At 28.5% G+C, this 57671-nt stretch carries 58 protein-coding genes (1 of these 58 running past the window's edge); 12 read left to right on the top strand and 46 right to left on the bottom strand.

Going from position 1 to position 57671, the window contains the following annotated elements; translation table 11 throughout:
* The 7 genes from ACU68U_RS00290 to ACU68U_RS00260 all read left to right on the top strand — a co-directional run.
* A protein-coding gene (locus ACU68U_RS00290) for an AAA family ATPase (protein WP_154271120.1) crosses the window boundary here: on the top strand, positions 1–53 show its end. 1531 nt of this gene lie to the left of the window's left edge; only the last 53 of its 1584 coding nucleotides appear in the window; the start codon falls outside the window, past its left edge; it ends in the stop codon at positions 51–53.
* A complete protein-coding gene (locus ACU68U_RS00285; protein WP_094205671.1) occupies positions 53–292 on the top strand; it encodes a hypothetical protein in 240 nt (79 codons plus the stop codon). Before ACU68U_RS00290 ends, ACU68U_RS00285 begins: the two co-directional genes overlap by 1 nt.
* Positions 279–941, top strand: coding sequence for a chromosome partitioning protein ParA (locus tag ACU68U_RS00280; protein ID WP_094203642.1), 663 nt, complete (start codon positions 279–281; stop codon positions 939–941). Before ACU68U_RS00285 ends, ACU68U_RS00280 begins: the two co-directional genes overlap by 14 nt.
* Before the next feature lie 118 nt (positions 942–1059).
* The gene (rny, locus tag ACU68U_RS00275) at positions 1060–2601 is read left to right on the top strand and encodes a ribonuclease Y (RefSeq protein ID WP_094205670.1); all 1542 of its coding nucleotides are present in this window, start codon (positions 1060–1062) and stop codon (positions 2599–2601) included.
* A gap of 68 nt (positions 2602–2669) precedes the next feature.
* Positions 2670–3491, top strand: a complete 822-nt coding sequence (locus ACU68U_RS00270) for a PHP domain-containing protein (protein ID WP_094205669.1) — start codon at positions 2670–2672, stop codon at positions 3489–3491.
* Positions 3478–4644, top strand: a complete 1167-nt coding sequence (locus tag ACU68U_RS00265) for a pyridoxal phosphate-dependent aminotransferase (protein WP_148131170.1) — start codon at positions 3478–3480, stop codon at positions 4642–4644. The genes ACU68U_RS00270 and ACU68U_RS00265 overlap by 14 nt, the downstream gene beginning before the upstream one ends.
* 115 nt (positions 4645–4759) lie before the next feature.
* Positions 4760–5740 (top strand): tyrosine recombinase XerC, encoded by a 981-nt coding sequence (locus ACU68U_RS00260; protein WP_154254202.1) that lies wholly within the window; start codon positions 4760–4762, stop codon positions 5738–5740.
* A 75-nt stretch (positions 5741–5815) separates the two neighbouring features.
* On the opposite strand, the gene ACU68U_RS00255 is transcribed toward ACU68U_RS00260, so the two are convergent.
* A complete protein-coding gene (locus tag ACU68U_RS00255; RefSeq protein WP_154254201.1) occupies positions 5816–6127 on the bottom strand; it encodes a LysM peptidoglycan-binding domain-containing protein in 312 nt (103 codons plus the stop codon).
* A gap of 174 nt (positions 6128–6301) precedes the next feature.
* Here ACU68U_RS00255 and lexA point away from each other — a divergent pair, with 174 nt between their 5' ends.
* On the top strand, positions 6302–6928 hold the full coding sequence (lexA, locus tag ACU68U_RS00250) for a transcriptional repressor LexA (RefSeq protein WP_002836400.1): 627 nt from the start codon (positions 6302–6304) through the stop codon (positions 6926–6928).
* A 50-nt stretch (positions 6929–6978) separates the two neighbouring features.
* Here lexA and ACU68U_RS00245 read toward each other — a convergent pair whose 3' ends face one another.
* The 29 genes from ACU68U_RS00245 to ACU68U_RS00105 form a co-directional block, all read right to left on the bottom strand.
* On the bottom strand, positions 6979–8253 hold the full coding sequence (locus ACU68U_RS00245; protein WP_316445235.1) for a methionine gamma-lyase family protein: 1275 nt from the start codon (positions 8251–8253) through the stop codon (positions 6979–6981).
* Positions 8240–9184 (bottom strand): tRNA (adenosine(37)-N6)-dimethylallyltransferase MiaA, encoded by a 945-nt coding sequence (gene miaA, locus ACU68U_RS00240; RefSeq protein WP_304065055.1) that lies wholly within the window; start codon positions 9182–9184, stop codon positions 8240–8242. The genes ACU68U_RS00245 and miaA overlap by 14 nt, the downstream gene beginning before the upstream one ends.
* Positions 9181–11064, bottom strand: a complete 1884-nt coding sequence (mutL, locus tag ACU68U_RS00235) for a DNA mismatch repair endonuclease MutL (protein WP_316445237.1) — start codon at positions 11062–11064, stop codon at positions 9181–9183. The genes miaA and mutL overlap by 4 nt, the downstream gene beginning before the upstream one ends.
* Positions 11057–13636, bottom strand: coding sequence for a DNA mismatch repair protein MutS (mutS, locus tag ACU68U_RS00230; protein ID WP_446762502.1), 2580 nt, complete (start codon positions 13634–13636; stop codon positions 11057–11059). The genes mutL and mutS overlap by 8 nt, the downstream gene beginning before the upstream one ends.
* A gap of 1 nt (position 13637) precedes the next feature.
* A complete protein-coding gene (miaB, locus tag ACU68U_RS00225) occupies positions 13638–15023 on the bottom strand; it encodes a tRNA (N6-isopentenyl adenosine(37)-C2)-methylthiotransferase MiaB (RefSeq protein ID WP_446762501.1) in 1386 nt (461 codons plus the stop codon).
* A 56-nt stretch (positions 15024–15079) separates the two neighbouring features.
* A complete protein-coding gene (locus ACU68U_RS00220) occupies positions 15080–15754 on the bottom strand; it encodes a protein phosphatase 2C domain-containing protein (RefSeq protein ID WP_349170619.1) in 675 nt (224 codons plus the stop codon).
* Position 15755: 1 nt separating this feature from the next.
* Positions 15756–17198 (bottom strand): PASTA domain-containing protein, encoded by a 1443-nt coding sequence (locus ACU68U_RS00215; protein WP_446762500.1) that lies wholly within the window; start codon positions 17196–17198, stop codon positions 15756–15758.
* Positions 17199–17288: 90 nt separating this feature from the next.
* Positions 17289–18080, bottom strand: coding sequence for a pyruvate, water dikinase regulatory protein (locus ACU68U_RS00210; RefSeq protein WP_446762499.1), 792 nt, complete (start codon positions 18078–18080; stop codon positions 17289–17291).
* A gap of 10 nt (positions 18081–18090) precedes the next feature.
* The gene (locus tag ACU68U_RS00205; protein WP_446762498.1) at positions 18091–19779 is read right to left on the bottom strand and encodes a glycine--tRNA ligase subunit beta; all 1689 of its coding nucleotides are present in this window, start codon (positions 19777–19779) and stop codon (positions 18091–18093) included.
* 9 nt (positions 19780–19788) lie between these two features.
* The gene (recO, locus tag ACU68U_RS00200) at positions 19789–20493 is read right to left on the bottom strand and encodes a DNA repair protein RecO (RefSeq protein WP_094208580.1); all 705 of its coding nucleotides are present in this window, start codon (positions 20491–20493) and stop codon (positions 19789–19791) included.
* Complete coding sequence (gene era, locus ACU68U_RS00195; RefSeq protein WP_094208579.1) at positions 20493–21377, bottom strand: GTPase Era; 885 nt, start codon at positions 21375–21377, stop codon at positions 20493–20495. The genes recO and era overlap by 1 nt, the downstream gene beginning before the upstream one ends.
* A complete protein-coding gene (gene cdd / locus ACU68U_RS00190; RefSeq protein ID WP_094208578.1) occupies positions 21370–21765 on the bottom strand; it encodes a cytidine deaminase in 396 nt (131 codons plus the stop codon). The genes era and cdd overlap by 8 nt, the downstream gene beginning before the upstream one ends.
* A 7-nt stretch (positions 21766–21772) precedes the next feature.
* Positions 21773–22516, bottom strand: coding sequence for a diacylglycerol kinase (locus tag ACU68U_RS00185; protein WP_094205653.1), 744 nt, complete (start codon positions 22514–22516; stop codon positions 21773–21775).
* Positions 22500–22961, bottom strand: coding sequence for an rRNA maturation RNase YbeY (gene ybeY, locus ACU68U_RS00180; RefSeq protein ID WP_094224673.1), 462 nt, complete (start codon positions 22959–22961; stop codon positions 22500–22502). Before ybeY ends, ACU68U_RS00185 begins: the two co-directional genes overlap by 17 nt.
* Positions 22942–23925: a PhoH family protein gene (locus ACU68U_RS00175; RefSeq protein WP_094207113.1), complete on the bottom strand. Its 984-nt coding sequence runs from the start codon at positions 23923–23925 to the stop codon at positions 22942–22944. The genes ybeY and ACU68U_RS00175 overlap by 20 nt, the downstream gene beginning before the upstream one ends.
* A 32-nt stretch (positions 23926–23957) precedes the next feature.
* On the bottom strand, positions 23958–28223 hold the full coding sequence (locus tag ACU68U_RS00170) for a PolC-type DNA polymerase III (protein ID WP_446762497.1): 4266 nt from the start codon (positions 28221–28223) through the stop codon (positions 23958–23960).
* Positions 28224–29273 (bottom strand): flavodoxin-dependent (E)-4-hydroxy-3-methylbut-2-enyl-diphosphate synthase, encoded by a 1050-nt coding sequence (gene ispG, locus ACU68U_RS00165; protein WP_035109495.1) that lies wholly within the window; start codon positions 29271–29273, stop codon positions 28224–28226.
* A gap of 50 nt (positions 29274–29323) precedes the next feature.
* Positions 29324–30328: an RIP metalloprotease RseP gene (gene rseP / locus ACU68U_RS00160; RefSeq protein WP_446762496.1), complete on the bottom strand. Its 1005-nt coding sequence runs from the start codon at positions 30326–30328 to the stop codon at positions 29324–29326.
* Positions 30329–30340: 12 nt separating this feature from the next.
* A complete protein-coding gene (locus ACU68U_RS00155) occupies positions 30341–31120 on the bottom strand; it encodes a phosphatidate cytidylyltransferase (protein ID WP_094209724.1) in 780 nt (259 codons plus the stop codon).
* Positions 31117–31821: an isoprenyl transferase gene (locus ACU68U_RS00150; protein WP_446762495.1), complete on the bottom strand. Its 705-nt coding sequence runs from the start codon at positions 31819–31821 to the stop codon at positions 31117–31119. Before ACU68U_RS00150 ends, ACU68U_RS00155 begins: the two co-directional genes overlap by 4 nt.
* Positions 31822–31948: 127 nt before the next feature.
* Complete coding sequence (gene pyrE, locus ACU68U_RS00145; protein ID WP_002836368.1) at positions 31949–32521, bottom strand: orotate phosphoribosyltransferase; 573 nt, start codon at positions 32519–32521, stop codon at positions 31949–31951.
* 10 nt (positions 32522–32531) lie between these two features.
* Positions 32532–33428 carry a dihydroorotate dehydrogenase gene (locus tag ACU68U_RS00140; RefSeq protein WP_002836367.1) on the bottom strand — a complete coding sequence of 299 codons (897 nt, stop codon included), beginning with the start codon at positions 33426–33428 and terminating at the stop codon, positions 32532–32534.
* A complete protein-coding gene (locus tag ACU68U_RS00135) occupies positions 33421–34137 on the bottom strand; it encodes a dihydroorotate dehydrogenase electron transfer subunit (protein WP_446762494.1) in 717 nt (238 codons plus the stop codon). The genes ACU68U_RS00140 and ACU68U_RS00135 overlap by 8 nt, the downstream gene beginning before the upstream one ends.
* Positions 34130–34981, bottom strand: coding sequence for an orotidine-5'-phosphate decarboxylase (gene pyrF, locus ACU68U_RS00130; protein ID WP_446762493.1), 852 nt, complete (start codon positions 34979–34981; stop codon positions 34130–34132). Before pyrF ends, ACU68U_RS00135 begins: the two co-directional genes overlap by 8 nt.
* Positions 34968–36164 (bottom strand): dihydroorotase, encoded by a 1197-nt coding sequence (locus ACU68U_RS00125; RefSeq protein WP_446762492.1) that lies wholly within the window; start codon positions 36162–36164, stop codon positions 34968–34970. Before ACU68U_RS00125 ends, pyrF begins: the two co-directional genes overlap by 14 nt.
* Positions 36164–36592 (bottom strand): aspartate carbamoyltransferase regulatory subunit, encoded by a 429-nt coding sequence (locus ACU68U_RS00120; RefSeq protein ID WP_094209717.1) that lies wholly within the window; start codon positions 36590–36592, stop codon positions 36164–36166. Before ACU68U_RS00120 ends, ACU68U_RS00125 begins: the two co-directional genes overlap by 1 nt.
* A complete protein-coding gene (gene pyrB / locus ACU68U_RS00115) occupies positions 36592–37512 on the bottom strand; it encodes an aspartate carbamoyltransferase (protein WP_316512066.1) in 921 nt (306 codons plus the stop codon). The genes ACU68U_RS00120 and pyrB overlap by 1 nt, the downstream gene beginning before the upstream one ends.
* A 68-nt stretch (positions 37513–37580) precedes the next feature.
* The gene (gene nth, locus ACU68U_RS00110; protein WP_446762491.1) at positions 37581–38207 is read right to left on the bottom strand and encodes an endonuclease III; all 627 of its coding nucleotides are present in this window, start codon (positions 38205–38207) and stop codon (positions 37581–37583) included.
* A complete protein-coding gene (locus tag ACU68U_RS00105; protein ID WP_446762490.1) occupies positions 38188–39021 on the bottom strand; it encodes a deoxyribonuclease IV in 834 nt (277 codons plus the stop codon). The genes nth and ACU68U_RS00105 overlap by 20 nt, the downstream gene beginning before the upstream one ends.
* Positions 39022–39105: 84 nt before the next feature.
* Here ACU68U_RS00105 and rodA point away from each other — a divergent pair, with 84 nt between their 5' ends.
* A complete protein-coding gene (rodA, locus tag ACU68U_RS00100) occupies positions 39106–40209 on the top strand; it encodes a rod shape-determining protein RodA (RefSeq protein WP_094207101.1) in 1104 nt (367 codons plus the stop codon).
* An 8-nt stretch (positions 40210–40217) separates the two neighbouring features.
* Entirely contained in the window at positions 40218–40688 is a 471-nt protein-coding gene (locus ACU68U_RS00095) for an S-ribosylhomocysteine lyase (protein ID WP_094207100.1), read from the top strand.
* Positions 40689–40730: 42 nt separating this feature from the next.
* Here the strand turns inward: ACU68U_RS00095 and ACU68U_RS00090 are convergent, their stop codons facing one another.
* The 16 genes from ACU68U_RS00090 to ACU68U_RS00015 form a co-directional block, all read right to left on the bottom strand.
* Entirely contained in the window at positions 40731–41342 is a 612-nt protein-coding gene (locus ACU68U_RS00090; RefSeq protein WP_094207099.1) for a thymidine kinase, read from the bottom strand.
* A gap of 1 nt (position 41343) precedes the next feature.
* Positions 41344–41928 carry a peptidylprolyl isomerase gene (locus ACU68U_RS00085; protein WP_094207098.1) on the bottom strand — a complete coding sequence of 195 codons (585 nt, stop codon included), beginning with the start codon at positions 41926–41928 and terminating at the stop codon, positions 41344–41346.
* A gap of 41 nt (positions 41929–41969) precedes the next feature.
* Positions 41970–42668 carry a response regulator transcription factor gene (locus ACU68U_RS00080; RefSeq protein ID WP_094205633.1) on the bottom strand — a complete coding sequence of 233 codons (699 nt, stop codon included), beginning with the start codon at positions 42666–42668 and terminating at the stop codon, positions 41970–41972.
* An 8-nt stretch (positions 42669–42676) separates the two neighbouring features.
* Entirely contained in the window at positions 42677–43741 is a 1065-nt protein-coding gene (gene selD, locus ACU68U_RS00075; RefSeq protein WP_094207097.1) for a selenide, water dikinase SelD, read from the bottom strand.
* 11 nt (positions 43742–43752) lie between these two features.
* Positions 43753–44391, bottom strand: coding sequence for a helix-hairpin-helix domain-containing protein (locus tag ACU68U_RS00070; RefSeq protein ID WP_154254160.1), 639 nt, complete (start codon positions 44389–44391; stop codon positions 43753–43755).
* Positions 44392–44490: 99 nt separating this feature from the next.
* Positions 44491–46266, bottom strand: a complete 1776-nt coding sequence (locus ACU68U_RS00065) for a C40 family peptidase (protein WP_154271133.1) — start codon at positions 46264–46266, stop codon at positions 44491–44493.
* Between the two features lie 232 nt (positions 46267–46498).
* The gene (gene frr, locus ACU68U_RS00060; protein WP_094207095.1) at positions 46499–47056 is read right to left on the bottom strand and encodes a ribosome recycling factor; all 558 of its coding nucleotides are present in this window, start codon (positions 47054–47056) and stop codon (positions 46499–46501) included.
* Positions 47049–47768, bottom strand: a complete 720-nt coding sequence (pyrH, locus tag ACU68U_RS00055; protein WP_094205628.1) for a UMP kinase — start codon at positions 47766–47768, stop codon at positions 47049–47051. The genes frr and pyrH overlap by 8 nt, the downstream gene beginning before the upstream one ends.
* Positions 47769–47890: 122 nt before the next feature.
* Positions 47891–48565, bottom strand: a complete 675-nt coding sequence (gene tsf, locus ACU68U_RS00050; RefSeq protein WP_094207094.1) for a translation elongation factor Ts — start codon at positions 48563–48565, stop codon at positions 47891–47893.
* A 78-nt stretch (positions 48566–48643) separates the two neighbouring features.
* On the bottom strand, positions 48644–49456 hold the full coding sequence (rpsB, locus tag ACU68U_RS00045; protein ID WP_094203599.1) for a 30S ribosomal protein S2: 813 nt from the start codon (positions 49454–49456) through the stop codon (positions 48644–48646).
* A gap of 115 nt (positions 49457–49571) precedes the next feature.
* Positions 49572–51638 carry a type I DNA topoisomerase gene (topA, locus tag ACU68U_RS00040; protein WP_094207093.1) on the bottom strand — a complete coding sequence of 689 codons (2067 nt, stop codon included), beginning with the start codon at positions 51636–51638 and terminating at the stop codon, positions 49572–49574.
* A gap of 19 nt (positions 51639–51657) precedes the next feature.
* On the bottom strand, positions 51658–52200 hold the full coding sequence (locus tag ACU68U_RS00035) for a class IV adenylate cyclase (protein WP_094207092.1): 543 nt from the start codon (positions 52198–52200) through the stop codon (positions 51658–51660).
* A gap of 1 nt (position 52201) precedes the next feature.
* A complete protein-coding gene (locus ACU68U_RS00030; protein ID WP_154271134.1) occupies positions 52202–52882 on the bottom strand; it encodes a metallophosphoesterase in 681 nt (226 codons plus the stop codon).
* Between the two features lie 2 nt (positions 52883–52884).
* Positions 52885–55137, bottom strand: coding sequence for an ATP-binding protein (locus tag ACU68U_RS00025; protein WP_154271135.1), 2253 nt, complete (start codon positions 55135–55137; stop codon positions 52885–52887).
* Positions 55134–56210, bottom strand: a complete 1077-nt coding sequence (locus ACU68U_RS00020) for a metallophosphoesterase family protein (RefSeq protein WP_094207089.1) — start codon at positions 56208–56210, stop codon at positions 55134–55136. The genes ACU68U_RS00025 and ACU68U_RS00020 overlap by 4 nt, the downstream gene beginning before the upstream one ends.
* Positions 56211–56218: 8 nt before the next feature.
* The gene (locus tag ACU68U_RS00015) at positions 56219–56458 is read right to left on the bottom strand and encodes a YdbC family protein (protein WP_035109486.1); all 240 of its coding nucleotides are present in this window, start codon (positions 56456–56458) and stop codon (positions 56219–56221) included.
* Between the two features lie 188 nt (positions 56459–56646).
* On the opposite strand from ACU68U_RS00015, the gene ACU68U_RS00010 reads away from it, so the two are divergent.
* Together ACU68U_RS00010 and ACU68U_RS00005 are read left to right on the top strand one after the other, a co-directional pair.
* Positions 56647–57264: a regulatory protein RecX gene (locus ACU68U_RS00010; protein WP_094207088.1), complete on the top strand. Its 618-nt coding sequence runs from the start codon at positions 56647–56649 to the stop codon at positions 57262–57264.
* Positions 57264–57539 (top strand): GIY-YIG nuclease family protein, encoded by a 276-nt coding sequence (locus tag ACU68U_RS00005; RefSeq protein WP_094207087.1) that lies wholly within the window; start codon positions 57264–57266, stop codon positions 57537–57539. The genes ACU68U_RS00010 and ACU68U_RS00005 overlap by 1 nt, the downstream gene beginning before the upstream one ends.
* Positions 57540–57671: the final 132 nt, after the last annotated feature.

Genomic DNA, 57671 nt, shown 5'->3' with positions numbered 1-57671 from the left:
GTGAAATAGATGAAGATCATGTTACTCAAATAGTAAAGGAGTTAAGAAAATAATGAATACTAATGAACGTTTTAACAACATAAAAGAAAGACTTGATAAAGCTAAAGAAGAAAAAAATAGAGCCGAAATTGCATTAGAGACTTTAGAGAAGCAAAAAGAAGATATACTTAATCAGTTGAAAGAATTAAATATAGATCCTGAAAATTTGGAATCAGAAATTACTAAACTTCAAAATCAAATCGAACAAGATTTACAAAAAGCTGAGGAGCTTCTTCCTGATGCAAAAAATTGATTTAACTCAAATTCAATCCAAAATCACTTCTATGGAAATTAAGTATCAAAGTGAATTAGCGGTAAAAAAATCAATAGAAGAAGAAATATTAGCTACAAAAAAAAGCATTGATGCCCTTGAAAAGCAAATAGAAAAACTTGAGATCATCAAAATGCTCTATGACAAGACTTCAGAATATTCAAGAGAACAAGCCAAAATTCAAATAGAAAACCTTGTAAGTAGATGTTTAAGTTATATCTTTGAAAAAGAAATGAATTTTAAAATCGAAATAAAAATCAAAAACAACAATCCTTCTGCCAAGTTTTTTATAGAAGAAAGCTTAGATATTGATGGTGAGATTAAAACTTTTACCTACGATATTGTCGATGCTAGAGGTGGTGGAGTAGTAGATATAGTTTCTTTGGCACTAAGAATTTCTTTTATCATGCTATATGAAAATAATCTTGCCAATATTATTGTACTTGATGAACCTTGTAAGCATGTTAGTGAAGACTATATACACAATGTAGCAAATTTTATCAATGAAATTAGTGAAGAATACAATAAACAAATTATAATGATTTCCCATAACGCTCACTTATCAGCTATTGGAGATATTAACTATAGAATTACAAATAGAAATAATACATCTGAAATAGATGTTATATAATTTTCTATTATATATCTAAATATTGACAATCAACGGTATTTGTACTACACTAAAAGAGTAAATTTATCCAAAAGATTTATTTAATGAATATTGAAAATTGAATAAAGGGGGTGTATTTATGAGCACCGCGACATCTTTAATAATTGCTATAATTGCTGCAATTTTAGGTATTGTAATAGGTTTCTTTTTGAGAAAAAGCATGGCCGAGAAAAAAATCAGAAGTGCTGAAGATTATGCTGTTAAAATAATTGAAGATGCAAACAAAGATGCTGAAGCTAAGAAAAAAGAACTATTAGTAGAAGCAAAAGATGAAATCTTTAAGATGAAAAGTGATTTAGATCGTGAAAACAAATCTCGATTGAAAGAAATCAGTCGTCAAGAAGATAGACTTAATTCTAAAGAAGAAAATTTAGAACGAAAAAATGCATCATTAGAGAAGAAACATAAAAAGCTAGATACAGAATTAAAGAAAGCTGACGATATGCAACAAAAAATTCAATCCATAATAGATGAAAAGGAATTAGAATTGGAAAAAGTTGCAGGATTAACAAGCGATGAAGCCAAGGACATTGTTCTTGATAGAGTTAAATCTGAAACAATACGTGAGCAAGCTGCTATTATTAAAGAAATCGAATCCAAAACTAAGGAAGAATCTGAAAAATTTGCAAGAGAAATCATTAGTACATCAATTCAAAGATATGCTGCAGATCAAGTAGCGGAATCTACTGTGTCTGTTGTTAATTTACCTAATGATGATATGAAAGGTAGAATCATTGGTCGTGAAGGTAGAAACATAAGAGCATTTGAAACTTTAACAGGTGTAGATTTAATAATTGATGATACTCCAGAAGCTGTTGTATTATCAGCTTTTGATCCTGTAAGACGTGAAATTGCAAGAATCGCTTTGGAAAAACTTATAGTTGATGGAAGAATTCATCCTACTAGAATTGAAGAAATGGTTGAAAAAGCCAAGAAAGAAGTAGATAATACTATAAGAGAAAAAGGCGAAGAAGCTTGTGATGAAACTAATGTACATGGTTTACATCCAGAATTGATTAAAATTCTAGGTAAACTACATTACAGAACAAGTTATGGACAAAATGTTCTTAAACATTCTATTGAGGTATCTAATATCGCTGGAATGCTTGCAAGTGAACTAGGAGTAAACGTGAAATTAGCTAAAAGAGGTGGATTACTTCACGATTTAGGAAAAGCAATTGACCACGAAATCGAAGGACCACACGTTGAACTAGGCGTTAACGCTGCCAAAAGATTCAAAGAACCAAAAGATGTTATCAATTGTATTGAGGCTCATCATGGCGATGTTGAACCAACATGTATTGAATCTATATTAGTTCAATCTGCTGATGCAATATCAGCAGCAAGACCTGGAGCTAGACGTGAATCTATGGAAAACTATATCCAAAGATTAGAAAATCTAGAACAAATAGCTAATTCATTTGATGGTATTGAAAGTTCTTATGCTATACAAGCTGGTAGAGAAATCAGAATTATGGTTAAACCAGAAGTTATTGATGAAAGCGCTATGGTTATATTAGCAAAAGATGTAGCTCATAAAATTGAAAGTGAATTAGAATATCCTGGACAAATTAAAGTAAATGTCATAAGAGAAAATAGGGTATCTGATTACGCAAAATAAGAATTAACTTAGAAGGTCAACAAATGTTGACCTTCTTCTAATATGAAAAACTTTAAAAGGATTTAAAAATGATTGATATGCACGTACATTCTACAGAAAGTGATGGAAGATTAAGTATTGAAGAAATTCAAAAAACTGCAAATAAAAATCATATAGATGAAATTGCAATTACTGATCATGATATTTTAATGTCTGCTGATCCAGAACTTTGTAATACTAACATCATTAAAGCTGTAGAATTTGGTATAACTTACAAAAACAAAGAAGTACATATTCTTGGATACTATGTAGATAGTTCCAATGAAAACTTACGAAAAATTTCTGAATTAGCTATAAATGATAGAGCCAATAGAATTGATATTTTTGAGAAAAATTTTGCTAAATTTGGAATCAAAATTGACAAAGAAAAAGTCCTAAATTATAGTAAGGATAAAGTTTTTTCTAGAAGTAATTTAGCTCAATATTTAGTAGATATTAATATATGCAAAAATAAAAACGAAGCGTTTAACGAATATTTATCTCCAAAAGGTAAATGTTATGTCGCAAAAAGCTTCACATCACTACAAAACATTATTGATTCTATAAAATCAGCTAATGGAGTATGTGTTTTAGCACATCCTATAACATTGAATGATGATAATATTGTAGATGAAATAATAGAAATGGGTATTGATGGAATTGAAGTAATTAATTCAAAACATTCATTTACTGATATCAAAAAATATTTAAATATAGCGATAAAAAACAAACTAATATATACAGCAGGAAGCGACTGTCATGGAAAGCAGTTTGATGGTAACTATTTAATGGGAAATTTTGCATTAAATTATACAACACTTAAATCTATAAAAAAACTACACGAATTAAGGAGCAATTATGTTATCAAATAAAATTAACAGTATAAATCCATCTTTAACACTTGAGTTGAGTGCTAAAATTAATAAATTAAAAAAAGAAGGAATAAAAGTCTATAACTTTACAGTTGGAGAACCAGACTTCAAGACTCCAAGATATATAATTGATAAAACTTTAGAGTACTTGGATAACGGAATTGTTAGATATACTGATACTAGCGGAATACCTGATTTACGAGAAGAAATAAGTTTAAAACTTAACAAATGTAATCATATAAAATGCGATAAAGATTCTATAGTTGTATCCACTGGTGCTAAACAAGCAATAGTTAATAGCTTATTTGCATTAACAAATCCTAATGATGAAGTTCTTATACCATCTCCATATTGGTTAAGTTATCCTGAAATGTGTAAATTAACAGATTGTAAGCCTGTCATTTTACCATATAATGAAAACTTCAAAGTCGATGTCGATATATTAAACCAATATAAAAACTCAAACACTAAGTGTCTTATATTAAATAATCCTTCTAATCCTACAGGAGTTATTTATTCAAAAGAAGAATTACTTAGTATTGGTAACTGGGCAGTCGAAAATAATATTTATATTATATCTGATGAAATTTACGAAAGATTATCATATGATAAAGAATTTATAAGTATAGGCTCATTATCTGATGAAATTAATGAGATAACAATAACAATTAATGGTTTTTCAAAGGCTTATGCAATGACTGGATTTAGGTTGGGTTATTCTTGTAGCTCTAAGGAGGTCTCTAAGCTCATAAAAAGACTTCAAGGACATATTACATCCAATGCTAATACATTGAGCCAAATAGCCGGTTTAACAGCGTTAAAAGACGAATCTGATGAAGTAGAACAAATGATTGGTGAATTTAAGTCCAGAAGAGACTATATAGTATCCAAACTAGATGAATTTGACATAGAATATATTTATCCAGCAGGAGCATTCTATATATTCATTAAAATAGATCAATTTTATAATAGTACAATTAATAATTCTTTAGAATTATGTAATGAATTGCTTTCCAAATATAACGTTGCATTCGTACCAGGTATTGTTTTTGGAGACGACAAATATATTAGAATGAGCTATGCAACAAGTATTGAAGACATTAAACAAGGATTAGAAAACTTAAAAAATTTTATAGTAGATCAAAAAATATAGCAAATTTTAATTGCTATATTTTTTGACAATAGAGGAGGTTTTTGATAAAATTACAATGTCACAAAATAATAATTTTGTGACATTGTATATGAAAAATTTGGAGGTACTATGAACTATGAATAGCTATCCTATGATACTTATGGACTTTTTAGACTACTTAGAAACTATTAAAGGACGTTCGTCAAATACAGTTAAAGAATATGCTTACGATATCAATTTAATGATTAAATACATTCTAGCGCGTAAGCAAAATATAAAATTAAAATCATTTGATGATATTGTTAAGATTGATTCTTCTGATGTAGATTTGAATTTTTTCAAAAATATCGATGTTATTGATTTGCACTCTTTCATGGGATTTTTAGACCATAACAGATCCAATGGTTCATCTACACGTAGCCGTAAAACTTCTAGTATAAGAACTTTTTATAAGTATCTTATCAATATAAGAAAATTAGATATAATAAACCCTGCAGAACTTTTAGATTCGCCGAAAAAAAATATTAGACAACCAGTATATCTCACGCTTGATGAATCATTAAATTTACTTAAAGTTATATTACGTGAAAAAGATGAAGAAATAAAAGCTCGTGATTATTGTATTACAGTATTATTCTTAAACTGTGGAATGAGACTATCTGAGCTTAGCAGCATAAATATTGATCATATAAAAACAAATACATTGAGAGTTATCGGTAAAGGAAACAAAGAAAGAACTGTTTATCTAAATGATATGTGTTTAGATGCTTTAGACAATTATCTTAAAATAAGACCAGAAATAGATAATGACGCTCTTTTTATTAGTAAAAAAAGAAATCGAATGAGTAATCGTGCTATACAGTACAGAATTGAACATTATTTAAAAGCTGGTGGATTTGACACAAGTATATACAGTGTTCATAAATTACGTCACACAGCAGCGACATTAATGTATCAATATGGTAATGTCGATATAAAAGTACTGCAAGAGATTTTAGGACATGAATCAGTGTCAACCACACAAATATACACCCATGTAGATAATAACAGTTTAAGAAGTGCAGTAAATAAGAACCCACTTAATACCTTAAACAACGATTTAAAAAACAATAACTAAGAAAAACAAAAAGATCAAGACATGTGCTTGATCTTCATTACTGTTATTAGATAGTATTAGGAGTATAACAGTATCTTATTTATTTATTAAAGGTATGTTCAAATGTTCGCCTACTTTAATTGAGCTACCTTCTATAAATCGATTATATTGTTTTATTATTGATATGAATTGTCTTGTACTCATATTATCTGGTTTGAATTTTGTAGAAATTTTCCATAATGAATCTGATGGTTCTACGATATAATACTCAGTGTTATATTCTTGATTTTCATAATTACCGTAACTAAGATTAGATGTTAATACTAGAGTTATCAAACACAATGCTACAAAACAAATCGATATAAATCTAAAAAATTTGAACTTATTTGTAATTTTATATTTTTTCATATTTCCTCCCGTTCAGAAACTATTTTCTGTACATATGTTCTATGGTTTTATTCTACAACATATGTTCTTATATGTCAACAAAAATTTTTATGTTCTATAAAAAAAGAAAACAAATGTTTCATTTCTTGAAGAAATATGATATAATCAAGAAAAGAATAGAAAAGGAGTATATTAATGTACGATGATTTAACCTCTAAGCAAATAGAAATATTAAAATTTATAAAAAGATATATAGATTACAAAGGATATCCCCCTGCTATTCGTGAAATTGGTGATAGTTTGAATATCAACTCTACATCAACTGTTCATAATAATATTTTGAAATTAGAAATGAAGGGTTATTTAAGAAGAGATCCTTTAAAAAATAGAGCCTTAGAAATTATAGATAGCGTTTATGAAGAACAAGAAAACGAAATAAAAAAAGAGACTATAGATGTTCCTATTGTTGGAAAAGTTCAAGCTGGAATGCCAATTTTGGCCATAGAAAATGTCGAAGATACATTTCCTCTTCCTATAGAATATACATCACAAGGTGTAGTTTTTATTTTGAAAGTCCAAGGAGAATCTATGATTGAAGACGGAATATTAAACGGCGATAAAATAATTGTTCGCAAACAAAATACTGCAAACAATGGTGATATTGTCGTTGCGTTAATGGACGAATCAGCAACAGTTAAAAGATTTTACAGACATTCAGATCATATTGAATTAAGACCTTCAAATTCAACTATGTATCCTATTATTGTAAAAGATGTAGAAATTTTAGGAAAAGTTATTGGTTTATACAGAACAATTTATTAAATAAAACTATGCCCTCTAATTAACACAATAATTAGAGGGCTTTTGTCATTTTAAATTAAATTTTTATTTTTTAAATTCTTAACAACTTTCATACAAGCAAGTAATGCTTGATTATAACTCAGTGATCCTTGAAAATAAGCGACATAAGGTTCTCTTAATGGACCATCAGCTGAAATCTCTATGCTAGAACCATCTATAAAGCTTCCTGATGCCATTATAACTTTATCATCATATCCTGGCATATCCCAAGGATAAGGAACTACGTGTGAATCTACGACAGATGACTCTTGAATTGATCTACAAAATTCTACAACTCTTTCTTCGTTTTTTAGAATAATCGCACAAATTATATCACTTCTTTTATCTTCTACATCAGGAATTGTTTTAAATCCTAATTTTTTAAATACGTGAGAAAATAATAATGCCGATTTCATAGCTTCTATCGTAATTTTAGGAGCTAAAAATAATCCTTGTAATGTATTTCTAGTAGTACCAAAAGTTATTCCTACTTCCTTCCCTATTCCTGGTGCAGTTAAAGTATTTGCTACCCTATCAATAATAGACTTTTTACCAGCAATGTATCCACCAGAAAGAGCTATTCCTCCACCTGGATTTTTTATCAAAGATCCAGCAATAACATCACATCCAACTTCAATAGGCTCTTTGTATTCAGTAAACTCTCCGTAACAGTTATCAACCATGATGATAACTTCTGGAAATTTTTCTTTGATAAATTTAGCTGCTTTTTCAATTTGTCCAATATTAATAGCATTTCTTAAGCTATATCCTGTTGACCTTTGAATAGCAATCATTTTTACCGAAGAGTCTATTTTAGATTCTACAGCTTCCAAATCTATATTATTATCTACCAAATCAACATAGTCAAAGTCAATTCCAAATTCTTTCAAATTACATGGAGAATTGCCTTCAATGCCTATCACTTCTTGTAATGTATCGTAAGGCAAACCCGTAATATATAATAACTTATCTCCAGGCAATAATACGCCTTTCATTAACAAGCTCAATGCGTGAGTTCCAGAAGCAATTGAAGGTCTAACAAGGCAGTCTTCTGCCTTAAAAATATCCCTAAAAATCGCTTCACATTTATCTCTTCCAACATCTCCATATCCATATCCAGTTGTTGATGCAAAATCAGTAGCTTGTAACTTATTGTCTTGGAAAGCTTTCAAAACCTTAAGTTGATTAACAAACTCCAAATTTTCCAATTCTTTAAATCTATCTGATAGTTGATTATTACTTTCTATGACTGTATCATAGCTAAAATCATCTACATCATACCATTCTTTTATTTTATCTTTTATCATATAACCATTCTTTCACATTTCCCAAACAAATTTGTTCAATATCTTCAAATTTATTAAAATCTTCCAAATTCATCCAATGAATTCTTTCATCTTGTCTGAACCAGGTTAACTGTCTCTTGGCATATTTTCTGCTATTTTTTTTCATTAAACTAACCATATCTTTAAAAGAGATCTCATTATTCAAATACATGAAAGCTTCTCTGTAACCTATAGCTTGAATTGATTGAGAACTTTCATCTGTCAGCTCATAAATATATTTACATTCAGACATAAAGCCTTCATCGATCATCTCATCTACTCTTTGATTTATCCTTTCATAAAGGATCTCTCTATCATCATTTAATCCAATTATATAAAAATCATAATCATCGTTATAATGATCGAATTTGTCGTTTATTTCACTAAATCTATGACCAGTAAGCTTGTATACTTCAATTGCTCTAATAACACGTCTCACATTGTTCTTGTGAATTTTACTTGCCGACTCAGGGTCTATATCCTCCAACATTTTATGGAGTTTTTGATTGCCTTGTGATTCTGCAAAATTTTCCAATTCATGTCTTAATTTTTCATCAGATTTAACAGTGTTAAATTCTAATTTATGTGTTATAGAATTGATATATAATCCTGTACCTCCAACGATAATTGGGATTATATTTTTAGCTGAAATTTCTTCAATTTTATCTATGCAAAGACTTTGAAATTGTTCTACATTAAAATTTTCATTCGGTTCAACTATATCTATCAAATGATGTTTTATTTCTTTCTGATATTTTGGTTCAACTTTTGCAGTACCAATATCCATATACTTATAGATTTGCATAGAATCTGCAGAAATAATCTCGCTGTTTAAACTTTTTGCTAAAAAAATACTTAAGCTGGTCTTCCCTACTCCAGTAGGTCCGACGATTACAATACATTTTTTTCTCATTTTATCCTCATAAACATTTTTTCTAAATCTTTTTCATTCATTTCAATAAAAGTTGGTCTTCCATGAGGACAAGTTAATGGATATTCACACTTAAATAAATCTTCTAAAAGTTTAATTATTTCAAAGTTACTTAATGTATCACCAGCTTTTACACTCATTTTACAAGATCTCTTTATTACTTTAGACTCTATTACGTCAAAAGGATCATTTGAATTCTTAGCAATTGTATCCAAAATATCAGTAAATAAAAACTCAGCATTTGAATTTCCAAATAAATAAGGAACAGCACGAATAACAACGGAATCATCTGAAAAAACATCACTTTCATATCCCAATTCTTCAAATATACTCTTGTTATTCACATATATTTCCATTAATTCATCAGTTAAAGATATATTAACTGGAAAAGCTATATTTTGTGATATTACTTCGTTTTCTTGCATTTGTTTTGTTAATTTTTCATAATTAATTCTCTCATGACAAGCATGTTGATCGAATAAATAAATTTTACTATCAAACTCATCCTTAGCTAAAATATACGTTTTGAATAAAACTGTTAGTATATCAAATTTTTCATATTTTTTTAAAGAAGATTCCACTTCAATTTGTTCACTATCGTTATTAAATAAATTATCTTGATTTACTATCTTGTTACCACCAAAAAAATCTTCGGTAGTTTTTGGTTTTCTGATAATATCTTCTGCTTCATCTTTATATTTTATATTTCTCAAATTGCTTAATTTTGAATTATCATTAAAAAGGTTATAAGAATAAGTTGGCTCTGATACCTTATCGTATTTATAGTTAGTTAAGTTAGAATCAGATTCAAAATAATTTCTTCTTAAATCTTTGTATTTATCATCATCAGAAATCGCCTGGCTAATATTTGCAATTCTTGCATTATTTTCTAATAAAAATCTAACTTTTTTGTTAAGTTCTTCCAATATTTCATCTAAAATAGAAATTTTTACTTTTTGTTTATTGGGATGAACATTAACATCTACAAGCTTGGGATTTATTTCAAAAAACAGCCAAAATAATGGAAATCTCCCATTTGGTATTACAGATTTATAATTAGATTCTACTGTATTTCTAATGTCTTCTGATTTAACAAATCTACCATTTAGAAATATATATTGCATTTGTCTATTAGCTCTATACAAATTATTGTTTGAAATGTAGCCATGGATTTTGTAATCTCGTGAATTTATATCAATATCTATTAGATTATTGGACATTGAAGTGCCAAATAAGTTAATAATATTTTCCCTAATTGAAGAATTCTTTTTAGTTTCAAATAAAGTTTTATTATCTTTAATGTATTTAATAGAAACACTTGTGTTGCAAATAGCAAATTTGTACATTGTAGTTGTTATTAGATTTGCTTCTGTCTGGTCTGTCTTCATAAACTTTTTTCTTACAGGTACATTGTAAAACAGATCTTTGATTACTATTTTAGTTCCGACATTCATTGCAACATCAGATTCACTTATAACCTTTGAATTTCTAAACTCAACTTTCTTCCCAATTTTTTCTGATTTTGTTCTCGTACTGACAGAAAGTTTACTCACAGCAAGAATACTAGCTAGAGCTTCTCCTCTAAAACCTAATGTCCTTATATCATACAAATCATCAAACTTTTCAAGCTTACTAGTTGAGTGTCTTTTAAATGCTAATTCTATTTCGTTTTTTTCAATTCCAGAACCATTATCGCTAACAGATATAAAATCTTTTCCACCATTTTTAATTTCTACGACAATGGTATCACTTCCAGCATCTATAGAGTTTTCAACCAACTCTTTGATAACTGAAACAGGTCTTTCAATAACTTCACCTGCTGCGATTTTTTGAATTGTATCTTCTGACAATAACTTAATCATCTTTATCACCTAATTTCGAAGCTTTAGTAACAAGCTCATTCAACAGTTGTAGGGACTGAAGAGGAGTAATCTCATTTATGTTAATATTTTGAATTTCATCCTTGAAGTTTTCCAATTCATGGATATTTTTTTCATCATTTTCATCGTTTTGAACTGCAAAATCTGCAATTGGTAAATCAATCTTAGTGTCTTCCTTATCAATTTCTTTTAAAATTGATTTTGCTCGTTTTATAAGAGACTTTGGCATTCCAGCTAATTCAGCTACTTCAATACCATAGCTTTTATCAGTTGAACCTCTAGTAATTTTTCTTAAAAATATAATAGAGTCATTAGTTTCTTTTATATCGACTTTCATATTTATAAGATTATCCAACTTCTTTTCTAATTCTGTAAGTTCATGATAGTGAGTTGCAAACAAAGTTTTTGCTTTTATATTCTTTGAAATATACTCAACGATAGCCCAAGCAAGACTTAGTCCATCAAATGTTGATGTGCCACGGCCAATTTCATCTAAAACTAATAAACTATTTGATGTTGCATATTTAATAATGTTGCTCATTTCTTTCATTTCCACCATGAAAGTAGATTCACCTTTAAATAAGTTATCACTTGAACCAATTCTTGTAAAAATCTTGTCCACAATTGAAATATTAGCCTTAGTAGCAGGTACGAATGAACCAATTTGATTCAATATACAAATCAAGGCAACTTGTCTTAGGTACGTAGATTTACCACTCATATTAGGTCCAGTAATTAACTGTATATCATTTTTGCCTGATCCTATTAAAATATCATTTGTTATGAACTCAGATTGGCCCACACTCAACTCCACTATAGGATGTCTGGATTCTAGTACATCAATTAATCCATAAGTATTGATATCAGGCTTAATATAATTATTCAAGTAAGCACATTTAGCAAGTGAATTTGATACATCAATGATTGCAATCAAATCAGCTGATTTTTTTATTCTAGATAAATTTTTAAGAATTATTTTTCTAATATCCTCAAATATTTTATATTCAAGTTCAAAAATCTCATCCTCAGAATCTAAAATTTTTGATTCTATAGCTTCTAATTGTTTGGTTTTAAATCTTGATGAATTAGTCAGCGTTTGTCTTTTCTCATAATCATCTCCAACTTTATTTAAGTTAGATTTGGTTACATCAATAAAGTAACCAAGTTTTTTATTGAAAACAATTTTTAAGTTTTTTATTCCCAATCTATCTTTTTCAGACATTTCGTATTCTACTAATTCATTTTTTCCATTGACTCTGTTGTATCTCAATTGATCCAATTCATTAGAAAAATTAGATTTTATTAAATTTCCTTCTGTCAAAGTTACTGGAGGATCATCAACTATTGATTTATCAATCAAATCGTATATGTCTCCTAAATCATCTAATTTTTCTCCTATTAATTGTATGTTTTTCTTGTTGCAATTTAAGAGATTTTTCAAATATGGAATCTTTTCAATAGAAACTTTTAAAGCAATTAAATCCTTAGCATTGGCACTTTTATATGATAATTTAGCTATCAGCCTATCCAAATCATATATACCATCAAGACTATCTTCTAAATTAACTAATAACTCATAATCTTCAAAAATTTCTTCAACCCTACTTTGTCTAGTTAGAATTTCTTCTTTATCCATCAATGGTCTTTCTAGATAACTATGCAATAGTCTAGATCCCATAGATGTTTTTGTATGATTCAATACTCCGAACAAACTACCATTTTTAGAATTTGTATATAAGTTTTTTTGAATTTCTAGATTAATAACGCTATTAGAATCAATCTCCATAAATTCATTAATATAATATTTACTGGAGCTATTGATATGAACTAAATCCTCTTGATATCTGAACACATATTTTAATAAATTCGCAACACAAATATTAGTTGTTTCACTGTTGCTATTATCGTATTTTATCTTGCTATTAATGAAATCTAAAGCATTAGTGCTATTATTAACAGTTGTTAATACAATAGAAAACTTAGTTGCTATCGTTTCTAATGATTTGGCTGAAAACTCATGATCATTAAATATAACTTCCTTCGGAGTAATTTTTGAAATCTCATTTTCAATTATTTTATAAATATCATCAGATGTAGTATTAGTATATGAAACATCACCCGTTGAGATGTCTATATACGAAATAGCTACTTCATTTGATTTTTTTGAAATACTCATCAAATAATTAAAATTTCCAGTATCAGAATTTTCATTTTCTATAACTGTGGCAGGGGTATAGATTTTAATAATTCCTCTTTTCACTAAACCTTTTACTAATTTTGGATCTTCTAGTTGCTCACATATAGCAACTTTATATCCTTTTGATACCAATTTATTAATATAAACATCACTAACATGGTAAGGAATACCACACATTGGACATTTTTGATTTTCTCCACAGTCTCTTTGTGTCAAAACAATTTCAAGTTCTTTGGAAGCTAGTAAAGCATCTTCAAAGAACATTTCATAAAAATCTCCTAATCTAAAAAATAATATACAATCTTTGTTTTGTTCTTTTATTTCTTTGTATTGTTTGATCATAGGAGTATAACTCATATTATTCCACCATTTCCCCTGTTAATGCAAAAGAATTAAAATCTACAATTTTCGTATTTACTAATTTCCCTATATAAGATTTATCACATTTAACATTTACTAATTTAAATGTCCTAGTTCTTCCTGTCATTACTTCAGGATTATTCTTACTTTCCCCTTCAATTAATACTTCTTGTATGGTTCCAAGGTATGATTTGTTTTTCTCGTAAAAAATAGGATAAGCAACATCCAAAAGTCTTTCTAATCTATCTTGCTTTACATCTTCATCAACTTGATCTTCGAATAAATCAGCTTTTGTTCCCGGTCTTCTGTTGTATTTAAATGTAAAAGCTTGTTCGTATCCAACTTTTCTAACCACATCTAAAGTGTCTTGAAAATCCTCTTCGGTTTCTCCTGGAAATCCTACTATAATATCAGTTGAAAAAGTAATTTCTTTTACGCTTTTCTTTAATTTTTCTACCTTTTCTAAGTAAGATTCCTTAGTATATCTCCTATGCATTCTTTCTAGAACCGAATTTGATCCTGCTTGAAATGGTAGATGAATGTTTTCGCAAACTTTATCTAATTTACCCATAGCATCGATTAGTTCATCCGAAATATCTTTAGGATGACTTGTCAAAAATCTTAATCTTTCAAGTCCTTCAACGTCGTTAACCTTAGTTAATAATTCCGTAAACGTAACAGGTTTTTCAAGAGTTTTTCCGTAAGAATTTACATTTTGTCCAAGTAAAGTTATATCTTTGTAGCCTTGATCTACCATTCTTTTCACTTCAGATAAAATACTTTCAACAGATCTACTTTGTTCTCTTCCTCTTGCATAAGGAACTATGCAATAAGTGCAAAAATTATTGCATCCTGTCATTATATTTACATATCCAACATATTCATTGTCCCTTTTGATAGCAATATCTTCGTCAATATCATCTTTTCTTTCAATATCTACAACTAATTTTCCACTGCTTAGGTGTCTATCTATAAGATATGGTAATGAATTTATGTTATTTACTCCGAATACTATATCCACTTGTGGATATTTTTCTCTAATTATATCTCTCGCTGGGCCAGTTTGCATCATACATCCACAAACTGCAATAAGCATATCTGGATTTTCTCTTTTTAAGTTTTTCAATGCTCCCAATTGCCCATAGACTTTCATTTCTGCATTTTCTCTTACCAAACAAGTATTAAAAATAATAAAGTCTGCATCTAATTTTTCATCAGATTGTTCAAATCCCATGTTTTCTAGTAATGTTTTGATTTTTTCGGAATCATGTTCGTTCATTTGACAACCATGTGTAATTATCGAATAAGTCGGAGCATGTCCGTGTCTATTTATAAATAAATTAACATAAGAATTTGAAGCTAATTTATTATTATTTTCTTCCATTTAAATCTCCTTTATAAAATATAAGCCATCGATATTCGATAGCTTATAAATAATTTTTATATTTTAATTAATGTAATTGTTATATTATCATCAGACTTATTAATTACATTTTCTAATAATGTATTGCATTTTTCTTTTACGTTCAAGTTTGATTTCAAAATATATTCAATACTACTATTATCAATGAATTTGTAAAAACCATCTGTAGCCATAAGTATTTGATCATCAGCGTTTAATTCCTTAATAATATAATCAGGTTTATCCATACTCAAAAAGCCAAGTCCTCTTGTTATAGCATTTTTAAGATTTTCATTATTTTTTACAACATGGTCTTTTGATATTTGATAAAAACCATATTCATTTTGCAAATAAGCTCTGCTATCTCCAACATTGAATAAATACATTGTATTTTCTTTAATAATAGTAGCTAAGAATGTTGTTCCTATATTATTTAGGCAATTATTTGATTTTGAGAAATCCAAAATTTTATAACCTGCATGATGAATTGATCCATAAATCAAATCTTTCATACTAAGTTTTTCATCGTAATGATTTTTAAAACAAATCAAAAACTCTTCAACAGCAATTTCAGAAGCTTTTTCACCATATTTGCATCCTCCCATACCATCTGCTATTAAAAAAATTTGCGAATCTTTGAAAGTTTCATTTTTATAGTAGTCTTCATTTTTTTCTCTGATATCACCCTTATATGAAATCGAAAAATACTCCATATTATTCCCCACTGTTATTATCGTTTTTTCTAGTATTTTCATTATCTGATTCTTGATTATTATCTGAATTTGAATTTGAATCATTATTATCTACACTAGAATTTTCAGTTTCATCTTCATTAGGTCTTTCATTTTCTTCAGGTGGAGTGTATTCATCTTCAACTGTTTCTGTTTTTCTTGCTTTACCAGAACTTACAGTTATAGTAATGAAATCACCATTTTTAATATTTCTACCAGCTTCAATGCTTTGGTCAATTACTACACCTTCATCATATACTGAACTTTTTTTGTATCTAACTTTCTTAACATTTACACCTAGATTAGATAGCTCTTTTTTAGCTTTTTTCAAATTTAAACCAATTAAGTTAATCATTGTGTCTTCTTTTTCTAATCCAAGTTCTACCTTAATTTTTTTATTAAATAAAAGCTTATCGCCAACTTTTGAACTCTGACCAATAACCACATATTTATTAAAATCTGACTTGTCCACGCTTACTGATTTGTCCACAACTAATTCAATGTCATTTGCTGTAGCCTGGTCAACAGCAAGCCTTAAGTTTTTCCCAACATAATCAGGTGCTTTTGGCCTCAAATTATAATAAAAAATAATTACTGCAGCAGCAAAAAAAGCTAATAATACAGATGTAAAATACACTAAAAAAGACTTAAGATAATTATGTGATTTCTTTTTATTTTTTATCTCTTCTTCCTCAAATAAATTTTCATCTATTTTATAGGACATATTTTTCTCATGCTCATTTTTTAAATCTAATTTAATTGTATTATCTATAGAATCATTATTTGAACATGTCATTTTATAATTATTAATTTCATTTAAATCTTTCATAATACTTTGTGTATCATCATAAGAATTATTTCTTAGCTTTTGATAAAAGCTATTCAAATTACTATTTTCAATATCTATATTAGAATTTTCTAGAATTTCTAATAATACGCTTATATTATGATTTAACTGAGATGTACTATCTCCAAAATTTTCACCATCAAAGTTTTTAAAAATATCAATCTTAAGATTATTATTTTCATCTACTAACATATTATAAATTCGTAAATTTCCAAAAAATATTTCATTATTTTCAGAATAAATTAAAGATAGTAAAATCTTTTTTAAAATATCTAATATAAATGATTCTGAAACATTCTTTCTTTTGAACAAATTATCCAATGATATTCCATCAAAAAACTCATAAGTTAAAAAACACTTATTATCAGAACTAATCATTAGGTCATACATTTCAAGAATATTAGGATGATGTAAGTTTGATAAAGATTTTAAATTATTTGCTAATGAATCAAAATATTTTTTGTCGTTATACTCCTTGAAACTAAGGTATCTATTTAATTTTTTATCATAAGCTTTAAATGTCGTAGAAAATTTGTCTTCATTTATTTTTCTTTGAATTTCGTATCTACTATTTTCCACATTTACCTCCAGTATTCTCTTAATATTTTATCATAATTCAATAGCTAAAACAAAAAAAGCTCTCAAAAAATGAGAACTTAAATTTTACTGTTATTTATCAATATATGAAATTATTTCATTAGAGGTTTCGTCAATTGTTTTATCCGTAACATTAATTATTTTACAGCCTATCTTGTTCATAATTTCTTTTGCATAATCAAGCTCTTTTTCTATCCTTGAATCATCTGAGTAGCCTAATTGCAAACCAATTTTAGCCATTCGATTTTCTCTGATATTATTAAGTTTATCAGAGTCAATAATCAAACCAATAATTTTTTTCTTATCAACTTTGAATAATTCAGATGGGACTTCTACTTCTGGTAAAATTGGAATATTACATACTTTATAATTTTTGAATGCTAAATTTAAACTCAATGGAGTTTTTGAAGTTCTTGAAACTCCTATTAATATAATATCAGCTTTTAAAATACCAAACTTATCCTTACAATCATCGTATTTTACTGCAAATTCTAAAGCTTCCATCTTTTCAAGATATTCTTGGTCAACTTTTCTATTTAATCCAATATCGAATTTAGGTTGTTGCTTAAAAAACTTACTTGAAACTAAGATAGGATATGATAAAACATCTACTAAATAAATCGATTCATTCATTTCTGTTTTCTCAATCAAATAATTCAGCAAATCACGATCTACGATTGTTGAAAATATTAGAATTTCTCCATTAATTTCGTTTAATATTTCATCAATCTGTTCTCTTCTAATAATTTTTGAGAATTTTTTTACTCTAACATTTTTAATATCAAAATGAACTTTAACAGCATCTAAAACTTGATTCGCTGTTTCACCCGTGGAATCAGAAATAACTACCATGGTTTTATTCATAACATTCTCCTTAATTTATTTTCTTAAATACACCTTTGAAAATTAATTTATAGTAAAGTAAGTCTTCATCAGAACAGTTTGCTAATTTTTCTAATAAATTGCACAAATTATTGTTATCTAATTGCATCGGAGTATACTTGCACTCACTAGAGTTTACCTCCAACATCTTTAGAATTTGAATCATTAATTTGCCATTGTTTTTTGTGTTTATGTCATGAAGATTAGTCAATAAACGATTTAACTTAAAAATATTTAAATTGTTATAATTTATCACATCAACTTCATCAAAATCATACCCTAATTTTACACAGTCATCTCTGTAAACATCAAGAATAATTTCTTTTATACTTTTTTCAAAATACTCATAATCTACTATTCCCTTGTCTTGGAGAAATACATATAAGATTTTAGTAATAAAATCACTTAAATTAAAATCTAATTCTGATCTAAGTATTATTGAAATCACAGATGTGATAGTTTTTCTTAACTTATAATTATATTTAAAATTATCATCACTACTAGATATTATGTAAGACATAACATATTCCATTTTATCAGAAATTGCAACAATTCTAGCAGCAGTTGAATTTGGAATGTTTTCAGATATAAATCTCGGTTTAATGTGTTCATATACTCCGTCATAAACAATTTTATCTTCGCCATCAGACTTAGCATATAGTTTTCCAATTAAGCCGTGTAAATAAGAACATTTTTGTACAATTTCAGTTGCTTTATCCGCTTTACATAGAAATGCTATTCTTTTGACAGAATCAATAGTTTCGTTACTAACTGATAGCATTTTACATAATTCAATTGATATCTTTATTAGTCTTTGAGTTTTGTCATAAAAGTTACCATAATTATTGATATAATTGACTGTTTTCAAATCCTCAACAAAGTCTTCAAGTTTTCTATCTGATTTTTGGTTTATCAAATTATTTATTTCTTCTAATTTGTCATTAATTTCTTTAATCAAAATATGAGAATCTTCAGAACTCTTGTTTTTAGCGTAAACAAAAAAGTTTGAACTATTACCGTTATCGAATTCCATTGGTAATACCGTAAAATTCTCCATCAAAACTGTATAAAGTATTGATTTATCGATACACAAATATTTTTCGTCAAATGATCCTTCAACGCTTACAGGATAATCAAATTTATTTGCGTATTCGTTGAGTATGCTTTTGTTATTAATAATTGAACAACCATTTGCTCTAGCAAGTTTATTAGCGCTTTTTTCAAATGATTGTAATCTTTCTTCTTTTTTTAATATTATTTGATTTTTTCGTAACTCTGAAGAAAAATTGTTAAAAGTAGAAGAATTAACTAAGCTGTCATCTTTATCCTCTTTTAAGCCTTTGAATTCTATTGTTTTATTTTCTTTTTCATTAAAAATTTTAATGTACAAGATAGACTCTCTAAATGATAAACTTTCAGAATCATATTTGTATTTGAAATTTATCGAATCAATAGCTTTATTTATTACATTTTCGTAATTTTCTAGTGTAAATCCTGGATTTTCTATATTAGTAATGTAAATAAAAAAATGATCTTTTATTGTATCCAAATCTATATTTGAATATACTAATTGCAGTTTTTTTAATTCTTTTCTTATTTTTTCGTCAAGCGATCTATTTATAAATCCTATAAAATTCTCAGGAATATTATTAGTCACTATATCTATTAATAAGTTATACATTATTTCTCCTTATAAATATTCAAGGTAGCCTAATGACCCCAAATATTCAATTCCAAAATTGTTCATCGTGTATTTTAACAAAATTTTTAAAATTTCGTTTTCATTTATAGATTCATACTTTTTATTAACTATGTCATCATACCTATTTTTCATTAAGTATATCATATATTTTGCGTGTAAATTATCTATTTGGTAGTAATCTCCGTCAGAATCTACAAATCCACCATCTAAATAAAACCTGTTGTGACTATTTTGATAAAACATACTAGGTTGATATCCAAGATATGATACAAGTTTCAAAATAAACGCATTTATTAAAGCGTATTGATCTTCAGAATATTTGGATAAGAATATTACTGTTTTCAATATCAAAGCGTATACTTTTTCATTGCAAACTTCATTGTAAAAAATTGACTTTATTAAATCAACTATAACCAAACTAAATAATTCTGATTTATAGTTTGTTCTTATATTAAAATTAGAGTTAATTAAATCATAATCCACTAAATAATAGAATTGATTTCCTTTTTTTAAGGTAAAATCATTCACTGACAGAACATTAAATTCTATAATTGATTTCATGGAATTAATATTATTGATGAAAATTCCAATAATACCTTCTTCTTTACTGAAAACATTCAAAATTATAGAATTTTCTCCATAAATTATATGCTCCAACACAATAGCTTGTGTCTTGATGTAATCTTGTTGCATTAGTTATAACCCAAATACCTTAATCTAGAATCTTTATTTCTCCATTCTTCATCTATTTTAACCCATAGTTTTAGATTTACTTTTGCGTCTAATAATTGTTCAATATCAATTCTGGCATCAGTTCCAATTTTTTTAATCATTGATCCTTTTTTACCAATTACCATGCCCTTATGACTTTTTTTCTCAACAATAATAGTAGCATCTATATCAATTAGATTCTTATCTTGTCTTTCTTTGAATTTTTCGATAGTTATAGCTATTCCATGTGGTAATTCATCGGATAAATTTATTAGTGCTTTTTCCCTAATTAGTTCTTGTACAATTTGTCTAATAGGTTGATCTGTTACGCTATCTTTATCATAATACATTGGCCCTTCAGGCAAATTATTTTTTAAAGAAGTTAAATATCCTTCTAAATTATCTCCTGTCAATGCACTTATTGGAATTATTTCTTCAAATATTCCTACTTTACTGTACATTTCTACTAATTCATTTACTTTATCACTTGATATTTTATCTATTTTATTGATTAATAAAATTATTTTTGTATTAACTAATTTTAATTTTTCAATAATTTCAGAGTCTAGTTTTCCTATTTCTTCAGTAGTATCTACTATATATGTTATAACATCAACTTCGTTCAAAGTTGACATTGATACTTTAAGCATATAATCTCCAAGTTTATTTTTTGGTGTTTGTATTCCTGGAGTATCTAAAAATATTGCTTGCATATTTTCGTCAGTATATATCAATTGTATTTTATTTCTAGTAGTTTGAGGTTTGTCAGAAATAATTGTTAGTTTTTCTCCTAAAATTCTATTTAAAAGAGTTGATTTCCCTACATTACTTCTCCCTATAACTGAAACAAATCCAGATTTAAACATTTACATCATCTCCACTAAAACCATGAGGTAACAAATCTTTAATATTATAAATTTTATACTCTTTTTCATTTTTAGCTATTATTATTTTCGTATCTTCGTTAGAAAATTCTTTAATTACTTGTCTACAAACACCACAAGGATACGTAAAATCAGAATCTCCAATTATTAAAATAGTATCTATTAATTTAAATCCTTCAGAAACCATCTTCGAAATTGCTGTTCTTTCAGCACAAATAGTAGGACTGAATGAAGCATTTTCAATATTACAACCTCCATAATAGTTTCCTTCTATATCTTTGACACAACATCCCACTTTATAATGAGAATATGGCGTGTATGCGTTTTGTTTATATTGCAATGCAATTTTATACATTTTATTAATTTCCATAATACTCCTAAATAATTACTTTAAATAATAATATTGCCACTAATGTCCCAATTATGCCACCAACTATAACTTGACTTAGTGTATGGATTTTTCCTTCTACTCTACTTTCTGCAACCAGAAAAGCAATAAAATATGATAGTATTGTCACTAATGTATTATTAGCAAGAAGAGCAATTATTGTAGCGCTGCAAAAAGAAACCGATGCGTGACCACTCACGCTTCCACCTTGCAAATAAGTCCATTTATTCTGATATATAAAACTTTTTAAAACTAAAGTTATAACAACTACCAAAATCAAAGCTATAAATGTCAAATGAGTTGGTGAGTTCTGTAATTTTATAACTGCTGTATGACTAAGTGGTACAATCCTATCATAAAACATAAAATAACCTACAAAAATAGAATTAAAAGCAGCTAGTAGTACAGCCCCTGCACCTACATCTTTTGCTATTTTTGCTTTATCATCATATTTGTCATAAATCAAATCAACAATCGTTTCAATGGCGGTGTTAATCATTTCTGCCATTAATATAAATGTTATAGTTATGCACAAACAAGCCATTTCTACCCTTGATAAGTCAAACATTAATGACGCAATCATAACCAGAACTGTCATCAAAATATCAGTTCTAAAATTTCTTTCATTTTTCAAACAATGAATAATTCCATCCATTGCATATTGAAAACTAGTAATAAAAGAAGTATTTTTAGAAATATTTTTATCCTTTGACTTCCTAATTAAATTCTTCATCTTTATAGATACCTATTTCTTTCAAGGCTGATTTTTCTTTATTTCTCATAATAATTTTATCACTTTCATCAATATGATCATAACCCAACAAATGAAACATAGAATGAACAACCAAGTACACAATTTCTCTTTTAATAGAATGATTGTATTCTTTAGCTTGCTCTAAAGCTCTTTTGCAGCATATAATAATATCACCCAAAAGATTTGTTTGAACTTGAAAATCATCTTCTAAAGGAAAGCTCAACACATCTGTTACACTATCTTTATTTCGATAATCTCTATTAAGTTCTTTAATTTCTTCTTCACTAACAAATGACAAAGATATCTCATAATTATCATCATTTAATTCTTGAAGCAAACATATTTTTATTGAATTTTCAATATTCGATCTTAATTCATCATCAATTTGAAAATCATCTTGTCTATTACTTATCTGTATTATCATAATTTGACCTATTGTTATCTAATTTTTCATAAGCTCCAATAATTTTTTGTACTAGTGGATGTCTTACAACATCTGTTTTTTCAAATTCTAAAAAGCTTATTCCTTTTATGTCCCTAAGAATATTAGTCGCAACTAGTAATCCTGATTTTTTACCTCTTGGCAAATCTACTTGTGTAATGTCTCCCGTTACTATAGCTTTTGAACCATATCCTATTCTAGTTAAAAACATCTTCATTTGTTCATTGGTAGTGTTTTGCGCTTCATCTAATATAATATATGCATTATCTAAAGTTCTACCTCTCATATATGCCAATGGTGCTACTTCAATCAATCCTCTTTCTTTAAATTTTTCAAAATTTTCATAACCTAGTATATCAAACATAGCATCGTAAATTGGTCTTAGATAAGGATCAATTTTTTCTTGAAGATCTCCCGGCAAAAATCCTAAACTTTCTCCAGCTTCTACAGCAGGCCTAGTTAAAATTATCCTATCCACTTCATTATTTCTAAATGCATTTATTGCCATCGCCATTGCCAAATAAGTTTTTCCTGTACCGGCAGGACCTATTCCAAAAACAATATCATTTTTTTTAATCATTTCAACATAATTTCTTTGATTTATTGTTTTAGGCTTTAAAGGTTTACCTTTTGAATTGTAACAAATTACATAGTCCTTAATTTTTGAAATATTTTCTTGTTTTATTTTTTCTAAGTTAGAAAGCAAATAATCCAAATCTTGATCTGTTATTTCATTTCCAGATAAAGTATGTGTATTTAATGATTCTAAAAGATTACTTGCACTTTCAATATTAAAATCAGAACCACTAATTAGAATACCTTCTTCAGAAATCTTTAATATAACATCACAAGCTTCTTCAATTTTTTTTGCATTTTTTTCTAATTGACCAAAAATAAATGTTATTAATTTTTCATTATTAGTTTTGTAAATTAAATGTTTATCCATAATCACTCCATTTATCTAATTATAACATATCACTAAAAATCAAATAAACTTATTTGGTTTTCGTTTTGTAAACCATCTAAAACACCGTGGTTTTCTAGTATTTCTAAAGCTGTTTTATTAACTTTCGTTCTCATAGTAAAATCTTGTTTTGAAATAAAATCACCCTTTTGTATTTCTTCAAAAATAGCAATAGAGTTTGCATCGCTAACCCCTTCTAGTGCATTAAATGGAGGTTGAATGAATCCTTTTTCTAATACTTTGAACCTAGCCTTGTCAGATTTATGCAAGTCAACTCTTGATTGTTTTATTCCTCTGCAATACATTTCTTCTGCTACTTCTAATACAGAGTATTTGTTACTATCCTTTGCTGTCATCTTAGAATTTGATTCTTTGTATTTATCCTTCAAAGATTGCATTTCTTCTCTAATTGCACTTAATCCTCTCACAATAACATCACCTGGATAATCTTGTAATTTTATTGTAAAAAATGTTGAATAAAAAGCTTCCGGATAGTGTACTTTAAAATAAGCTATTCTATAACTCATCATTACATACGCTACCGCGTGGGCCTTAGGGAAAAGATACTCAATAGTTTTACAAGATTCAATATACCAATCTGGAACACCATTTTCTGTCATATAATTTAGTGTATCCTCATCAAGAAGTCTATTTTTTCTTACTGTTTCCATTATTTTAAATGATCTTTTCTTTTCAAGACCTTTATTTATTAGATAAATCATAATATCATCTCTTGTACAAATAGTATCTTTTAATTCAACAACACCATCTCTTATTAGATCTTGTGCATTATTTAACCATACATTTGTACCATGTGATAATCCAGAAATTCTGACTAACTCAGAAAAAGTTTTTGGAGTTGTATCTCTTAACATTCCTCTTACAAAGTTTGTACCAAATTCAGGTATTCCTAACGTTCCTATATCTAACCCATCGATTAATTCTTCAAAGTGTAAAGCATCTATCGATGAAAAAATACTCATAGTCTCTTTATCATCCATAGGGATAGTTAATGGATCCACTCCTGTCATATCCGACAACATTTTTATAATAGTTGGCACATCGTGTCCAAGCAAGTCAAGCTTTAAAATTCTACCACTTATAGACTTATAATTGAAGTGAGTAGTAATAATATCACTATTAACATCATCAGCGGGATGTTGAACTGGACAAAAATCTTCGATATCCTTATCTCTTGGAACTATCATTACTCCACCCGGATGTTGACCCGAAGTTCTTTTAACTCCCAAGATTCCTCTTTGTAAATATTTTATCTCTGAATTATTAACATATACGTTTTTATCTTCAAAATATTTTTTTATATACCCATAAGCTGTTTTGTCGGAAATAGTACCAATAGTTCCAGCTCTGAACACCTTTCCTTCCCCAAACAATTCTTCAGTATATTTGTGAACAGTAGGTTGATATTCTCCAGCAAAGTTCAAGTCAATATCTGGCTCTTTATCACCATCAAATCCTAAGAAAACTTCGAATGGTATATTATGACCTTCCTTTTTTAATGGTTGTCCACATACAGGACAGGTTTTATCTTCAAGGTCCACTCCTGAGCCAATATTTTCATCATGTATAAACTCAGAATGTTTGCAGTTTTCACAAATATAATGCGGAATTAAAGGATTAACTTCGGTTATATCAGCCATTGTCGCAACAAAGCTTGAGCCTACAGATCCTCTTGATCCAACTAGATATCCATCTTCGTTGCTTTTCTTTACTAATTTTTGGGCGATAATATATAATACGGCATATCCATTTGAAATTATAGATGACAATTCACGTTCTAACCTACTTTCAACAATTTCAGGTAAATCATCTCCATATATACTTCTAGCTTTTTTATAAGTCATTTCTCTTAATTCTGTATCAGAGCCTTCAATAACCGGTGGAAAAGTTCCATCTGGTATTGGCTTTATATCATCTAACATTTCTGAAATTTTTATGGTATTATCTATTACAATTTCCTCAGCCACATCTTTTTCTAAAAAACTAAATTCATTCATCATTTCATCAGTTGTTCTGAAAAACAACGTAGGGAATTTTTCGCCATAAATTTTTCTAGGTTGACCCTCTAATATTATATTTCTAAAAATATAGTCCGTTTTTTCGAAGTATTTTGCATAAGAATCAGCCACAAGAGGTTTATTGTGTTTTTTTGATAAATCATATAGTTTTCTAGTTAATTCTTCACAACTCTTTAAGTTAAAGCTCATCCTTTTTGACTTTACCCCATCATAATAAAGTGGTGGTTGGACCTCCAAAAAATCATACCTCGAAATAATTTCATCTAATTTTTCATCTGATTCAAATCCAAGTATTGCTTTTATTAATTCTCCATCTTCGTTTCCAGAACCTATTACAAGACCTTCTCTTCTTTTATTCAATTCAGATTTTGGTATTCCGCCTTCTCTGTAAAAATACTTTAAATTAGAAGCGGTCACAAGTTTATATAAGTTTTTCAATCCAATTAAGTTTTGGGCATATATTGTCGCAGTGTGAGATTCTCTTTTAGAAATACTCCAATCAGAATCTATTTTATTTATATTTATATCAAATTTAACTCCTCTTTTTTCAAGATCTTTGACCATACAAATGAATACTTCTCCTGTTGCTCTTGCATCATCACAAGCTCTGTGATGGTTAAATAAATTAACGTTGTATTTTTTTGTCAAAGTATCAAGTTTATGATTTTTGAGATGAGGTTCCAATGCCCTTGCAAAAGCTAGTGTGTCTATATATGTTCTTATGGGATTAATTCTCAAATCAAGACAATTTTTCTTGATAAATCCCATATCGAAATCTGCATTATGTGCTATTAAAGTACAGTCACCAACAAATTTTAAAAACTCAGGTAATACTTCCTCTATTTTAGGCATATCTTTTACCATTTCATTTGTTATAGACGTTAATTCTGTTATTTTTTCTGGTATTGGTATTTCAGGATTTATTAATTGATTAAATTCATCTACAATTTGATTATCTACTATCTTTACAGCACCAATTTCCGTAATTTTTTCTGTTGTATTTGATAATCCTGTAGTTTCTATATCAAAAACTACAAATTCTTCCAAATTCATAGAATCATAAGGATTTGTTATTATCCTAAAATCATCTTCTATTATTTTAGCTTCCATTCCAAAAAGTGGTTTTAATCCATTTTTGCTACAAGCATCATACAATTGTGGATAACCTTGTACTACGGATTTATCCGTTAAACCTAGCGCTGGATGTCCCCATTTTTTTAGGGTTTTACAGCATTCATCCAAGTCAATAAATCCATCTAGTTGGCTCATTTGAGAATACATGTGTAGCTCTACACGTTTTTTCTCGTATTCATCTTTTCTAGATTCTGGTTTCTCAATTTCTTGCATTTGTTTTATTGAAAAAGTCTTTCCAGAAGTAAATCTATCAAATTCCAACCTTCCTGTTAATAAAAGATAAACTCCCGATTTCAATTTATCACCAAACGCTTCAAATTCTTTTTTCTTCAAAAATTTCTTTGCAAAAACAGCTCCACTTTCATCCCTTAGATCCAAAGAAACAATAAAGCTTTCTCCATCTTTTATGCTTCTGACATCTACATCAATAATTTCAGCTCTGATACAAGTATCGTCTTCATTTTCTATTATTTCTTTAATTTTTATTGGAGACTTGGTTATATCTTTACCACATTTTATTCCCGTTTTTTTAACTTCTTCTTTGTCTTGCTTTGGAGTATCTTTTATTGATTCTGCTATTTTTTTTCGAATTGAATTATCATATTCAATAAGATTTTGTCTATAATCATCGTTATCCTTTAACTCAACAATTTCAGATTTGACAGAATAACTTAAATTATATGTCTTAGTTATTAATTTTGTTAACTCATTATCCTTTTGATCTGATATAAACTTATCCCTTATTTGCTCAAAATTAAAAATAAGTGAAATTTCTGAATCGTTTATCTTCGAATATTCAAAATCAATACACGAAGAATATTCACAAAAATCATTTGATTTTAAAATTTTAATCAGATCATCTTTTGAAAAATTGATTTTTGAATCTTCATACTCTGTAAAATCAATATTAATTTTTGTTATAAAATTTAATAAGTCTTTTTGTATAAATTCTGCCAAGTTGTCCTTACTCTCATCTTTTTGAATGTTTATCAAACAATCTAACTCATCATTATCCTTATTATAAGTCAATTTATCAATATAAATTGGGGATTTTGAATCATATTTTAGGCCGATTTTCTTTAATACATCGTTGAGTAATAAATGCATTTATAACCTCTCTATCTCTTCAATTAATACATCTAATAATTCTTCTTCCTTAACTTTTCGTACAATTTCCCCTTTTTTAAATATTAAGCCTACTCCATTTCCTCCTGCTATACCAATATCAGCTTCTTTTGCTTCTCCTGGTCCATTTACAACGCAACCCATAATAGCAACTTTAATGTGTTTATCTATTTTATCCAATTTTTTTTCAGCTTCATTCACTAGACTTATCAAATCAATCTTGGTTCTAGCACATGTTGGACATGAAATTATTTCAATTCCTTCGTTTAGTAAACCCAAACTCATTAAAATTTGTCTTCCTACAATGATTTCTTCTTTAGGATCACCAGTTAAAGAAACTCTGATAGTATCTCCAATTCCTTTTGACAAAATACTTCCTATTCCTACACTGGATTTGATAATTCCTTTAGTAGAAGGACCTGCTTCTGTTATACCGACATGTAGAGGATAATTACATAACTCTGACATTTTTTCATAAGCTTTTATTGACATATTAACATTAGAAGATTTTAATGATAATTTGATATCGTCAAATCCCATATCTTCTATCATTCTTATTTGATCAAGACAACTGTAGCATATTGAATCAACATTTACACCGTGATACTTGTCTATGAATTTTTGATTGACAGATCCACTATTTACCCCAATTCTCATGGAAATTTTATGATGTTTGCAACAATCTACGATTTCTTTAACTCTATCTATTCCACCAATATTTCCAGGATTAATTCTAATGCAATCGCACCCATTTTCAATTGCAGCTATTGCTAATTTGTGATGAAATTGAATATCAGCAACGAATGGTATATTCGTCATGCTTTTTATAATTGGTATCGCCTTTGCATCTTCTAAATCATTAATTGCACTTCTGGAAATATCACACCCTACAGATTCAAATTCTTTAATTTGTTTTACAGTACTTTCTATATCTTTTGTATCTGTATTAGTCATGGATTGAACTGTAACTCTTGCTCCATTTCCCACTGCAACGTTTCCTACGTAAATTCTTTTTGTATCTTCTCTTTTCATTACTTCACCTTTCAAATTTAAAAAGGCCCATACAGGCCTAATCAAAACATTTAAAATAATTTAATAACATCTTTTATTGTAACTACTGCGATTAATGCTAAAAGCAAAATTAATCCTACCATGTGTATATAGCCTTCTTTTTCTTGAGATATTTTTTTGCCAAATATCATCTCAATTAGTATGAATATCGCTCTTCCTCCATCTAAAGCTGGAATAGGCAATAAATTAAATACACCTAAATTAATGTTAATATATGCCAATAAGAAAATTAAATTAGCAACACCTGTCTTTGCAGCATTACCAATCTCTTTTACCACACCAACTGGTCCACTAACTCCTCCTAAACCTAATTGGCCAGTTATAAGCATCCCTAGGAATTTATATAACATGCCTGTCAAATTAAGAAAAGTTATGACGCCTTTTTTAAAGCCTTTTATTAAGCTAAAATTTTTAATATTATATTCTTCTTGAAAGTTTACTCCAATTTTTCTAATATTATTTTCTAATCTTGGAGTGACTTTTATATTCTTTGATTGAGAATCTCTTATTACTCCAATATTTAAATCACCTTGGGATTCTTTGATACTTTTTAATAATTCTTCTCCATCACTTACATTCTCCCCATTTATAGATACAATTTGATCTCCTGTTTGTATACCCGAAGAGTATGCTGGTGAATCTTTTATCACACCGGATACTTCTGTACTAACTCTACTTACAGACATTAATAAAATTAACAAAATAAAAGCTAATATAAAATTCATAATAGCACCAGCTAAAATTACTTTAAGTCTTACAAGTGGTGATTGATTATTCAAAGAATTCGGGCTGTCGTTTTCTTCGTCTTCCCCTTCTAGCTGACAATAACCTCCCACAGGTAACACTCTCAAAGAATAAAGAGTTCCATTTGATTCTCTTTGGAAAAGTTTTGGTCCCATACCTATTGAAAATTCCAAAACAGATACTCCATTCATTTTCGCTACGATAAAATGTCCAAATTCATGTATTAAAATTACTAGTAAAAATATTATAATTGATGAAATTATTGTAATCACATTTCCTCCTAATTATAGCCCTAAACAATATAAAATTGAAAGATAAGGCAAAACAAAAATAAAACTATCGAATCGATCCATTACTCCACCATGTCCTATAAAAATATTACCAAAATCCTTCACATTGGCTTTTCTTTTAATTTTAGAAGCGCTTATATCACCAATTTGAGATATAATAGAACCGAAGAAAGCGATAATAACTATCTTAGCAATATTTAAATTACCATAAAATATAGAAAATATAGCACCAATTATCATGCTTCCTATTATTCCACCTATTGCTCCTTCAATAGTTTTTTTAGGGCTAATTTTTGTCAATTTGTGTTTTCCGAATAACATTCCTGTACAGTATGCTGCTGTGTCTGTCCCCCATGAACATATATAAATAAGCCAAATATACTCAGTTCCTGATATAAAATACATTAAAGAAAAAGTAATCGTAATATATATGTGCATAAAATAGTTATTTAGTACTTCCTTGATAGGTTTGTCAAAAATGGTATATAAAGTCAATTCTATCAAGCTAAAACTGCACAATAAAGCAATTGCAAATAATTCCTTCTTAAAATAAACGCTTAAATTAAAACTAACATTAAATAATACATTAATAATCAAATTATTAATGTTAATGTTATTGGAATAATCCTTGTTAATTACATTTTCTAGTTCGTAAATTGCAACAGTACTAAGGAATAAATTCATTATTAAAAGGTAAATTCCGCCTTTAGAAACGCAAAAAATAGATAACAATAAAATTATTATTCCGGTTAATGTCCTTTTTAAAAATTTCATTTCAATCCACCAAATCTTCTATCCCTGTTTTGATACCAATAAATTGCATCGACAAGTGATTCTAACTTGAAATCCGGCCAATATATATCTGAAAAATAAAGTTCTGCATAAGACATTTGATAAAGCAAGAAATTGCTTAGTCTTTTTTCTCCACCTGGTCTAATCAGTAAATCAACGTCCGGTTGGTTTCTCGTGTATAAAAGATTTGAGAACTCATCATCAGTCAGGATTTCTCCCTTCTCTATTGCAGTATTCACAGCTTTTAATATCTCTTGCCTTGACCCATAATTAATAGCAATATTTAGAATAAGTTTATCATTATCTTTCGTCGAATCCAATGCGTATTCTATCTTTTGAATTACTTTTTCGGGCAATACACTAATATCTCCCAAAATATTAATCTTAACTCCTTGAGTTACTAGTTTATTTAATTGTTCATCTATATATTTTATGAGTATTTGCATTAAAAAATCTATTTCTTTTTGTGGTCTTTTCCAATTTTCTGTTGAAAAAGCATACAATGACAAATATTTTATTCCGATATTTAAAGAGTTTTCAACAACGTCAACGACTCTTTTCATCCCTTCATTATGTCCAAAAACCCTGGGTTTATTTCTTTTTGTAGCCCATCTTCCATTGCCATCCATTATTATGGCAATATGTTTAGGCAGTCTATCTTGATCTAAATTTGATAAATCCATTTTCAATTCCTTTTAGTTTATTCTTAATTATTGTATCATATTTTGATTTTTTCTTACACAAAAAATAAGCCTTTATATTTGAATATCTCATGAAGAAATCTTCAAATTAGGCTTATTTTTTAATAAACTATTTTGTTTTAATTTCTCTTGAACCAGGTTTTACCAATTCTATTCCTTTCTTACATAAAGGACATTCTTCCGGTTTAAAAATTTCTATATCGATTTTTGTTGCGCTATATAATGGTAAATCAATATCAAGGTTTACGCTTCTATCTACTAGACAACAAATCCCTACTACTTCTGCACCCAATTCTTCCAAAACTTTTTTTGTCTCATAAGAAGATTTTGCAGTAGTTACAACGTCTTCTGAGATAATAACTTTTTCACCTTTTTTTACTTCAAACCCTCTTCTAAGACACATTTCACCATCTTTTCTTTCAGTAAAGATAGCTGGTTTATGTAATTGTCTTCCTAGTTCATAAGCTACTATTATTCCACCCATGGCAGGTCCAACAACAGTATCAAATTCAACATCTTTAAGCTTATCAGCAATAACTTTGATTACTTCTTCAGCTTTGTCTGGATATTGTAATAACTTTGCGCATTGACAATACTTATCACTGTGATTTCCAGATGACAATAAGAAGTGACCTTCTAATAATGCATTACTTTCTTTCAATAATTCAACAACCCTATCCATCTTTTTCCTCCTAAATAATATTCCTTATTTCGTCTATTGATTTAAAATTATTTTGTTTTAAATAGTTTTCCATACCATTTGCTATTTCAACCATAACATTTGGATTAACAAAATTTGCTGTACCAACTTGAACCAAGTGACAACCTACCATAATAAATTCTAATGCATCTTTGTAATTTTGAATTCCACCCATACCACAAACTGGAATTTTAACATTTTTGCACACATCTCTACACATTCTTAAAGCTATAGGTTTTATACAAGGTCCCGAAAGACCGGCAGTTATATTGTCAAATACAGGTTTTCTTTTATTAATATCCACAGCTAATGCATTAAAAGTATTAACAAGACTAAGAGCATCTGCTCCAGAATCTTCACAAGTCTTTGCCATTTCTACAATATCATTAGCATTTGGGGATAATTTTACCATTAAAACTTTATCAGTATGCTTTCTTACTTCTGAAACAACTTTTTGTGCTACATCACATTTTATCCCAAAAGCCATTCCACCTTCTTTAACATTTGGACAAGAAATATTTAACTCAATTATTTTTATATCAGTGCTTGATATAAGTTCAACCGCTTCAATATAACTTTTTATATCAGAGCCACCAATGTTTGCAATGGTAACAGTGTCCAAAGATAACATATAGTCCAGATCCCTATTAATGAATTCTTGAACAGATGGATTTTGTAATCCTATACTATTCATGATTCCAGACGGTGTTTCATAGATTCTTAAACCAGTATTTCCATTTTTAGGTTGAATAGTTAATCCTTTTGTAGAGATACCTCCTAATTTATTTAGATCTGTAAAGTTTTCATATTCTCTTCCAAATCCAAATGTGCCAGAAGCTCCAACAACTGGATTTTTGAACTCTACTCCACAAAAATTTGTTTTAAGCATCAAATATCACCTCGTTTTTCTCAAAAATAGGACCATCTTTGCAAACTCTTTTAAGTCCATTAGTTGTATGAACAGTACATCCTAAACACGCCCCTATTCCACAGGCCATGTGAGCTTCTAATGAATAAAATTCTGTCGCATCAAGATTTCTTTTCTTTAAAGAATTCATCATAGGATTTGGGCCACAAGCATAAATATAATCATAGTCATTTTTTACGTATTCTGTTATATATCCTTTTAGCCCAATTGATCCATCTTCTGTAGAAATAATTGTTTCATTTTTATTTAAAATCTCATCTTCCATGTACGGTGTGTTTCTGTATCCAACATACAAATCTACATTTTTCAATTTTCTTGACAAATATTTCATTGGAGCAATTCCAATCCCACCAGCAACTATAGCACATTTTGCTTCAGGATGTAATTCAAATCCATTTCCTAACGGGCCAAGAATTTTGATGCTTTCTCCTACTCTCATTGAGGCAATTATTGATGTCCCTTTTCCTACGACAGCATATAAAAATGTTATACTTTCATCATCTAGATCACAAATACTAAGTGGTCTTGGAAGAAGTGGTGATTCATCCCAAGCTCTTAACATATAGAATTGACCAGGATCACCTTGGAATTTTCCTTTTAAAACCAATTTGAAAATTCCTTCGCTAATTTCTTCATTAAGTATTATTTCAGATTCGATATACTTATTCACCGTAAATATCCTTTCTCATATCTTCTACAGCTTTTCTAGCATATTTACCGATATTTTTTTCTCCATCATCAAACTTTCTGTAATTTAATATTATGCCTCTAGATGAATTTACAATTCCTTTCTTAAAGTTATCAAGGTAAACTCTTATGTCTTCTGGTTTTGCTCCTTGTGCTCCGTATCCGGGAATTAAAAACATTATATTTTCATATCTCTCTCTGATTTTATTTGCATTTTCAGTTTGAGTTCCACCTACTACAAATCCTAAAGAACTTAAATTACATTGTCCTATATATTCTTTGGCAATTTTATTCAGATTGTCGCCTATCTCATAGTATAGTGGTTGGCCTTTATAATCCTTATATTGAATATCTTTTGAACCTGGATTTGATGTTCTCATTAATACAAATATTCCTTTTTCTTTTGATTCAAGGTAAGGTAAATAATGTTCTAAAGTATCATATCCCATGAATGGATTAACAGTTATAAAGTCAGCTTCAAAATCACCTTCAAAATGTGCTTTTGCGTATTCTTTGGCTGTATTTGCTATATCTCCTCTTTTTACATCGGCTATTGATATTAAATCATTTTCTTTAAGATATTTAAGTGTGTTTTTGTAAGCTATTAATCCTTCTATGCCATGTGCTTCGTAGTATGCAATTTGTACTTTAAAACATGCTACTAAATCTTTTGTATTATCTATGATTTCCTTATTAAAATTAAATAGATATTCGCTAACTTTCTTTCCTTTTTTCATATTTTCTGGTACATAATCTGTACTAGTATCTAGTCCTACACATACTATGGATCTTTCGTTTATTCTTTCAGAAAGCTTATCTATTATCATTTTTAACCCCTTTCTCAAATTTAACTTTTCCATTTACAATTGTCATCTCAACGCTACCTCTAAACTTCTCGCCAATAAACGGAGAATTATTTGATTTTGAATTAAATTTTTCTATTTTTATTTCTTTATCAATATCAATTATAACTAAATCAGCATCGTATGTTGGATTTATAACACCTTTGTTTTCTCCTAATATCTTAGCTGGATTGTAACTCATTAATTCAGATATTTTATTTAATGATATATTATTTTCTTCATGCAAAACTTTATATGCAATATTAAACGCTGTCTCTAGTCCAATCATTCCACATGCCCCGTTATCTTTATCTTCCTTAGTGTGCGGAGCATGATCCGTTGCAATAGCATCTACTGTATTATTTTTTATCATTTTTATTATGCAATCTATATCGTCTTGAGTTCTTATTGAAGGATTTACTCTGAAGTCACTATCTTTCATATATATGTGATGAGGAGTAACTTCACAAGTAATTGGTGCGTTTTTTCCTTTGTAGAATTTTATCGCTTCCAATGAATCAATAGTGCTAACGTGACAAAAATGAACTCTACATCCTGTTTTTAAGCTTAAGTAACAATCTCTAATTGTTTCTAAATCCTCTGCATACCTTGTAGAAATCTTTGTTAGATTATGGTCTTCTGCATGTACCATTATACCTTTATTTATTTTTTCTATTTCCGTAAAAACATTAAAGGCTAGTAAAGAATCTGTTATACCTTTCCCGTCTTCACTAAAGAATTTTATATTATTATCTGCTTTTTCAAAATTAATCATTTCTATAGATTTTAAATCTTTTGTTGTGGCCATGCATTGATATATATTTATTAAATCAATTTCTTTTGATTTGTCTATAATTCGATTGTAGATTTCATTATTATCCACAACTGGTTTAGTGTTTCCCATCAAATTACAACTTGTGTAGCCTCCAGCAAGTGCTGACAGGCTACCAGTATATAAATCCTCTTTATTTTCTTGACCGGGATATCTGAAATGAGTGTGCAAATCTATGAATCCTGGCATTACAATTTTTCCCTTTACATCAATGATTTCATCACATTCTTCTAATATCTCTCCTATTGCTTTTATTTTACCATTTTCTATTAAAATATCAGCAAAAATATCTTTATCTTTATCTATAATATGACAATTTTTAAGCAGCAGTTTCATTATTCCTCCACGTTATATAAGTGATCACAATAATCACACTTATAGGTTCTAGTATCCTTATCAACTAAACTAAATTTCTGTACAATACTTCTTTCAGATTGAGTTATACATCTAGGATTTTTACATTTAATAAAACCTTCAAAATGTTCTGGTAAATTCAAGTTGATTTTTTCTTTTATTTTTTCATTTTCAATTATATTAACAGTCATATTATCATCGAATACTCCAAGTATATCAAAATCTATATCTATAACATTTTCGATTTTGATCATATCTTTTCTTCCCAATTTACCTGATTGTGCATTCATGATTAATGCTACTGTATAATCAGCCTTGTCTAACTTTAAAAGTTGGAATATTTTATAACCCATTCCACATTTGATATGATCGATTACAATACCTTTTTCAATACTATTAATGTTTAACATTATCTCACCCCTAATAATTTCAATATTAACGCCATTCTAACAATTACACCGTATCTAACTTGCTTAAAATAAACTGCTCTTGGATCGCTATCAACTTCTGTAGCTATTTCATTTACTCTTGGCAATGGATGAAGAACAGCTAAATCTTCTGTAGCTAATTTCATTTTATCATTATCTAAGATATATGAATCTTTCAATCTAACATAATCTGCTTCATTGAAGAATCTTTCACGTTGAACTCTAGTCATGTATAAAACATCTAATTCACCGATTACATCTTCCATTTTTTCGACTTCTTTGAATTCTATATTCTTTGATTTTAAAAATATCTTAATATAATCAGGCACTTGAAGTTCTTCAGGAGATATTAAGATGAACTTGTTGTTCTCATATCTTGACATAGCTTTTATCAAAGAATGGACTGTTCTACCAAATTTCAAATCTCCACACAATCCTATTGTCATGTTGTCCAATCTTTTTTTAGTCATCCAAATTGTCAATAAATCTGTCAAAGTTTGAGTTGGATGTTGATGTCCACCATCACCTGCATTTATCAATGGAACTTCTGCATAAGAACTAGCTAAAACTGCCGAACCTTCTTTTGGGTTTCTCATCGCAATTATATCTGTATAATTTGACACTGTTCTTATTGTATCAGCCAAAGACTCACCCTTTGATGTCGATGAACTTGCACTTTCCGAAAAGCCGATGCAATCTCCACCCAATCTATGTATTGCTGATTCAAAACTTAATCTTGTTCTTGTTGAAGGCTCAAAAAAAAGAGTCCCTAAGATTTTTCCATTACATAAATTAGAAAAATCAGAAGGACTCTTTATAATTTCTTCTGCTAAATTCAATATTTCGTTTATCTCTTCTACATTAAAATCATCTGCGTTAATTAAATTTCTATTTTTTAACATAACTATCTCCTTTGATTTATTTTCACTATAATAACATCAAAAAAGATATCTGTCAATAGTTTTTTTAATTAAGAGTTGTAAAATTTACATCTGTCATTCAATATACATTCTTCACATCTTGGATTTCTAGCCTTGCATAGATTTCTTCCATGCCAAATAAATAAGTGATGACTTTTTGACCATCTGTCTCTTGGTATTTCTTGCATCAACGCCTTTTCAGTACTCAATACGTCTTTTTCATTTACAATTCCAATTCTGTTAGTTACTCTAAAAACATGAGTATCCACAGCTATAGCGGGTATTCCAAATGCATTGCTTACAACTACATTAGCTGTTTTTCTACCAACTCCTGGTAATTTCATTAATTCGTCAATAGTATCTGGAACTTTTGAGTCATAATCATGATATAAAACATTACATGTATTAATGATATTCTTTGATTTTGTCTTGTATAGTCCACAGCTTTTGATGTATTTTGCTAATCCATCTACTCCTAAGTCTAATATTGTTTTAGGGGTATTGTGCTCTTTAAATAAAACAGCTGTAACTTTATTAACCCTAACATCTGTACATTGCGCTGATAAAATAGTGGCAATTAATAATTCGAACGGAGTAGTAAAATCTAAACCTGCTTTTGCATTAGGATATAAGCTATCTAAATCATCCAAAATTTTATTAATTTTCTCGTAACTCATGAAACTTTCTCCTTAATTCTTCAATTTCAATTTTATATCCATCTAAGTCGTTAGGCGTTTCCAGTATTATTGGTCTACCCTCTAACCTTTCATTAAAGATTACATTAAAAAGGTCTGATTCTCCAATCAATCCCTTACCAAACTTTTCATGTCTATCTTTATTTGCTCCAAATGGCATCATAGAATCATTGCAATGAATTACTTTTATTTTCTCAATACCAATTAACTTGTCAAATTCATCAAGATAATCATCAAAATTAACCAGTTTAATTCCTGAGCTAAACAAATGACAAGTATCGATACAAACATACAATGGAATACTAGCATTACTAATAATATAAGCAATTTGATTTAAATCAAATCCAACTTCACTACCTTTTCCGCTCATAGTTTCAATACATATCTTCTGACCATTTGAAACATCTATTTGATTCAAGCCTTCTACAATTAAATCAAGTCCTTTCTCAATGCCTTGATTTTTATGACTTCCTGGATGAAGAACGTATTTATCAATTTTCAGATTTTGAATTTTTTTCATATCTTCATTAATAAGCTGAATTGCCAATTCTCTTAAATCTTCTCTATCACTACATAAATTCATGGTATATGCTCCATGACATACTATTTCGTTTATATCATGAGTATCTCTAAGCTTCAAAAATTTTTCTATTTCTCTATCAGGAATTAATCTAGACTTAGATCCTCTTGGATTTCGTGGAAAGAATTGAAAAGTGTCAGCATTTATTTCTAAGCATTGTTCTATAGTTTTGTGAAGTCCTTTTGATGTAGATAAATGACATCCTATTCTGTTCATAAAACCTCCTAATCACCTCTAAATCATTATTATATCACACCTTAATATTTTAATATGTTATAATACTAGTTGAGGAAGTGAGACATGTTTAATATTAGCAAAAAAAATATATCAAAAATAGATAAAACTCTAATTATAAGCGTTTTAATACTTGTTATTTACGGTCTTGTAGTATTATATAGTGCTGGATCAAGTCTTTCAAACCATTATTTCAGAAAACAATTAATAGCTACAATTATAGGAATAATTGTTGTTTTTTTTATAATTTCACTAGACAACCACATAATAAAAAAACTTAACATTCCAATGTACATAATTTGCAATGTTTTACTGGTTCTAGTTTTATTTTTTGGTGTTGGTGATGAATGGGGTGCAAGAAGTTGGTTTAAGTTTGGACCAATTAATTTTCAACCTTCTGAAATAATGAAGATAGTTCTTATTATTTCGCTAGCAAATATTATAGAATCTAACAAGAACAGCCTTAATAATCCTAAAATTTTAATAAAAATACTAATTTTTGCCTTCATTCCTGTCGCTCTAATTTTAAAACAACCAGACGCAGGAACAGCTATGGTGTATACATTCATAATAATAGTAATGTTGTTTACAGCTGGAATTGATTGGAAATATTTAATAGGAGCAACTATTTTAGGTATAATCAGTTTACCTTTTCTATACTTGAGGCTTGATCAATTTCAAAGAGATAGAATATTAAATTTTGTTCATCCTGAAAGAGATTTATCGAATACTGGATGGCAAGCTCTCCAAGGTAAAATAGCAATAGGATCAGGAAAATTAACTGGTGAAGGTTTCTTAAACGGAGTTCAAAGTCAATATAATTTTATTCCTGAAAAACAAACAGATTTTATTTTTGCAGTATTAGTTGAAGAATTTGGATTTATAGGTGGATTTATATTGATTTTATTATATGCCCTTATGCTTTATAGATGTGTGGTTATTGCTCAAAACTCAGATAATTTATACTCAAAATTATTGACTATTGGATTTGCAGCAATGTTTTTATTCCACATATTCGAAAATATTGGAATGACTATTGGGGTAATGCCAATAACTGGTATCCCTTTACCATTTTTTAGTTATGGTGGAACATTTCAAATTATCAACTTAATTTCAATTGGATTGATAATATCTTCATCAATTCAAAAAGACCCATTGAACTTTATTTAGGAGGAAATATGAATAAAATAGAAAGTTTTAAAATTAATCACTTAAAATTATTACCAGGAATTTATGTATCAAGAAAAGATTACTTAAATAATGAAGTATTAACTACTTTTGATTTAAGAATAACTGCGCCTAACAGAGAACCTGTTATGAACACAGCAGAAGTTCACGCAATAGAACATTTAGCCGCTACATTTTTAAGAAATAAACTTGAAAATGAAGTTATTTATTTTGGTCCTATGGGTTGTAGAACAGGATTTTATCTAATCTTGGTCGGAGATAAAAAATCTGAAGATATCGTAGATTTAGTTAAAGAACTCTTTGAATTCATATCTAATTACGAAGGCGATATACCTGGTCAATCAGCAAAGGACTGTGGCAACTATTCAGATATGAATTTAAATATGGCAAAATTCTATTCTGATAAGTACTTGAAGGTTTTAAATTCTATTAAAACAGAAAATTTAATCTACCCAGAATAGAAAAAACACAATTTAGTTATACTAAATTGTGTTTTTATTTTTTTAATCTTTATCTAAATATGTTGTTTGTAGTTCTGTTAGCTTCTTTTCATTCATTTTTTCAATATAGTGTTTTCTACATAATGGCATATATGCCTCACTAGCACCCAACTGTATTCTGTTTTTATCGTCTGATATACGATAACTTACCCATGCATCATTTCCACACACAGCACACACAGCGTGGTGTTTTTCGACGTAATCACATATAGGCAATAATTCCTTAACAAGTTGAAATGGCTTGGCTTTATAGTCCATGTCAAGTCCAGCAGCAATAATTGTGAATCCTTTTTCCAAAAGATAGTTAATTTGTTTTACAAAATGATCTGCTTTTGAATTAATAAATTGTACTTCATCTATAGCAATGACATTTACATCATGAGTTTTTGTATATTCAACTATATCGTCAATATTATCGACATTTATTGCTTCAATTTCGTTTTTATCATGTGTTACTACTTTTTCCTTAGAATATCTAGAATCCATCTTCGGCTTAAACACAACTACATTATATTTAGCTATTTTAAACCTATTCACTTCTTTCCATAAACTAGATGTTTTTCCAGAAAACATAGATCCAGTATGCACTATTAATTTGCCTCTATATTGATGCATATTAATTCCTTGAAATCTCTATTGATTGAATAATAATATCATCCAACGGTTTATCTGAAAAGTCAGTATTTGCGTTAGCAATTTTGTCTACAATATCCATTCCACTATAAACTTGACCAAATACAGAATGTTTTCCATCTAACCAAAAACATCCCCCATTATTTTTATAGTATTCTTTTTGTTCTTCATCCAAATCACATTCGTCAAGATATTTAATATAATCTTTTCTAATTGAAGTATTTTGAACTATAAAAAATTGAGATCCATTAGTGTTCGGTCCAGAATTAGCCATTGATAAAGCTCCTCTTATATTTTTCAAATTATCAGAAAATTCATCTTCAAAAGGCTTTTCCCAAATACTTTCACCACCATAGCCTGTGCCTTGTGGATCTCCTCCTTGAATCATAAAATCTTTAATAACTCTATGAAAAATAGTTCCATCATAATATCCTTCTTTTGCATGAGTTACAAAATTTTCTACACAATTTGGAGCATCATTTTCAAACAAACAAATTTTTATTTCTCCCATGTTTGTAATTATATTTGCAATTAATTGATCTTTTTTAGGTATATCAGTTTGATACATATTCCCTCCATAAATAATTAAACTGCTTTTTAAAAAGCAGTTTAAACTTTTGTATTTGATGAGAAGTAATATCCTTCTCCCCATTTTGTTCTAATTATTAATGATTCGTTATCTTTGATTTTTTCTCTCAATCTTTTAATGTGAACATCAACAGTCCTGATATGAGACTGTGCATCTTCCCATAATTTCGCAGCCAATTCCTTCCTTGAAAGAACCTTATCTTTATTAGAAACAAGTGCATATAGCAATTCAAATTCTCTTCCTGTTAATTCTATATATTGACCATATCTTTTTACAGTTCTTGATATTAAATTAAATTCAAATTCACCGATTTGTATTATGCTTGTTTTATTATTGTCATTTACTAAATCTGATTTCGTTCTTCTAAGAACTGCTCTAATTCTTGCTTTTAACTCAAGCATATTAAATGGATAAACTACATAATCATCTGCGCCATATTCTAACGCTAGGATTTTTTTCATATCATCTGATTCGTCACTAACAAAAATTGTCGGAATGGAATATAATTTGCTAATTTCTTTTTTGAAGTCTAAGCCTGTACCATCCGAAAAATTCATATCACTAAGCAAAAAATCATAGTAACCTTTTTTTAGTTTTTCAAGTGCATCTTCAATTGTAGAACATTCTGAAACTTCATAATTTTCATCATTAGAGAAATTCAAAATGATCTCATCTTTATACACATTAGATGGAAAAACTAACAGAATTCTAAGTTTCATAAGTTTAATTAGATTACTTCAATAAAGTGATCTGTTTTTTCCTTTACTCTTCCTATTATACTTCCAACTTGGCCTGATTCATGTAATTTTTCTACAAGTTTATCAGCATCTTCCTTAGATAATGCAATTAATAATCCGCCTGATGTTTGGGGATCAAAGACCAAATCATCTACAAAGCTACTAACATTTTTGCTGATTTTTACATCATTTCTGATAAAGTTTCTGTTGTCATAAGCTCCTTTTGGAACTAATCCTAAGTTAACAAACTCTTCTACTCCTTCAAAAATAGGTAAGTTTTGTGAGTCAATTTCTATTGTTAAATCAGATCCCTTAGCCATTTCAAGTGCATGGCCGCACAAACCAAATCCTGTTACATCAGTAGCAGCATGAACTTCTAGTCCATCGCAGGCTTCCTTAGCGTATTTATTCAAAGTAGACATAGATTTGATAACTTCATCAAATAATTTTTGATTATCCATTCCACCTTTTATAGCAGTATTTACAATTCCTACACCTAATTTTTTAGTTAATACAACCACGTCTCCAACTTTAGCTGTAGAGTTGGCCCAAACTTTATCAGGATGGTTTATCCCTGTCACAGACAATCCATATTTAGGTTCATCATCTTGAATTGTGTGACCACCAACTAACAGACATCCCGCTTCTTTAGCCTTATCAGCACCGCCTTTTAAGATTTCAACCAAAATATCTTGATTCATGCAATCTGAAAAACAAACAATATTTAAAGCTAACAATGGATCTGAACCCATAGCATATAAATCACTTAAAGAGTTTGCCGCAGCTACTTGACCAAATGTATATGGGTCATTAACAACCGGCGTAAAGAAGTCTAGAGATTGAATTAAACATAAATCATCTCTTACTTTGTATACAGCACAATCATCGCTTGTATCTAATCCTACTACTAAATTATCGTCATTTACTTTTTCAAGATGACTTAATACCTCAGCTAATTTACCAGGTCCTATCTTTGCTGCACATCCAGCTGTTTGAGTAAACTCAGTTAATTTGACATCTTCTGGTTTAATTGTTTTGTACTTTTTGTCTAACATTTTTATCTCCTTTAATCTATAGTTATTAAACTTTTCAATGATTCAAAAGTTTTATCGCCTATTCCATCTACATTTTTTATTTCTTCAATTTTTTTAAATTGATTTTTCTCTCTAAATTCTATTATTTTTTTAGCTTTGGAAGGTCCAATACCTGGTAATGTTTGCAATTTATTACTATCAGCGGTGTTAATATTTACAAGATTACTTGAGTTATTATCTCTTATTGTAACTAAATCAGAGCTTTGTGTATCATTGTTTTGTTCTTTTGAAGTTTCTGATTTAGAAGGAATATAGATCTTCATTTCATCTTTTAGCTTCATCGCCAAATTTACACTTTTCGTATCAGCATCTTGTTTAAATCCACCTGCTAGTTCAACGATATCTTTAATTCTATCATCTTTTTTAAAATGATAGACACCAGGTTTGTTTACACAACCATCTATTTGACACATCTTAGTAGAATTATCTTCGCTGTTATGTGCACTATTTTCAGACTGCTTATTTACACTTTCTGTTGATTTTGTATCAACTAAAGCTTGAATTTGATTGTGATTCAAATTATCTGAATTAGATTTATAGTAACCAAAACCAGCTAAAACAATTATTGCTATACCAATTAAAATTTTATCTTTAGAAAAATTGAAATTCATAGTGCGCCTCTTATATCTATATACTCTATAATATCATATGCTCAAGCAATTCGTCCAATAAAAAAAGCTACTAGCATTAAATGCCAATAGCTTATGATTTTAGTTTAAGATTCTTCTTGCTGTTACAAATGTATTTGAGTAATAGTTTGAGTCAATGTCTGAAATAATTACACCAGTTGAAGGTGTTGATGCATGAATCATTTTTCCATTACCAACATAAATCCCTACGTGAGAAATACTACCTGATCCATTTGTACTAAAGAATAACAAATCTCCTTGTTTTAAATTGCTTTTACTTACAGGATATCCATTATTTGATTGTGCAGCTGAATTTCTATAAAGAGAAATACCGCAAACTTTATTATATAAATAACTAGTTAATCCAGAGCAATCAAATCCTACTCCTGGTTGTGCAGAACCCCAAACATATCTTTCTCCCAAATAATTATAAGCTGCTTGAGCTACAGCACTGCCAGAACCACCTTCATTAGATCTTACAATCTTAGAATTAGAATCTTTTTTGTAAGAATCTTTAACTTCTGTGTTTTTTGTTTGGTTTGATTCAACTTTATTGTCTTGAATATAATTTACAGAAATATATTTTCCTTCAGAAAGTTTTAACCAATATTTTCCTTTGATACCACTAACTTTAGTACCTTTTTCTAATACAGAAACTACGTTAGAATCCATGCTGTCTTTATCTCTAACATTTACAGCTTCCTTTACATATCCAGTATAGTTAGCTCCTTCAAATTTTGTAGAATTTGATTTCTTTACTTGTTCTTTGTTTTTAACTTCTGAAACTTGAAGTTCATCATTTTTCTTTTCTTCAATTTTAGTGTTTTGCAAGTATTTTATACTAATAAAACCATTATTTCCATTTACAGAAGTTTTGAACCATCCATCTTCAACTACACCTTGTACTTTAGTGTTTTTCTCTAATACACCTAGTTTATTAGAGCTGATTGATTTTTCACTTCTTAGATAAACTGGAGATTTTACCCACATATCTACTGACTTTTCAGTAGATTTAGATTTTACTTCAGATTTTACTTTCTTAACTTCAGGATTATTTTTTGAAACTTGTTTTTTAGCTTCAGAAACTACTTTTTTATTTGATTTTTCATTGGTCAAGAAGTCTTTACTTACGTATGCTTCTTTGTTTTTATAGCTTATTTTTGCCCATGATTTATTGCCATCATCTTTAACAACAACTTTTGTATCTTTTGGTAAAACACCTATTGCTTCAGATTCTTTATCCGCCTTTTCTCTTACAAATAAATCACCTGTCGTAGATTTTGTTATATTTGAATAAATCTTTTCTTCTTCATTTTCAGAATTTCTTGAAAGAGTTAATGAAGCAACTTCAGATTTTTCTTTCTTTAGGCTTGATTTTGAATTCTCATTACCTTCTGAAATTTTCCCAACATTTGCAGTAGATAATTTCACTTTTTTAGATTCATCTTTTTTTGTATCTACTTTTTCACTATTTTTTTTGTATGTAGAAACGTTATTGTCGGCAGAAGTCTTTAATTCTTGTTTATTATTTCTAACTTGTTTTACATCCGAATTAATTTCTTCTTTAACTTTCTCAGCTTGTTTATTAGATATAGTTTTTGTGGAATCATTTAATACGTTTCTTACTTGTGAATTTCTTATTTCTTTAAGAGCTTTCTCTTTTTCTTCTTTTTCAGCATTTGGAGTCAATACATCATTGCTTTTTATTGCAACTGAATATTTAGAATCATTTAATTTATTAGATTCAACATTATTGTCTCCTATTAAAGTTGTGGAACTTAAATAAGGCGATACAAAAGTTCCTACAGCTATGACTGAAGCTAATCCGATAGATAAGCCAAGTCCTTTTTTGTTCATATTAACTTCCTCCTAATACATCCTAAGATAATATTAAAAGAATTAAAAAAATATGTCAAGTAAATTCAACAAAAAAGTTACAAATAAGTTTCAAAAAAGTAATAATTGTAACATTTTTGTCATAATTACTGATTTCTCCACTTTTATATAAGTTAATTCAGGATAAAGATTTAATTAAATAAAAAATCTATTCATAACATGATGAATAGATTTTTTATTTAATATTAACTTTTTAGATTTCCATTAGTTCAGTTTCTTTATCAGAAACAATATTGTCAATTTCTTTTGTTAACTTATCTGTTAATGATTGAATATCATCTAATAATACGTGTAATTCATCTTCAGATATTTCAGCATTTTTTTCCATTTTTTTTGCATCGTCTACAAAATCTCTTCTTATAGATCTTATAGTTACTTTAGATTTTTCGCCGTATTCTTTAACGACTTTTGTCAATTCTTTTCTTCTGTCTTCAGTTAATTGTGGAAATGGTAATCTTATAATACTTCCATCATTTGAAGGAGTGATTCCCAAATTAGATGCTTGAATTTGCTTTTCAATTTCTTTCATTATTGATTTATCCCATGGCTGAATTGTAAGTAATCTAGCTTCTGGAGCAGAAATCGTAGCAACTTGTTTTAAAGGTGTTGATGTCCCATAATAATCTACCATAATATTATCTAATACGCTAGGATTCGCACGACCAGCTCTTACTGTTTTTAGTTCTTCCCTTAAAGCATGCAATGTTTTCTCAGCTTTTGTTTCCATATCTTTTAAAATTTGTTTACTCATTTTTATCCCCCTCAACAATTGTTCCAATATTTTCTCCATGAGAAACTCTAATTATATTTTTAGGATCATCTATACCAAAAACTACTAATCCCATATTATTTTCCATGCAAAGTGATGTAGCTGTTGCATCCATTATTCCTAAGCCTTTGTTTAAAATATCAATATAAGTAAGTTTATCGTATTTGATTGCATTTTTATTTTTATTAGGATCAGAATCGTATATACCATCTGTTCCTCTTTTACCTGCTAAAATAACATCAGCGTTAATTTCTACTGCTCTTAACGCAGCTGTTGTATCAGTAGAAAAATATGGTAATCCTGTTCCTGCAGCAAAAATTACAATTCTACCCTTTTCAATATGTCTTATCGCTCTCCTTCTAATATAAGGTTCTGCAACTTGTTTCATATCTATTGCTGTTTGTACTCTTGTTTGAATACCTTTTGCTTCCAAAGATGCTTGCAATCTCAAAGCATTTATTGTTGTTCCTAACATTCCCATTGAGTCCGATGTAGCTCTGTCAATTTTAGATGATCTTCCTCTCCAGAAATTTCCACCACCAACAACAATAGCAATTTCTAATCCTTCTTCGTGGACAGCTTTTATAGAATCGCAAATATTTTCTATAATATCATCATCTAATCCGTGTCCTTGGTCTCCACTTAAAGCTTCACCGCTTAATTTTAGTAGAACTCTTTTATATTTTAAACTCAAAATTTCCTCCTAATTAATAATAAGGTTTTCTTTAATTAATCATACCAAATTAACATTTTAAAATCAATATGATACTATGTAAAATAAAAAAAGCTGCAATATAGAAATTGCAGCAATAATTTTTATTGACCCATTTGTTTTTTTACTTCTTCAGCAAAATCTTCGTTTTTCTTTTCTAAACCTTCGCCAACTTCAAATCTAGCAAATCTACGAATTTTAATGTTTTCACCTATTTTTGCAATTAAATCTGTTAATAATTCTTCTACAGATTTATTAGGATCTTTAATGAATGGTTGTTCTAATAGACAAATTTGTGAGTAGAATTTGTTTATTCTTCCTTCAACTTTCTTTTCAGCAATCATTTTTGCTTTATCTTCAGGAATATTTTTTCCGTCGTTTTCGTTCATAGCTTGATGAACTAATACTTCTTTTTCTTTTTCTACTTCTTCAGATGGTACTTCATCACGACTTACGTATTTTGGATTTGATGCTACAACTTGCATTGCTATATCTTTTGCGAAATCCTTAAATTCTTCATTTTTTGCAACGAAATCAGTTTCGCTATTGATTTCAACAATAGCAGCAATTTTTCCACCGTGAATATAAGTTTCAACAATACCTTCAGATGCTAATCTTCCAGCTTTTTTTTCTGCTCCAGCAAGTCCTTTTTCTCTCAAAAGGTCAATTGCTTTTTCAATATTTCCATCTGCTTCAGTTAGGACTTTCTTACAGTCCATCATTCCTGCGCCAGTTTTTTCTCTTAATTCTTTTACCATACTAGCAGTAATTTGTGCCATTTTATTACCTCCAATTGAATTAAAAAGCGACTGTCAAACAATTATTTAATTTTAAGTTTAACCGTCGCTTATTTTTTATTATTCTTCGTCTGATTGTTCTTCAGAATTTTCAACAAATTCTTTTAAATCTTCTTCTGATACTGATTCTTCGTTTTCAGATTCTTCTGTATCATTTTCAGTTTCAGAATAAACTTCTTCTGAATCTTCACGACCTTGATTTGCTTCAATAACAGCATCAGCAATTGTAGAAGTTAAAAGCTTAACCGCTCTAATTGCATCATCGTTACCAGGAATAGCAATATCCAATTCGTCTGGATCACAGTTAGTATCTACGATACCTACAACTGGTATTCCTAATATTTTTGCTTCGTGAACAGCAATGTATTCTTTTTTAGGATCAACTACAAAAAGTACACTTGGCATTTTTGTCATTTTTCTAATACCACCAAGGTTTTTTTCTAGTTTTTCTCTTTCTCTTTCTAATTGGCTAACTTCTTTTTTAGGTAAAAGATCGAAAGTTCCATCTTCTTCCATTTCATATAATTGGTGAAGTCTATTAATTCTTGTTTTGATAGTTTTGTAGTTTGTTAACATACCACCTAACCATCTTTGGCTTACATAATGTTGTCCACATCTTTTAGCTTCTGTTTCGATTGCTTCTTGAGCTTGTTTTTTTGTTCCTACGAAAAGAACTTCTCCACCATCTGCGACGATGTCTCTTACATAATTGTAAGCATCATCAATTTGTTTTACAGTTTTTTGAAGATCTATAATATAGATTCCATTTCTTTCTGTAAATATAAATTTTGACATTTTTGGGTTCCATCTTCTTGTTTGATGTCCAAAGTGAACCCCAGCTTCTAACAATGATTTCATTGATACTACTGACATTTTTTCTACCTCCGTTTTTTTCCTCCAGACGACTCATCTACAAATGCGACAATTAAGCAACTGCATCAGTATCATCGGCTGTGTGTTTTACTTTCAAAGTATATCATATATGCTTTTATTTTTCAAGCTTTTTATAATCACATTTTTCATTAGAACAAAGAATGGATTCTCCATGCCTATTTTTTCTATGAACTAGTAAACTACCACATTCAGGACATTTCTCACCTGTAGGCTTATCCCATAAAGCGAAGTCGCAATTTGGATAATTTTCACATCCATAAAAAACTTTACCTCTTTTAGAAACTTTTTCTATTATTCTGTGACCACATTTTGGGCATTTTACTTTAGTATCTTTTACAATAGTTTCAGTATATTTGCAATCAGGAAAAGCACTGCAACCAATAAACTTTCCATTTCTCCCATGTTTTATTACCAAATCACTGCCACATTCAGGGCATTTGCGTCCAATTGGTTCGTCTTTAACTTTAAATTTATCTTGTGCATTTTTTGCATTGATTAAATCTTCATTAAATCCATCATAAAAATCTCTAATTACTTTTTTCCATTCAACGTCGTTTTCAGCAATATTATCTAATTCATTCTCCATTTCAGCAGTGAATTTTTCATTAATAATTGAATCAAAATATTTAACTACAAATTCACAAACTTTTTCTCCGATTTCTGTTGTATAAAATTTTTTCTCTTTTAATTCAACATAATTTCTAGACAAAATACTGCTTATAATCGATGCATAAGTACTTGGCCTACCAATGCCATCTTCTTCAAGTGTTTTTACAAGGCTTGCTTCTGTGTATCTAGGTTTTGGTTTAGTAAAATGTTGTTTAGATCCTATTTCTTTTGAAATTATAGAATCTTTTTCCTTTAATTCAGGCAATTCGCTATCTTTGGTATTCAAAGAATATACTCTTGTAAAACCGTCAAAAATCACCACGTTACCATTAGATCTAAAAGTATAACCATTGTTATCAAAATCTATCGATGTAGATAAATATCTTGCATCTTTCATCTGACTAGCAACAGTTCTTTCCCAAATCAATTTATATAATTTGTATTGATCATCTGTCAAATATTTTTTAATTTCATTCGGTCTTCTTTTTACTGACGAAGGCCTAATACCTTCATGAGCATCTTGTGATCCTTTTTTCTTTTTAGAATAATCGTATCCTTTTGTGGCATATTGTTTTCCGTAGAGATTATTAATAATATCTAGGCAATCACTCACGCAAACATGAGAAATTCTTGTTGAGTCCGTTCTCATATAAGTAATCAAACCTACTGAACCTTCGCTACCCAAACTAATTCCTTCATACAACTGTTGAGCTATTCTCATAGTTTTAGAAGTTTGAAAATACAACTTTTTATAGGATTCTTGTTGAAGTGTAGAAGTAGTAAAAGGAGCGTAAGGTTTCCTAGATTTTTTTTGTTGTTTTATAGAATCTACAACAAAATTATCTGACAAATCATTTAAAATTTTATCCGCTTCATCCTTGTTTTTTATATTGATTTTATTAGATTTATCGTTTTTTGAATAATATAGCTCAGAATCAAATTCGAATTTTCCCTTGGATAAATTTGCATGAATAGACCAGTATTCTTCTGGTTCAAACTCTCTGATCTCTTTTTCTCTTTCACAAATTAATCTTAAGGCTACAGACTGTACTCTACCGGCGCTTAGTCCAGATTTAACTTTCTTCCATAATAATGGAGAAATGCTATAACCTACTATACGATCTAAAACCCTTCTTGCTTGTTGAGCATCTACCAATTTTAAATCGATAGCTTCAGGTTTTTTTATTGCTTCTTTTACAGAGTCTTTAGTTATCTCTTGAAATTTTACTCTATTTTCTTCCTCTGGATTTATATCTAATAAATAGCACAAATGCCAAGAAATAGCTTCTCCTTCCCTATCAGGGTCGGTTGCCAAGAAGATTTTTTGAGAATTTTTGTAATCTTTTTTTAAAGAATTGATTACACTGGCCTTACCACGCACATTAATATATTGTGGTTCGAAATCATTCTCTATATCTATGCCTAGTTTACTTTTTGGTAAATCTCTTAAATGACCAATTGTAGCTACAACTTTATATCCTGACCCTAACATTTTTTGAATTGTCTTTGCTTTAGTCGGAGATTCTACTACCACTAGCTTTTTGTTTGCCATTAAAAGTCTATCCTTTCTGTTAACTTTCTTGTAATTTCGATCTTAGTTCACTTATAGATTCAGTTGAAATTTGATCTTTATTTATTCCTAATTTATTTATTATCTCATTTAAATGTTCTTCATTTTTTACTTCAATTTCTAAATATGGATACGGATAAAAATCTTTATCCCAGCAATCAAAATCCAGTCTTGCATCCATAAACTCAAAAGATTTTCTTTCTTTCTTAGATGAAGATTGCTTATCCAATTTAACAAATTTTAATATTTGTTTCAAGTTTTCTTCGCTATCAAACTCTATAGTATATTCATCATAATGTCTAACGTTTGTATCATTAACTCTCTTCTTGTAAGTAAGAAATTTCTTGTTTTCATTATTAAAAATATCTTTTGAAATTCTAATTCTAAGATAATCACTACTATCAATTAAATCAAAATTATTAGATTCAATTAAAATATTTTCTTGAATTTCATGAGCAATCATTTTAGCTCCCATTTCAATAGCTTTATCCATCAAACCATTAAAATCATCAGTAAATACCTTGCATTCTAATTCTTTTTCCATTTTATTCCCTAATTTTCTTAACTTTAAAATCAATATAATCCGAGGACACACAATGTACATGTATTCCGTCTATTGTTCCTTCGACGACATTTTGATGTCCATATCCGTGCAAATGTCCATATATTAAATCTGTAACATTATAATTTTTCAAACAATTAAACAACGCATTAGGTTGTTTATTGATATCAAAAGGAGGATAATGAAGCATAATAATAATATCGTTGTTATTTCGGACACTTTCTAAACTCATATTCACTCTCAAAATTTCTCTTTGAAAAATCTTTTCATCTTTTTCTGTAGCTTCTTTGCTAGTTGGATCAAGCCATCCTCGTGATCCACATATATTGATATTTCCTAAGTCCAATGAATCATTTTGAATAAAATTAATAGATTCTAAATCTAATTTTCTTAATTTGCTTATACCAGACCACCAATAATCATGGTTACCTCTAGTTAAAATCTTTCTGCCTGGACTCTTATCGATTCTTTTCAAATCCACAAAAGCATCATCTAGTTGCATTGCCCAGGAAATATCTCCTGGAATAAGTATAATGTCTTCTTCATTTAATTTTTCTAGATTACGAAATATTTTTTCTTCATAATTATCCCAATTATCACCGAATACATCCATTGATTTTTCTTTTGTATAATCCAGATGTAAATCACCCATTGCATATATCATAATTACTTTAACTCAATTTTCTTATATATTATGTCTAGTTCATTTAACAATTGCTCATCTCTGTTTTGGCAAGAAAAAAGTATTATTTGATTATTATTTGAAATTTTAAATAACAAATCCAGACATTTCTTATATCTTACATCATCTAATTGAACAAAACAATCATCTAGTATCATCAAATAATCAAGACCCATTAATTCTTCAAGCACACTTATTCTAATAAAAACAGAAAGCAAGTCAAATGTTCCAGAACTTAAATGTTTTTGTTCATAAAATTTTACTCCATCATAAATACTGACATCTAAATTTTCATCAACCCTAAATTTGTCCTTATATTTAGTTGAATAAGCCATCATTTCTGAAACTTTCTTGTTAATTCTAGGTATAAAATTTTTGTGTAGTTTATTTATACTTTTATTGATCAAATCCATAGCCAATTCTATAGATGTAATTTCACTTTCGTATTTTTGAATATTCTCATTGATATCTGCTAATCTTTCTTCTTTTTCCAATAGAAGATTTACAGATTTTTCAAGTATTTTAGTCCTTTCAAATAATTTCGCATTTTCTTCAATAGATTCGTCAATTTCTTTATTAAGTAAGTTGATGTCTTTTATATCATTATCCTCAAGTTTTATTGAATCTGAATTAACATCTTCTAATAAGATACTAAAATCATATTCAGATGATATCTTTTGAAGTTGAGCATCTTTATCAGAAATTCTATCCATCAATTGGTTATACTCTATTTTTTTTCTTCTATAATCTTCAACATCTATGTTCTTCAAATTTCTTGATGAAGATAAAATATTGTTGATTTTAGACTTGGAACTTTCATCTTCATTTATAATTGAATCCAATTTTGAATCAATATCTTGAAGCTGTACCTCAAGTTTGCTCAAATAATCAATGCTTTTATCCATGTTTGAGTCATATCTAAAGTCATTAATTACTTCATTGTAATTTTTATAACTCATATTAGTAATTTGATTAACCTTTTGCACAATCTTATTTAATTGACGATTGTACGATAATTTCTTAAACTTATTGGATATACTAACCAAAATATAATAAAGAACAAATAATACAGGAGCAATAACTATTTCTTTTGTATAACCCGTCATATAAATCATTCCGGCAATAATTAATGTAACTATAACTCCAATAATGAGTAATTTAATCTTTAATTTAGAAATTCCATTTAATTTTTTAATTAAATTATTCACTTCATCAATATAATCTCTTATAGTTTCATAATTACTAAGTTTTGCTTTTAATTGGTAATAGTCCTTACTTAATAATTTCTTTTCCTTCGATAACTCATTAAATGTAATTCTATTATCGTTTAATAATTTATTTTGATATTCCAAATTATTGACATCATCTTCGTCAATGTCATTGATGTATTTAATCTTTGATACTTTGTCTAATAAACTTGCTTTTTCTTTTAAAATCTGCATTTTATAGTTTTTTGCATCTTCTATTTTTTCTATATCGTTCTTCTTGTGTAAATTAACTAATTTTTCTTTATTTAAAAGAAGTTTCTCGTGTCTAAGCTTGTACTCATTTAACTTATTTAAACTATCTTCATATTCTTTTTTGTCTTTATTAATATTTTTGATTTCATCTTCTAAATCAAACTTTTTTTGATATAAACTCCCCAAAGGTTTTGCCTTAGATTGTTTAGTCCCAATATTTGATTTCATCTTTTCCAGATTATCTAGAGCTTTTTTAAATGAAACAGAATCATTATTGCTATCTGATGAATTCAATAGCATATCAACAATAGAACTTACATTCTTATTTTCTGCATCTAATTCTTTCAAATTAGAAAAAACAGTGGATTTGAAGATATCTGAAGGCATTTTAAAAAAGTATTCACCAGGAAATGATAAATTATCTTGATTAAAACCATCTAGTTCAGTTTCGTTATTACCAGTAGTCTCATTGAAAATATTAAAATATTTTTCTTTAAAATTACGATAAATTACATATCTCTTATTATCTTTCTCCACTAAAACACTGCCCTCATAGTTTTCGCTATTCCAAGGGCGATATTTTTCGTAGTCTTCAGTAAATACAGTTCTCTTTAAGTAAGGTTTAACAAATCCATAAAATACACCTTCTATAAATTTGGATATAGTGGTCTTTCCTGACTCATTTAACCCGTAAATTAGATTAAATTTGTCTCCAAACTCAATTGTGTAATTATTAAATCTTCCAAATGATATCAAATCTAATCTAATAATTTTCATAAATTATTCTCCATTAAGGACTTAATTCCTAAATTAATTGCTCTTTTAACCACAGGATCTTCTTGATCCAAGTTTTTTGTTTCCTCAATAAAATAACCCAACACATTATTTCTGTTAAATTCATAAATTTTATCCAAATTTATATTAGATTCTGTGTTGTCAATTATTTCTACATATTCGCAATATTTTTTTAAACTTTCTTGTAAAGAATCTATATCTAGATCAAGCCCTTCTTCTAATTGTCCATTTAAATTAATTCTAATGTAATTTTTCTTATCTTCAACTAAACATTTAGACAATGTACCCACTAAATCATAATAACTAAATTTATCTGATATATTATAGTCAAATTCATTGAAGTTTGATTCTGAGCAATCTAAAAAATCGATGTCAAGTCTATTATCAACTATACTTCCAATAACAGCACCGTGCATCCCTTTTTCTTTAAAACTCAATGGTTCAATAGAACCTGGATACACAAATTTATCATTAAAAATAGTCGGTTTATGTATATGACCTAAAGCCACATAATCAAAACCCAAATTATTCACTTTATCTTGATCAAAAAACATATAACAATTGTTATCATTTAATAAATCAGAATGAATCATTAAAACATTAGTTTTTAACTTGTCTAGTTTTAAATCATCAAAAATGTTCATGAAATCGTAATTGTTTTTATTGTAACTTATCCCATAAACATCAGTGTCATCAAATTCTATTTTTTCAAGAGTATCCTTTTTGAAAATATTCAGATTATCACTAATATTTACCATGTCCCATAAATTATCTTTATAAATCGGGTCGTGATTTCCACCTATAATGCAAATTTGTGAATTTGTTCTAGAAAATAGATCAATTAAACGATTCATATCACTTAGGCTAAAATTTTCCAAATTATACAAATCTCCAGACAGAAAAATATAATCAACATTTTCATCAATACTATATTTGATTAATTTTTCAACTGATGTCCAAATTCTTTGTCTTCTTATTTTAGACATAGATTGTGGAATTGAAGATTTTTCAAATTTCATGCCTAAGTGAAAATCAGCTGAATGTATGAACTTCAAAATATATCCTACTTTTCTGAATCTAATTGCTTTAATTCATCTTCAATTAATGCATGTAATACTCTTAATTCTTCTTCTGTGAATGTAAGACCTTTACTCATTCTTGTATGATCAGGATTCCATTCTCTAATATCGTATTTTGCATCGTAATCAGACCATTTTACGATATTTAATTCCTTGTTCCAGTTGTTAGCTTTTGTAGATAAAACTCCAATTCTTTCTACTATTTCAAATTTTAAATCAGCCATAATTACCTCCATTTTTATAAATATATTATAGCATTATTTTAAAATATGCAAATATATGTTTTTGTGTTAGAATATCATAGAGGTGAATTTAATGAAAAAACAAAAATTAGCTCAAGTTATAGCGTTTATTTTGGTAGCAATGATGGTTGCTCCATTTATACTAAATGTAATAATGAACACGAGATAAAATGATAATAAATAATATTGAGTTCAATGATAAAAAAGATAAGTTCGTAATTGATACTGATACAAAAGAAAGTTTTTTACTAAGTTACAATGATTTTGAAAAATATAAAATTCATAACGAAATGATAATAGATGATGAATTATATACTCATTTATTGAATATCTCAAAATTTACAGAGGCTTTTGAAATCAGTCTTAATTTTTTATCGTATAAATTACGAACTGAAAAAGAAATAACGACAAAATTAAAATCAAAAAAATTTAGTTCTGAAATTATTGAAGACGTTATAGAAAAATTAAAAGAGCTAGATTTACTAGATGATTATAACTACGCGAAAATATTTATAAACGATAAAATTAATCTAACAAATTACAGTAAAAGAAGAATAATCAATGATTTATACCAAAAAGGTATTGATAAAAGAATTTATGAAGATTATTTAGAAGAAGTTTTTGGATATAATATGGAGTTAGACAAAGCAACTCAAATAGTTGAAACTAAAATCAATATTTGGAAAGAAAAGCATGAAGGCTATGATTTAAAAAATAAAATAGTTACCTTCTTACTTCAAAAAGGTTTCAGCTACGATATTGCAAAACAAGTAAGTGGTATGTATTAATGTATTATCTATATATCTTAGAATGTGCTGATAAAAGTTTATATACAGGTATTACCAATGATTTTTCAAAAAGAATTAAAATGCACAATAAAGGTAAAGCCAGTAAATATACAAGAGCAAGGCTTCCCGTAAACTATGTTTTTATGAAAAAAATTGATAATAAAAGTGATGCATTAAAATTAGAAATTAAAACAAAAAGTCTAACTCGTGATAAAAAGTTAAAGCTAATAAATTCAAATGAAAACGAAATTAATGCTATATTAAAAAAAGCTTAAGTATGTGAACTGACCCCCAAAAGTTAGACCAAAAAACTAACTAAAGGAGGTCAGTTTTTTAATGGCAAAATATAGTACAGAATTCAAAACGAAAGTGGTAAAAGAGTATTTAGAATCTAATACCTCATATAA

The organism is Finegoldia sp. P3-F-LR (assembly GCF_052932165.1).
Note: the sequence above shows the minus strand (reverse complement) of the source record. Positions and strands in the feature narration are given on the sequence as shown.

Coding starts and splice junctions, on each gene's coding strand:
- ACU68U_RS00030 (WP_154271134.1), bottom strand. CDS start 52,882: ATGATATATGCAATGGGTGATTTACATCTGGATTATACAAAAGAAAAA.
- miaB (WP_446762501.1), bottom strand. CDS start 15,023: ATGGAAGAAAATAATAATAAATTAGCTTCAAATTCTTATGTTAATTTA.
- ACU68U_RS00265 (WP_148131170.1), top strand. CDS start 3,478: ATGTTATCAAATAAAATTAACAGTATAAATCCATCTTTAACACTTGAG.
- ACU68U_RS00080 (WP_094205633.1), bottom strand. CDS start 42,668: ATGAAACTTAGAATTCTGTTAGTTTTTCCATCTAATGTGTATAAAGAT.
- tsf (WP_094207094.1), bottom strand. CDS start 48,565: ATGGCACAAATTACTGCTAGTATGGTAAAAGAATTAAGAGAAAAAACT.
- era (WP_094208579.1), bottom strand. CDS start 21,377: ATGTTTAAATCTGGATTTGTTTCAGTTATAGGGAGAAGTAATGTAGGG.
- selD (WP_094207097.1), bottom strand. CDS start 43,741: ATGTTAGACAAAAAGTACAAAACAATTAAACCAGAAGATGTCAAATTA.
- pyrF (WP_446762493.1), bottom strand. CDS start 34,981: ATGATAATAGATAAGCTTTCTGAAAGAATAAACGAAAGATCCATAGTA.
- ybeY (WP_094224673.1), bottom strand. CDS start 22,961: ATGATAATACAGATAAGTAATAGACAAGATGATTTTCAAATTGATGAT.
- cdd (WP_094208578.1), bottom strand. CDS start 21,765: ATGGAAATTAATAAAATGTATAAAATTGCATTGCAATATAAACAAAAC.
- rpsB (WP_094203599.1), bottom strand. CDS start 49,456: ATGTCAGTAGTATCAATGAAATCATTGTTAGAAGCTGGGGTTCACTTT.
- ACU68U_RS00105 (WP_446762490.1), bottom strand. CDS start 39,021: ATGAACAGAATAGGATGTCATTTATCTACATCAAAAGGACTTCACAAA.
- ACU68U_RS00270 (WP_094205669.1), top strand. CDS start 2,670: ATGATTGATATGCACGTACATTCTACAGAAAGTGATGGAAGATTAAGT.
- ACU68U_RS00285 (WP_094205671.1), top strand. CDS start 53: ATGAATACTAATGAACGTTTTAACAACATAAAAGAAAGACTTGATAAA.
- ACU68U_RS00125 (WP_446762492.1), bottom strand. CDS start 36,164: ATGAAACTGCTGCTTAAAAATTGTCATATTATAGATAAAGATAAAGAT.
- ACU68U_RS00205 (WP_446762498.1), bottom strand. CDS start 19,779: ATGTATAACTTATTAATAGATATAGTGACTAATAATATTCCTGAGAAT.
- ACU68U_RS00255 (WP_154254201.1), bottom strand. CDS start 6,127: ATGAAAAAATATAAAATTACAAATAAGTTCAAATTTTTTAGATTTATA.
- ACU68U_RS00220 (WP_349170619.1), bottom strand. CDS start 15,754: ATGGAGTATTTTTCGATTTCATATAAGGGTGATATCAGAGAAAAAAAT.
- ACU68U_RS00095 (WP_094207100.1), top strand. CDS start 40,218: ATGAATAAAATAGAAAGTTTTAAAATTAATCACTTAAAATTATTACCA.
- topA (WP_094207093.1), bottom strand. CDS start 51,638: ATGGCAAACAAAAAGCTAGTGGTAGTAGAATCTCCGACTAAAGCAAAG.
- pyrE (WP_002836368.1), bottom strand. CDS start 32,521: ATGGATAGGGTTGTTGAATTATTGAAAGAAAGTAATGCATTATTAGAA.
- miaA (WP_304065055.1), bottom strand. CDS start 9,184: ATGAGAAAAAAATGTATTGTAATCGTCGGACCTACTGGAGTAGGGAAG.
- mutS (WP_446762502.1), bottom strand. CDS start 13,636: ATGAGTTATACTCCTATGATCAAACAATACAAAGAAATAAAAGAACAA.
- mutL (WP_316445237.1), bottom strand. CDS start 11,064: ATGATTAAGTTATTGTCAGAAGATACAATTCAAAAAATCGCAGCAGGT.
- ACU68U_RS00185 (WP_094205653.1), bottom strand. CDS start 22,516: ATGAAGAATTTAATTAGGAAGTCAAAGGATAAAAATATTTCTAAAAAT.
- ACU68U_RS00015 (WP_035109486.1), bottom strand. CDS start 56,458: ATGGCTGATTTAAAATTTGAAATAGTAGAAAGAATTGGAGTTTTATCT.
- ACU68U_RS00070 (WP_154254160.1), bottom strand. CDS start 44,391: ATGAATTTCAATTTTTCTAAAGATAAAATTTTAATTGGTATAGCAATA.
- ACU68U_RS00280 (WP_094203642.1), top strand. CDS start 279: ATGCAAAAAATTGATTTAACTCAAATTCAATCCAAAATCACTTCTATG.
- pyrB (WP_316512066.1), bottom strand. CDS start 37,512: ATGTTAAAAAATAGAAATTTAATTAACGCAGATGATTTTAATGTAGAA.
- ACU68U_RS00140 (WP_002836367.1), bottom strand. CDS start 33,428: ATGCTTAAAACAAATTTTTGTGGAGTAGAGTTCAAAAATCCAGTTGTT.
- nth (WP_446762491.1), bottom strand. CDS start 38,207: ATGAGTTACGAGAAAATTAATAAAATTTTGGATGATTTAGATAGCTTA.
- frr (WP_094207095.1), bottom strand. CDS start 47,056: ATGAGTAAACAAATTTTAAAAGATATGGAAACAAAAGCTGAGAAAACA.
- rodA (WP_094207101.1), top strand. CDS start 39,106: ATGTTTAATATTAGCAAAAAAAATATATCAAAAATAGATAAAACTCTA.
- ACU68U_RS00035 (WP_094207092.1), bottom strand. CDS start 52,200: ATGGAAAAAGAATTAGAATGCAAGGTATTTACTGATGATTTTAATGGT.
- ACU68U_RS00120 (WP_094209717.1), bottom strand. CDS start 36,592: ATGTTAAACATTAATAGTATTGAAAAAGGTATTGTAATCGATCATATC.
- ACU68U_RS00170 (WP_446762497.1), bottom strand. CDS start 28,223: ATGCATTTATTACTCAACGATGTATTAAAGAAAATCGGCCTAAAATAT.
- ACU68U_RS00210 (WP_446762499.1), bottom strand. CDS start 18,080: ATGAATAAAACCATGGTAGTTATTTCTGATTCCACGGGTGAAACAGCG.
- ACU68U_RS00090 (WP_094207099.1), bottom strand. CDS start 41,342: ATGCATCAATATAGAGGCAAATTAATAGTGCATACTGGATCTATGTTT.
- lexA (WP_002836400.1), top strand. CDS start 6,302: ATGTACGATGATTTAACCTCTAAGCAAATAGAAATATTAAAATTTATA.
- ACU68U_RS00175 (WP_094207113.1), bottom strand. CDS start 23,925: ATGGATAAACATTTAATTTACAAAACTAATAATGAAAAATTAATAACA.
- recO (WP_094208580.1), bottom strand. CDS start 20,493: ATGCAACAAGATTACATCAAGACACAAGCTATTGTGTTGGAGCATATA.
- ACU68U_RS00260 (WP_154254202.1), top strand. CDS start 4,760: ATGAATAGCTATCCTATGATACTTATGGACTTTTTAGACTACTTAGAA.
- ACU68U_RS00150 (WP_446762495.1), bottom strand. CDS start 31,821: ATGGATTTATCAAATTTAGATCAAGATAGACTGCCTAAACATATTGCC.
- ACU68U_RS00245 (WP_316445235.1), bottom strand. CDS start 8,253: ATGATAAAAGATAAAATAAAAGAATGGTATGATGTAGATGATTTTAGC.
- ispG (WP_035109495.1), bottom strand. CDS start 29,273: ATGAAAAGAGAAGATACAAAAAGAATTTACGTAGGAAACGTTGCAGTG.
- ACU68U_RS00155 (WP_094209724.1), bottom strand. CDS start 31,120: ATGAAATTTTTAAAAAGGACATTAACCGGAATAATAATTTTATTGTTA.
- ACU68U_RS00025 (WP_154271135.1), bottom strand. CDS start 55,137: ATGAAAATTATTAGATTAGATTTGATATCATTTGGAAGATTTAATAAT.
- ACU68U_RS00005 (WP_094207087.1), top strand. CDS start 57,264: ATGTATTATCTATATATCTTAGAATGTGCTGATAAAAGTTTATATACA.
- ACU68U_RS00085 (WP_094207098.1), bottom strand. CDS start 41,928: ATGTATCAAACTGATATACCTAAAAAAGATCAATTAATTGCAAATATA.
- ACU68U_RS00065 (WP_154271133.1), bottom strand. CDS start 46,266: ATGAACAAAAAAGGACTTGGCTTATCTATCGGATTAGCTTCAGTCATA.
- rny (WP_094205670.1), top strand. CDS start 1,060: ATGAGCACCGCGACATCTTTAATAATTGCTATAATTGCTGCAATTTTA.
- ACU68U_RS00010 (WP_094207088.1), top strand. CDS start 56,647: ATGATAATAAATAATATTGAGTTCAATGATAAAAAAGATAAGTTCGTA.